At 32.2% G+C, this 57671-nt stretch carries 56 protein-coding genes, 1 other RNA gene and 2 other annotated features (1 of these 59 running past the window's edge); of the genes, 53 read left to right on the top strand and 4 right to left on the bottom strand.

The window, feature by feature from the left end; genetic code table 11:
- Window positions 1-107: 107 nt before the first annotated feature.
- The 8 genes from yihA to NR218_RS04880 all read left to right on the top strand — a co-directional run bounded on the left by yihA (window position 108) and on the right by NR218_RS04880 (window position 8143).
- The gene (gene yihA, locus NR218_RS04845; RefSeq protein WP_011275552.1) at window positions 108-695 is read left to right on the top strand and encodes a ribosome biogenesis GTP-binding protein YihA/YsxC; all 588 of its coding nucleotides are present in this window, start codon (window positions 108-110) and stop codon (window positions 693-695) included.
- 170 nt (window positions 696-865) lie between these two features.
- The gene (hemA, locus tag NR218_RS04850; protein WP_037569944.1) at window positions 866-2212 is read left to right on the top strand and encodes a glutamyl-tRNA reductase; all 1347 of its coding nucleotides are present in this window, start codon (window positions 866-868) and stop codon (window positions 2210-2212) included.
- 21 nt (window positions 2213-2233) lie between these two features.
- Window positions 2234-3046, top strand: a complete 813-nt coding sequence (locus NR218_RS04855) for a cytochrome C assembly family protein (RefSeq protein WP_037569941.1) — start codon at window positions 2234-2236, stop codon at window positions 3044-3046.
- Between the two features lie 30 nt (window positions 3047-3076).
- Window positions 3077-4009 carry a hydroxymethylbilane synthase gene (gene hemC / locus NR218_RS04860; protein ID WP_011275555.1) on the top strand — a complete coding sequence of 311 codons (933 nt, stop codon included), beginning with the start codon at window positions 3077-3079 and terminating at the stop codon, window positions 4007-4009.
- Between the two features lie 26 nt (window positions 4010-4035).
- Complete coding sequence (locus NR218_RS04865; protein ID WP_011275556.1) at window positions 4036-4716, top strand: uroporphyrinogen-III synthase; 681 nt, start codon at window positions 4036-4038, stop codon at window positions 4714-4716.
- Window positions 4706-5680 carry a porphobilinogen synthase gene (hemB, locus tag NR218_RS04870; RefSeq protein ID WP_011275557.1) on the top strand — a complete coding sequence of 325 codons (975 nt, stop codon included), beginning with the start codon at window positions 4706-4708 and terminating at the stop codon, window positions 5678-5680. Before NR218_RS04865 ends, hemB begins: the two co-directional genes overlap by 11 nt.
- Window positions 5681-5702: 22 nt before the next feature.
- Complete coding sequence (gene hemL, locus NR218_RS04875; RefSeq protein ID WP_011275558.1) at window positions 5703-6986, top strand: glutamate-1-semialdehyde 2,1-aminomutase; 1284 nt, start codon at window positions 5703-5705, stop codon at window positions 6984-6986.
- A gap of 80 nt (window positions 6987-7066) precedes the next feature.
- Entirely contained in the window at window positions 7067-8143 is a 1077-nt protein-coding gene (locus tag NR218_RS04880) for an AbrB family transcriptional regulator (protein ID WP_196583365.1), read from the top strand.
- A 126-nt stretch (window positions 8144-8269) separates the two neighbouring features.
- Here the strand turns inward: NR218_RS04880 and NR218_RS04885 are convergent, their stop codons facing one another.
- On the bottom strand, window positions 8270-8824 hold the full coding sequence (locus tag NR218_RS04885; protein ID WP_011275560.1) for a DNA-3-methyladenine glycosylase I: 555 nt from the start codon (window positions 8822-8824) through the stop codon (window positions 8270-8272).
- 56 nt (window positions 8825-8880) lie between these two features.
- Window positions 8881-9099: a binding site (T-box leader), on the top strand.
- A 43-nt stretch (window positions 9100-9142) separates the two neighbouring features.
- Between NR218_RS04885 and NR218_RS04890 the strand changes: the two genes are divergently transcribed.
- The 5 genes from NR218_RS04890 (at window position 9143) to NR218_RS04905 (ending at window position 14988) form a co-directional block, all read left to right on the top strand.
- Complete coding sequence (locus NR218_RS04890) at window positions 9143-11773, top strand: valine--tRNA ligase (protein ID WP_037569934.1); 2631 nt, start codon at window positions 9143-9145, stop codon at window positions 11771-11773.
- A gap of 11 nt (window positions 11774-11784) precedes the next feature.
- Window positions 11785-13047 (top strand): bifunctional folylpolyglutamate synthase/dihydrofolate synthase, encoded by a 1263-nt coding sequence (locus tag NR218_RS04895; protein WP_037569931.1) that lies wholly within the window; start codon window positions 11785-11787, stop codon window positions 13045-13047.
- 192 nt (window positions 13048-13239) lie between these two features.
- Entirely contained in the window at window positions 13240-13935 is a 696-nt protein-coding gene (locus NR218_RS12720; protein WP_076689962.1) for a prepilin peptidase, read from the top strand.
- Window positions 13936-13950: 15 nt separating this feature from the next.
- Window positions 13951-14637, top strand: a complete 687-nt coding sequence (gene radC / locus NR218_RS04900) for a RadC family protein (RefSeq protein ID WP_011275564.1) — start codon at window positions 13951-13953, stop codon at window positions 14635-14637.
- A gap of 69 nt (window positions 14638-14706) precedes the next feature.
- Entirely contained in the window at window positions 14707-14988 is a 282-nt protein-coding gene (locus tag NR218_RS04905; RefSeq protein ID WP_011275565.1) for a hypothetical protein, read from the top strand.
- 55 nt (window positions 14989-15043) lie between these two features.
- Here the strand turns inward: NR218_RS04905 and NR218_RS04910 are convergent, their stop codons facing one another.
- Window positions 15044-15223, bottom strand: coding sequence for a hypothetical protein (locus NR218_RS04910; protein WP_011275566.1), 180 nt, complete (start codon window positions 15221-15223; stop codon window positions 15044-15046).
- Between the two features lie 168 nt (window positions 15224-15391).
- Between NR218_RS04910 and NR218_RS04915 the strand changes: the two genes are divergently transcribed.
- From NR218_RS04915 to NR218_RS05030, 24 genes are all read left to right on the top strand, one after another.
- Complete coding sequence (locus tag NR218_RS04915; RefSeq protein WP_011275567.1) at window positions 15392-15868, top strand: DUF4930 family protein; 477 nt, start codon at window positions 15392-15394, stop codon at window positions 15866-15868.
- An 80-nt stretch (window positions 15869-15948) separates the two neighbouring features.
- Window positions 15949-16071 carry a hypothetical protein gene (locus NR218_RS04920; protein WP_011275568.1) on the top strand — a complete coding sequence of 41 codons (123 nt, stop codon included), beginning with the start codon at window positions 15949-15951 and terminating at the stop codon, window positions 16069-16071.
- 196 nt (window positions 16072-16267) lie between these two features.
- Window positions 16268-17104, top strand: coding sequence for a rod shape-determining protein MreC (gene mreC / locus NR218_RS04925; protein WP_037569928.1), 837 nt, complete (start codon window positions 16268-16270; stop codon window positions 17102-17104).
- Window positions 17104-17613: a rod shape-determining protein MreD gene (gene mreD / locus NR218_RS04930; RefSeq protein WP_011275570.1), complete on the top strand. Its 510-nt coding sequence runs from the start codon at window positions 17104-17106 to the stop codon at window positions 17611-17613. The genes mreC and mreD overlap by 1 nt, the downstream gene beginning before the upstream one ends.
- A 46-nt stretch (window positions 17614-17659) precedes the next feature.
- Window positions 17660-17737 (top strand) — a sequence feature (ribosomal protein L21 leader region).
- 13 nt (window positions 17738-17750) lie between these two features.
- Window positions 17751-18059 carry a 50S ribosomal protein L21 gene (rplU, locus tag NR218_RS04935; protein WP_011275571.1) on the top strand — a complete coding sequence of 103 codons (309 nt, stop codon included), beginning with the start codon at window positions 17751-17753 and terminating at the stop codon, window positions 18057-18059.
- Window positions 18060-18062: 3 nt separating this feature from the next.
- The gene (locus NR218_RS04940; RefSeq protein WP_011275572.1) at window positions 18063-18383 is read left to right on the top strand and encodes a ribosomal-processing cysteine protease Prp; all 321 of its coding nucleotides are present in this window, start codon (window positions 18063-18065) and stop codon (window positions 18381-18383) included.
- A gap of 11 nt (window positions 18384-18394) precedes the next feature.
- Complete coding sequence (gene rpmA, locus NR218_RS04945) at window positions 18395-18679, top strand: 50S ribosomal protein L27 (RefSeq protein WP_011275573.1); 285 nt, start codon at window positions 18395-18397, stop codon at window positions 18677-18679.
- 152 nt (window positions 18680-18831) lie between these two features.
- Window positions 18832-20124 (top strand): GTPase ObgE, encoded by a 1293-nt coding sequence (gene obgE / locus NR218_RS04950; RefSeq protein WP_011275575.1) that lies wholly within the window; start codon window positions 18832-18834, stop codon window positions 20122-20124.
- Window positions 20125-20135: 11 nt separating this feature from the next.
- Complete coding sequence (locus NR218_RS04955) at window positions 20136-20591, top strand: ACT domain-containing protein (RefSeq protein WP_011275576.1); 456 nt, start codon at window positions 20136-20138, stop codon at window positions 20589-20591.
- 12 nt (window positions 20592-20603) lie between these two features.
- Window positions 20604-21209, top strand: a complete 606-nt coding sequence (ruvA, locus tag NR218_RS04960) for a Holliday junction branch migration protein RuvA (RefSeq protein WP_011275577.1) — start codon at window positions 20604-20606, stop codon at window positions 21207-21209.
- Window positions 21210-21263: 54 nt separating this feature from the next.
- Window positions 21264-22259, top strand: a complete 996-nt coding sequence (ruvB, locus tag NR218_RS04965) for a Holliday junction branch migration DNA helicase RuvB (RefSeq protein ID WP_011275578.1) — start codon at window positions 21264-21266, stop codon at window positions 22257-22259.
- A gap of 10 nt (window positions 22260-22269) precedes the next feature.
- Window positions 22270-23295 carry a tRNA preQ1(34) S-adenosylmethionine ribosyltransferase-isomerase QueA gene (gene queA, locus NR218_RS04970; RefSeq protein ID WP_011275579.1) on the top strand — a complete coding sequence of 342 codons (1026 nt, stop codon included), beginning with the start codon at window positions 22270-22272 and terminating at the stop codon, window positions 23293-23295.
- Window positions 23296-23314: 19 nt separating this feature from the next.
- On the top strand, window positions 23315-24454 hold the full coding sequence (gene tgt / locus NR218_RS04975; protein ID WP_046464893.1) for a tRNA guanosine(34) transglycosylase Tgt: 1140 nt from the start codon (window positions 23315-23317) through the stop codon (window positions 24452-24454).
- Window positions 24455-24469: 15 nt separating this feature from the next.
- The gene (gene yajC, locus NR218_RS04980; RefSeq protein WP_011275581.1) at window positions 24470-24730 is read left to right on the top strand and encodes a preprotein translocase subunit YajC; all 261 of its coding nucleotides are present in this window, start codon (window positions 24470-24472) and stop codon (window positions 24728-24730) included.
- A 224-nt stretch (window positions 24731-24954) separates the two neighbouring features.
- Complete coding sequence (gene secDF, locus NR218_RS04985; protein ID WP_016930845.1) at window positions 24955-27240, top strand: protein translocase subunit SecDF; 2286 nt, start codon at window positions 24955-24957, stop codon at window positions 27238-27240.
- 141 nt (window positions 27241-27381) lie between these two features.
- Entirely contained in the window at window positions 27382-29655 is a 2274-nt protein-coding gene (gene recJ / locus NR218_RS04990) for a single-stranded-DNA-specific exonuclease RecJ (RefSeq protein WP_033080139.1), read from the top strand.
- 21 nt (window positions 29656-29676) lie between these two features.
- Entirely contained in the window at window positions 29677-30195 is a 519-nt protein-coding gene (locus tag NR218_RS04995) for an adenine phosphoribosyltransferase (RefSeq protein WP_011275584.1), read from the top strand.
- Between the two features lie 368 nt (window positions 30196-30563).
- The gene (locus tag NR218_RS05000; protein ID WP_265848418.1) at window positions 30564-32753 is read left to right on the top strand and encodes a RelA/SpoT family protein; all 2190 of its coding nucleotides are present in this window, start codon (window positions 30564-30566) and stop codon (window positions 32751-32753) included.
- 15 nt (window positions 32754-32768) lie between these two features.
- The gene (gene dtd, locus NR218_RS05005; RefSeq protein WP_265848419.1) at window positions 32769-33221 is read left to right on the top strand and encodes a D-aminoacyl-tRNA deacylase; all 453 of its coding nucleotides are present in this window, start codon (window positions 32769-32771) and stop codon (window positions 33219-33221) included.
- The gene (locus NR218_RS05010) at window positions 33218-34093 is read left to right on the top strand and encodes an N-acetylmuramoyl-L-alanine amidase (protein ID WP_037558159.1); all 876 of its coding nucleotides are present in this window, start codon (window positions 33218-33220) and stop codon (window positions 34091-34093) included. Before dtd ends, NR218_RS05010 begins: the two co-directional genes overlap by 4 nt.
- 360 nt (window positions 34094-34453) lie before the next feature.
- A complete protein-coding gene (hisS, locus tag NR218_RS05015; protein ID WP_011275588.1) occupies window positions 34454-35725 on the top strand; it encodes a histidine--tRNA ligase in 1272 nt (423 codons plus the stop codon).
- 17 nt (window positions 35726-35742) lie between these two features.
- Window positions 35743-37509 carry an aspartate--tRNA ligase gene (gene aspS, locus NR218_RS05020; protein WP_011275589.1) on the top strand — a complete coding sequence of 589 codons (1767 nt, stop codon included), beginning with the start codon at window positions 35743-35745 and terminating at the stop codon, window positions 37507-37509.
- A 228-nt stretch (window positions 37510-37737) separates the two neighbouring features.
- A non-coding RNA gene (gene ssrS / locus NR218_RS05025) (6S RNA) lies at window positions 37738-37928 on the top strand.
- Window positions 37929-38019: 91 nt separating this feature from the next.
- Window positions 38020-38796: a ThiF family adenylyltransferase gene (locus tag NR218_RS05030; protein WP_011275590.1), complete on the top strand. Its 777-nt coding sequence runs from the start codon at window positions 38020-38022 to the stop codon at window positions 38794-38796.
- 62 nt (window positions 38797-38858) lie between these two features.
- Here the strand turns inward: NR218_RS05030 and NR218_RS05035 are convergent, their stop codons facing one another.
- Entirely contained in the window at window positions 38859-40127 is a 1269-nt protein-coding gene (locus NR218_RS05035) for a replication-associated recombination protein A (protein ID WP_011275591.1), read from the bottom strand.
- 85 nt (window positions 40128-40212) lie between these two features.
- Between NR218_RS05035 and cymR the strand changes: the two genes are divergently transcribed.
- Window positions 40213-40635 carry a cysteine metabolism transcriptional regulator CymR gene (gene cymR, locus NR218_RS05040; protein ID WP_033080142.1) on the top strand — a complete coding sequence of 141 codons (423 nt, stop codon included), beginning with the start codon at window positions 40213-40215 and terminating at the stop codon, window positions 40633-40635.
- 141 nt (window positions 40636-40776) lie between these two features.
- Window positions 40777-40911: an SAS049 family protein gene (locus NR218_RS05045; protein WP_011275593.1), complete on the top strand. Its 135-nt coding sequence runs from the start codon at window positions 40777-40779 to the stop codon at window positions 40909-40911.
- A 221-nt stretch (window positions 40912-41132) separates the two neighbouring features.
- Here the strand turns inward: NR218_RS05045 and NR218_RS05050 are convergent, their stop codons facing one another.
- Window positions 41133-42146, bottom strand: coding sequence for an LLM class flavin-dependent oxidoreductase (locus NR218_RS05050; protein ID WP_011275594.1), 1014 nt, complete (start codon window positions 42144-42146; stop codon window positions 41133-41135).
- Between the two features lie 280 nt (window positions 42147-42426).
- On the opposite strand from NR218_RS05050, the gene NR218_RS05055 reads away from it, so the two are divergent.
- The 14 genes from NR218_RS05055 to pxpB form a co-directional block, all read left to right on the top strand.
- Window positions 42427-43566, top strand: coding sequence for a cysteine desulfurase family protein (locus NR218_RS05055; protein WP_016930850.1), 1140 nt, complete (start codon window positions 42427-42429; stop codon window positions 43564-43566).
- 2 nt (window positions 43567-43568) lie between these two features.
- The gene (gene mnmA, locus NR218_RS05060; RefSeq protein WP_011275596.1) at window positions 43569-44681 is read left to right on the top strand and encodes a tRNA 2-thiouridine(34) synthase MnmA; all 1113 of its coding nucleotides are present in this window, start codon (window positions 43569-43571) and stop codon (window positions 44679-44681) included.
- A gap of 201 nt (window positions 44682-44882) precedes the next feature.
- On the top strand, window positions 44883-45554 hold the full coding sequence (locus tag NR218_RS05065; protein ID WP_172458791.1) for a tetratricopeptide repeat protein: 672 nt from the start codon (window positions 44883-44885) through the stop codon (window positions 45552-45554).
- A 1-nt stretch (window position 45555) separates the two neighbouring features.
- Window positions 45556-47994: an ATP-dependent RecD-like DNA helicase gene (locus tag NR218_RS05070; protein WP_011275598.1), complete on the top strand. Its 2439-nt coding sequence runs from the start codon at window positions 45556-45558 to the stop codon at window positions 47992-47994.
- A gap of 298 nt (window positions 47995-48292) precedes the next feature.
- Window positions 48293-50923 carry an alanine--tRNA ligase gene (gene alaS / locus NR218_RS05075; RefSeq protein WP_011275599.1) on the top strand — a complete coding sequence of 877 codons (2631 nt, stop codon included), beginning with the start codon at window positions 48293-48295 and terminating at the stop codon, window positions 50921-50923.
- Between the two features lie 66 nt (window positions 50924-50989).
- The gene (locus NR218_RS05080; protein ID WP_011275600.1) at window positions 50990-51250 is read left to right on the top strand and encodes an IreB family regulatory phosphoprotein; all 261 of its coding nucleotides are present in this window, start codon (window positions 50990-50992) and stop codon (window positions 51248-51250) included.
- Window positions 51251-51253: 3 nt separating this feature from the next.
- Window positions 51254-51682 carry a Holliday junction resolvase RuvX gene (gene ruvX, locus NR218_RS05085; RefSeq protein ID WP_011275601.1) on the top strand — a complete coding sequence of 143 codons (429 nt, stop codon included), beginning with the start codon at window positions 51254-51256 and terminating at the stop codon, window positions 51680-51682.
- A gap of 14 nt (window positions 51683-51696) precedes the next feature.
- The gene (locus tag NR218_RS05090) at window positions 51697-52011 is read left to right on the top strand and encodes a DUF1292 domain-containing protein (RefSeq protein WP_011275602.1); all 315 of its coding nucleotides are present in this window, start codon (window positions 51697-51699) and stop codon (window positions 52009-52011) included.
- A gap of 399 nt (window positions 52012-52410) precedes the next feature.
- Window positions 52411-53046, top strand: coding sequence for an O-methyltransferase (locus tag NR218_RS05095; RefSeq protein ID WP_037558167.1), 636 nt, complete (start codon window positions 52411-52413; stop codon window positions 53044-53046).
- Between the two features lie 2 nt (window positions 53047-53048).
- Window positions 53049-53972: a peptidase U32 family protein gene (locus NR218_RS05100; protein ID WP_016930855.1), complete on the top strand. Its 924-nt coding sequence runs from the start codon at window positions 53049-53051 to the stop codon at window positions 53970-53972.
- Between the two features lie 17 nt (window positions 53973-53989).
- Complete coding sequence (locus tag NR218_RS05105; protein ID WP_265848420.1) at window positions 53990-55258, top strand: peptidase U32 family protein; 1269 nt, start codon at window positions 53990-53992, stop codon at window positions 55256-55258.
- A complete protein-coding gene (gene udk, locus NR218_RS05110) occupies window positions 55258-55881 on the top strand; it encodes a uridine kinase (protein ID WP_011275606.1) in 624 nt (207 codons plus the stop codon). The genes NR218_RS05105 and udk overlap by 1 nt, the downstream gene beginning before the upstream one ends.
- Before the next feature lie 75 nt (window positions 55882-55956).
- The gene (gene greA, locus NR218_RS05115; protein WP_011275607.1) at window positions 55957-56433 is read left to right on the top strand and encodes a transcription elongation factor GreA; all 477 of its coding nucleotides are present in this window, start codon (window positions 55957-55959) and stop codon (window positions 56431-56433) included.
- 535 nt (window positions 56434-56968) lie between these two features.
- A protein-coding gene (gene pxpB / locus NR218_RS05120) for a 5-oxoprolinase subunit PxpB (RefSeq protein ID WP_011275608.1) crosses the window boundary here: on the top strand, window positions 56969-57671 show its 5' portion. The gene runs 26 nt beyond the window's last position; 703 of the gene's 729 nt are visible here — the first part of the coding sequence; its start codon is at window positions 56969-56971; its stop codon lies off the right edge, out of view.

Here is a 57671-nt window from a genome sequence, read left to right on the forward strand (position 1 = left end):
GAATTCTGTTCTGCTCCTTTTTTAATTAAAAAATTGCTTATTTAGATATAGTGAAATATATATTATAATGAAACAGTTAAATTTAATTACTAAAGAGAGGATAATTTATGAATATTAATCCTAATAACATTGATTTGATTATAAGTGCTGTACAAGAAGCTCAATATCCTGATACAGGTTTATCTGAAGTAGCATTAAGTGGACGTTCAAACGTTGGTAAATCTTCTTTCATTAATAGTATGATTGGCAGAAAAAATATGGCTCGCACGTCGCAACAACCAGGCAAAACACAAACATTAAATTTCTTTAATATTGATGATCAATTAATATTTGTCGACGTCCCTGGGTATGGCTATGCAAAAGTGAGTAAATCACAACGTGAGAAATTTGGTAAAATGATTGAAGAATATTTGACTAAGAGAGAGAGTTTAAAGCTAGTCATTCAATTAGTTGACTTACGACACAATCCTACTGAAGATGATGTTTTAATGTATAATTACTTAAAACATTTTGATATACCTACACTAGTTATTTGTACTAAAGAGGACAAGATTGCAAAGGGTAAGATTCAAAAGCATATTAAAAATATTAAAGAGAAATTAGATTTAGATCCAGATGATACGATTATTAGTTACTCATCAATTCAAAATACAAAGCAGCAACAAATATGGGATTTAATTGCTAATTATTTATAATTATTTTAATCTAAGCAGAGGTCAAACTTCTGTTTAGATTTTTTAATGGGATAAGTGTCAAAATTTTGACTTTAAATTAGAATCTTTCTAATTTGTTTGAGCAATCAACTTAAAATCATTAAATTATGTGTTATACTAACTGTATTGTTAGTATTTGGAGGGCGTTATAAATGCATTTTATTGCTATAAGTATAAATCATCGCACTGCCGATGTAGCACTTAGAGAGCAAGTAGCTTTTAGAGATGATGCCTTACGATTAGCCCATGAAGATTTGTTCGAAACTAAATCTATTTTAGAGAACGTCATTTTATCTACATGTAATCGTACTGAAGTATATGCTATTGTTGATCAAATTCACACAGGTCGTTACTATATTCAAAGATTTTTAGCGCGTTCATTTGGATTTGATGTAGATGCTATAAAAAATATGTCAGAAGTTAAAGTGGGGGACGAAGCAGTTGAACATTTACTGCGTGTCACTTCTGGCTTGGATTCAATTGTATTAGGTGAAACTCAGATTCTTGGACAAATGAGAGATGCATTCTTTTTAGCTCAAGACATTCAAACAACTGGTACAATTTTTAATCATTTATTTAAACAGGCTATTACTTTCGCTAAAAAGGCGCATAATGAGACTGACATAGCAGATAATGCTGTGAGTGTTTCATATGCAGCAGTTGAATTAGCTAAAAAGGTATTTGGTAAACTAAAAGGTAAACAAGCTATTATTATAGGTGCAGGGGAAATGAGTGAATTATCACTCTTAAATTTATTAGGTTCTGGTATTGATGATATTACTGTCGTTAATAGAACTGAAACTAATGCGTATAAATTAGCAACGAAGCACGGCGTAAATTATAATACACTTGAGTCATTACCAACTCTTTTGACTAATGCTGATATTGTTATCAGTTCAACAAGTTCGCCAGATTTTATTGTTACAAAATCTATGATTGAGTCGGTCAATCTTAAGAGAAAAGCTTCTTCATTATTGTTAATAGACATTGCGGTTCCTAGAGATATTGAACCAAATGTTAATATCAGCGAAAATATTTTCAGCTATGACGTGGATGATCTTAAAGGTTTAGTTGATGCTAACTTGCGAGAACGTCAGATGGCTGCTGACTTTATAGCAAGTCAGATTCCTGATGAAGTCCAGGCTCATAATGATTGGGTAAATATGTTAGGTGTTGTACCTGTAATTAGAGCATTGCGTGAAAAAGCAATGACAATCCAGTCAGAAACAATGGATAGTATTGATAGAAAGCTACCTGATCTTAGTGATAGAGAACGTACAATCATTTCGAAACATACTAAAAGTATTATTAATCAAATGTTGAAAGATCCAATAAAACAGGCCAAAGAATTGAGTAATGATAAGAGAAGTAATGAAAAATTAGAGCTATTTCAAAACATATTTGATATTGATGCTGCAGACCCTTACGAGGATATTAAAGCTCATAAAGCACAAAAAGAAAAAGAAGTTTCTATCCGTCACATCTTTAGTTTTGAATAAGCATATTAATATGGTGATAATATGCAAGAGACCCTGTTTATTAGATTTCATGAAATAATATTAATTATATATTTAATTAGTATTCTCTGTTATTTTATAGATTTCGTTAAAAAGAGTCATAAAATTAGAGAATTAGGAATTTATACATTAGGGATTGTTTGGATATTGCAAACAATCTCTTTATCTGTTTATATCACTTCGCATAATGAAATTCCGTTGAGTTCATTATTTGATGTATTTTTCTTTTTATCATGGATAATTATATGTATAGCACTGGTTTTAAATGTAGTTAAAGTATTAAGTTTTTCAGTATTCTTTCTCAATGTTATTGGATTTATATTATTGATGATGAATACTTTTCAACCTGAGCATTACGCAACAAATGTGCAACGCATTGCAGTTATAAATGAATTGTTATTAGTGCATATAGGCTTAGCGGTATTAAGTTATGCTCTTTTTGCACTAGCTTTTGTAAATTCATTACTTTATATTATTCAATACCGCAATTTAAGGGAAAAGAATTTTGATCAAAAATACTTTAGAATTGGTAGCGTAGCCACACTTGAAACGGTTGTTTTTTATTCATCTTTAAGTGGTTTCATTATATTAATTTTGAGTGTTATTTTAGGCGCACAGTGGGGTGTCTATGCAATTGGACATAGTATTTTTGCTGACCCTAAAGTAGTACTATCTTCTATTATTACAATTTTTTACGCTATTTATTTACTAAGTCGTATTAATCGATGGTTTAAAACAATTTATTTAATTTACTTTAATATTATGTTATTTTGCTTATGCATGATTAATCTATTTTTTACAACACATTTCACTTGAATTTTCAAATGTCATTAGGAGGCAACAATTATGCGCAAATTGGTTGTAGGCTCACGTAGAAGTAAGCTTGCCTTAACTCAGAGTCAACAATTTATAGATAAGTTAAAAGCGGTGGATCCAACACTTGAAATAGAAATTAAGGAGATTGTCACTAAAGGTGACCGCATCGTAAATAAACAATTATCTAAAGTGGGCGGTAAAGGACTATTTGTTAAAGAAATCCAACAAGAACTTTTTGACAAAGAAATTGACATGGCAATACACTCACTTAAAGATGTACCAAGTATCATTCCTGAAGGTTTAACACTAGGTTGCATACCTGATAGAGAAGTTCCATTTGATGCTTATATTTCTAAAAATCATATACCTTTAAATGAATTACCGGATGGTAGTATTATTGGTACGAGTTCATTAAGACGTGGTGCTCAAATTTTATCTAAATATCCAAACTTAGAAATTAAATGGATAAGAGGAAATATTGACACTCGACTTAAAAAATTAGAAATAGAAGATTATGATGCAATTATTTTAGCTGCTGCAGGACTTAGACGTATGGGTTGGTCAGATGATATTGTAACGACTTATCTGGACAAAGATATTTTATTACCAGCTATTGGACAAGGTGCATTAGGTATAGAGTGTCGTAGTGATGATGTCGAACTATTGGAATTATTAAGTAAAGTTCATAATCAAGCAGTAGCGAATTGTGTTACAGCTGAAAGAACATTCCTTTCAGCTATGGATGGTAGTTGTCAAGTACCTATTGGAGGGTATGCAACTAATAAGGAAAATGGTGAAATTGAATTTACTGGGTTAATTATGACTCCAGACGGTACAAAGAGATATGAGCACACAGAAGTTGGTAAAAATCCTGTTGATTTAGGTGAAGCAGTCAGCCGTGTTTTAAAAGAACAGGGTGCTTATGAAATAATCAAAAAACTAAATGAAGAGCAAGCGCATTAAACCAGATTATTGAGGTGTAATGAAATATGAAACCAGTTGTAGTTATGACGCAATCGAGTGAATTTAATAGTGATTTAGTGGAAATAATGCATAAGCCATTTATAGAAATTCAATCACTTGAATTTGATACTCAAGTTTTGCATCATAAATATGACTGGATTATTTTTTCTTCTAAAAATGCGGTTCGCATATTTTATAAATATTTAAATCAATTAGATGTTAAATATGTGGCTGTCATTGGACAGAAAACTGCCGAACTTTGTGAAGCGCTTAAAATTAATGTTGATTTTATACCTAATGACTACTCTCAAGAAGGATTTTTGAATCAGTTTAAAAAGGATCAACAAAGCATTCTCATACCGAGTAGTGCTGAAGCGCGTCCCAAACTCCAACATACATTAGCACAAAACAATATAGTGACTAAAATCGATTTATATAAACCTATTCCTAATGATAGGAATATTAGAGAAGTCATTCAATTGATAGAACATCACAAAGTTCATGCGTTAACATTTTCAAGTTCTTCTGCAGTAAATGCATATATAAAGCATGACGTTCCTTGTGGTTTTGATAAGTATGTTGCTATTGGGGCCCAAACTGCTAACACATTACGAAAGAACGGTCTCAAGCCATTAATAGCTGATAAACAAACTTCGGAATCACTTATAAATAAAATTATTGAAAGTTGGTATAATAATGAAATTTGATAGACATAGACGATTACGCTCATCAGAGTCAATGCGTAATTTAGTTAGAGAAAACCATGTTAGAAAAGAAGATTTAATTTATCCAATATTCGTAGTTGAAAAAGATAACGTAAAAAGTGAGATTAAATCACTTCCAGGCGTTTACCAAATAAGCTTGAATTTATTAGATGATGAAATAAATGAGGCATATGAACTAGGTATTAGAGCAATCATGTTCTTTGGTGTACCAAATGCTAAAGATGACGTAGGTTCTGGTGCATATGATCATAATGGTATTATCCAAGAAGCAACACGAAAGGCTAAAGAATTGCATAAAGATTTATTAATTGTAGCAGATACATGTTTATGTGAATATACAGATCATGGACATTGTGGTGTTATTGATGATCACACTCATGATGTAGATAATGATAAATCATTACCTTTACTTGTTAAAACAGCTATCTCACAAGTTGAAGCGGGAGCAGACATTATCGCACCAAGTAATATGATGGACGGTTTTGTTGCAGAAATTCGTAAAGGTCTAGATAATGCCGGCTATTACAATATTCCAATTATGAGTTATGGTATCAAATATGCATCAAGTTTCTTTGGTCCATTTAGAGATGCGGCTGATTCTGCACCTTCTTTTGGTGACAGAAAGACTTACCAAATGGACCCAGCGAATCGCTTAGAAGCATTTCGTGAACTTGAAAGTGACTTAAAAGAGGGCGCTGATATGATGATAGTAAAACCTGCGCTAAGTTATTTAGATATTGTAAGAGACGTTAAAAACAATACAAATATTCCTGTTATTGCTTATAACGTAAGTGGTGAGTATGCAATGACAAAAGCAGCAGCACAAAATGGTTGGATAGATGAAGAACGTGTTGTTATGGAACAAATGGTTTCAATGAAACGTGCAGGTGCAGATATGATTATTACTTACTTTGCGAAAGATATTTGCCATTACTTAGATAAATAATTAATTTTAGGAGGATTTTGATATGGGTTACGAGAAATCGATTGAAGCGATGAAAATTGCTGAAAATTTAATGCCAGGTGGCGTTAATAGTCCTGTAAGAGCATTTAAATCAGTAGATACACCAGCGATTTTTATGGATCATGCAAAAGGATCAAGAATTTATGATATCGATGGTAACGAGTATATTGACTATGTATTAAGCTGGGGACCTTTAATTCTAGGTCATAAAAACGAACAAGTTATAAAAAAACTACATGAGGCTGTTAATAGAGGAACAAGCTTCGGAGCATCTACCTTAGAAGAAAACAAACTTGCAGAATTAGTAATCGAACGCGTACCATCAATTGAAAAAGTGCGTATGGTTTCATCAGGAACTGAGGCAACGTTAGCAGCGTTAAGATTGGCTCGTGGTTATACTGGAAGAAATAAGATTATTAAATTTGAAGGATGCTATCACGGTCATAGTGATTCTTTATTAATTAAAGCGGGTTCTGGTGTTGCAACACTAGGATTACCAGACTCACCTGGTGTCCCAGAAGGTACTGCTAAGAATACGATTACAGTTCCGTATAATGATTTAGAAGCAATTAAAATTGCTTTCGAAAATTATGGAGATGATATCGCTGGAATTATCGTAGAACCAGTTGCTGGTAATATGGGCGTTGTACCTCCTAAAGATGGATTCCTACAAGGGTTACGTGAGATTACAAATGACTATGGGGCGCTATTAATATTTGATGAAGTAATGACAGGTTTCCGAGTAGGGTACAATTGTGCGCAAGGTTACTTTGGTGTAACACCAGATCTTACATGTTTAGGTAAAGTTATTGGTGGTGGATTACCAGTAGGTGCGTTTGGCGGTAGAAAAGAGATTATGGACAAAGTTGCTCCAGTTGGAAATATTTATCAAGCTGGAACATTATCCGGGAACCCATTAGCAATGACGAGTGGTTACGAAACTCTAAGTCAATTAACACCTGAATCTTATGAGTATTTCCAAGAATTAGGTGATATCTTAGAAGAAGGACTAAAAAAAGTATTTAGCAAACATAATGTCCCAATTACTATTAATCGAGCTGGTTCTATGATTGGATATTTCTTAAATGAAGGACCAGTAACTAACTTTGAAGAAGCAAATAAAAGTAATTTAGAATTGTTCAGTCAAATGTATCGTGAAATGGCTAAAGAAGGTGTATTCCTACCACCTTCTCAATTTGAGGGAACATTCTTATCTACAGCACATAGTAAAGAAGACATTGAAAAAACAATCCAAGCATTTGATACTGCTTTAAGTCGTATTGTATAATGTTATGAAATAAAATGAGGTTAGGACTTTCAACTAGATGACGTCTTAACCTCATTTTTAATGAAAGAAGTGGCTACATAATGAAAAATGTATGGACCAATAACTTTATTCTATTAGTGACTGCTATTGTTATAAGTTTGTTATTACATGTTGCGCACGTTCTTTTACCATTTATGTTCGGTCCGATTATTGCATCGATAATCGTCATTAAAGTATTTAAATTAGAGGTTAAATGGCCATTCTGGCTTAGTCAAATTGGATTGATTCTATTAGGGGTGCAAATTGGATTAACATTTACGTCTGAAGTGTTGCATGATATTAAAAATGATTGGTTGATAATTGTTGTTATTACACTATTACTATTAGTTTTATCTCTATTGATCGCCTTCTTTTTCAAAAAAATAGCAAGAGTAAACACTGAGACAGCTATATTAAGTGTCATTCCAGGTGCTTTAAGTCAAATGCTAATTATGGCAGAGGAAAATAAAAAGGCAAATATTCTCGTAGTGAGTTTAACTCAAACGTCTCGCGTTATATTCGTCGTGATATTAGTAACCTTAATTTCTTATTTCTTTAGTAGTGATGGTGGAAATGAAACAACTTCTATTAAATCACCTCCATTAACGGAAGTACTAAACTTATCACAAATAATAATATTAATGTGTTGTATTGCAATCATTTATAGCCTTATGGCTAAAATTAATTTTCCTACTAAGCAATTATTGGCCCCTATTGTCGTGTTAGTAATATGGAATTTAACTACACATCACACATTTACATTAGATAATTATATTCTTGCTACTGCACAAGTGATTTATATGATTAGAATTGGATTGCAGATTGCCAATTTACTTTCCGATTTAAAAGGTCGAATTGCCGTTGCAATCATTTATCAAAATGTCTTTCTAATTATTGGATCATTTATCATGGTATATATTGTGCACATATTTACAAATAATAATATTAATGAGTTGTTTTTAGGCGGAGCGCCAGGAGGTATGAGTCAAATTGTTTTAGTTGCTATGGCAACTGGGGCAGATGTGGCTATGATTTCTAGTTTCCACATATTTAGAATCTTTTTTATTTTATTTGTAGTAGCGCCTGTCATTGGCTTTTTCTTACGTGGTGGTATATCAAAATTTCATCAAAAAAGATAGGTTGTGTCATGTAAAGTTTAAGCGTTAGTATACTTGAAATAAGAGAGGATTGATAAAACCTTCTACTTACAATAACTATTCGACTCATTTCTTAAATTGCACTCTATGACACAATCTATATTAATTTTAAGAAGGTTTAGATGGGCATCCTTTCAAATGGGCATCATATAGACCTGCCGCTTCTAAAAATGAAAAAACAGTTACTGGTCCTAAAAATTTAAAACCATATTTTTTTAAGTCTTTAGATAATTGTTTAGCACGATCGTCAACTGTAATTCTTTCTGAGGCAGTTGTATAGTTCAAATCTATAGGTTGATGATTAACATATGACCAAAGGAAATTACTAAAACTACCAAAGTCCTTTTCTATTTCAAAATAACCTTGTGCTTGTGATACAATCGCTTCTAACTTTTTACGATTATGAACAATGTTAGGAAATTCCATTAAATCATCTATATCTTTCGTAGACATCTGAGCAATTTTGCTTGGCTCAAAGTTGTAAAATGCCTGTTCGTAAGATTGTTTCTTTTTTAAAATGGTTAGCCAAGATAATCCAGCATGTTGAGATTCTAAAGCCATTAGTTTAAATAGGGCTTTGCTATCATATATAGGTTGACCCCAAACATTGTCATGATAATCTAAGTAAGTCGGGTCTTTTGTGCTAAATGCACATTCATTCATAAATATACCTCCAAGAGATTGACTTATCACGATTTCCATTATACTATAATTAAGTAATGAAATATATTATTGGGAAGAGTAAGTTTGAATGATAGCACAGAGAGCATATGGTTGGTGTAAATATGTATAACATTCAATCTGAAGGTAGCCCACTTGAACTTTTATTGAACCATTAATTAGTAGATAAAAGCGTGTTTGAGCGTTAATCAAATTAAGTGCAAGTATATTAATTTATACTTGAATTTAGGTGGTACCACGGAACATCCGTCCTATATTATTTAGGAGGATGTTTTTTTAATTATTAGGAGGTTTTAATCGATGAATATGGAGCCTAAGTATAATCCACGCGAAGTTGAGGCTGGGCGTTATGAAGAATGGGTAAAGAATGATTATTTCAAACCCTCAGAAGACAAGTCAAAAGAGACATATACAATTGTAATTCCACCACCCAATGTGACAGGAAAATTACACCTTGGACATGCATGGGATACAACTTTACAAGATATTATTACGCGTATGAAACGTATGCAAGGGTATGACACACTATATCTACCTGGTATGGACCATGCAGGTATTGCTACTCAAGCAAAGGTAGATGCTAAATTAAAAGAACAAGGTATTTCTCGTCATGATATCGGACGCGAGAAGTTCCTAGAACACGCTTGGTCATGGAAAGAAGAATATGCGTCATTTATACGCCAACAATGGGCTAAATTAGGTTTGGGGCTAGATTATAGCAGAGAGCGTTTTACTCTAGATGATGGGTTAAGTAAGGCAGTAAGAAAAGTCTTCGTTGACTTATACAATAAAGGCATAATTTATCGTGGTGAACGTATTATTAACTGGGATCCTGAAGCTAGAACGGCTTTATCAGATATTGAAGTAATTCATGAGGATGTGCAAGGTCATTTCTATCATTTTAAATATCCTTACGCTGATGGTGATGGCTATATTGAAATTGCGACAACAAGACCTGAGACAATGTTAGGAGATACTGCCATAGTTGTTAATCCTAATGATGATCGCTACAAAGATGTAATTGGTAAGAAAGTTATATTACCAATTGTTGGTCGAGAGTTACCGATATTAGCTGATGAGTATGTTGATATTGATTTTGGTAGTGGTGCTATGAAGGTAACGCCTGCACATGATCCAAATGATTTTGAGATTGGTCAACGACATAGTTTAGAGAACATTATTGTCATGGATGAAAATGGTAAAATGAACGATAAAGCTGATAAATATGCTGGATTAGATCGATTTGAATGTCGTAAACAATTAGTTGAAGATTTAAAAGCGCAAGATCTAGTCATTAAGATTGAAGAACATGTTCATTCAGTTGGTCATTCTGAACGCTCAGGTGCTGTTGTTGAACCATACTTATCAACGCAATGGTTTGTAAAAATGAAACCGTTAGCGCAACGTTCACTTGATAATCAAAAAACAGATGATCGCATCGATTTTTATCCACCACGTTTTGAGAACACTTTCAATCGTTGGATGGAAGAAATTAGAGACTGGACAATTTCTAGACAATTATGGTGGGGTCATCAAATACCTGCTTGGTACCATAAAGAAACTGGTGAAATTTATGTTGGTGAAGAAGCGCCTAAAGATATTGATAATTGGGTGCAAGATGAAGATGTTCTAGATACTTGGTTCTCTAGTGCATTGTGGCCATTTTCAACTTTAGGTTGGCCGAATATTGATGCAGATGATTTTAAACGTTACTATCCAACTAATGCACTTGTTACTGGATATGACATTATTTTCTTCTGGGTTGCAAGAATGATATTCCAAGGTCTTGAATTCACTGACAGAAGACCATTCAATGATGTTTTACTTCATGGTTTAGTTCGAGCTGAAGACGGTCGGAAAATGAGTAAATCTTTAGGTAATGGTGTAGATCCTATGGATGTAATTGAAGAATATGGAGCAGATAGCTTAAGATATTTCTTGGCAACAGGATCATCACCTGGTCATGACTTACGTTATTCTACTGAGAAAGTAGAGTCTGTTTGGAATTTCATTAATAAAATATGGAACGGTGCGCGTTTTAGCTTAATGAATATAGGTGATGAATTTAAATTTGAGGATATCGATTTAACTGGAAACCTTTCTTTAGCGGATAAATGGATTTTAACTCGTTTGAATGAGACGATTGAAACAGTTACTAATTTAAGTGAAAAGTATGAGTTTGGTGAAGTTGGTCGTGCGCTATATAATTTCATTTGGGACGAGTTCTGTGATTGGTATATTGAAATGAGTAAAATACCAATGAACGGTGAAGATGAAGCACAAAAACAAACGACACGTTCTGTTTTAAGTTATACACTAGATCAAATTATGAGAATGTTACATCCATTTATGCCTTTTGTTACTGAGAAGATATGGCAAAGTCTTCCACATGAAGGAGAAACAATTGTAAAAGCATCATGGCCAACGGTTAGGGAAGAGCTTGTATTTGAAGAAAGTAAGCAAACGATGCAACAATTAGTTGAAATTATCAAATCTGTAAGACAATCTCGTGTTGAAGTAAATACGCCACTTTCTAAAGCTATACCTATTTACATTCAAGCCAAAGATGAAAATATTAAAGCAACACTAATTGAAAATGAAGATTATATTCATAAATTCTGTAATCCTAGTGAATTAACGATTGATACACATATTGATATTCCTGAAAAAGCAATGACTGCAGTGGTAATCGCTGGTAAAGTTGTATTACCTTTAGAAGGTTTAATTGATATGGATAAAGAAATTGCACGCTTAGAAAAAGAATTAGATAAATTACAAAAAGAACTTGATCGTGTTGATAAAAAATTATCTAATGAAAATTTTGTTAATAAAGCGCCTGAAAAAGTTATCAACGAAGAAAAAGAAAAACAACAACGTTATCAAGAAAAATATGATGGTGTGAAAAACAGAATTGAACAATTAAAAGCATAGGAGAATCGCCAATGAATTACCTAGAGAGTTTGTATTGGATACATGAGAGAACTAAATTTGGTATCAAACCTGGTGTAAAACGTATGGAGTGGATGCTAGATCGTTTGAATAACCCTCAATTAAATATTAGAGGCATACATGTTGGTGGTACAAATGGTAAAGGCTCAACTGTAGCTTATATTAGAGCCGCTTTAGTGGAAAATGGTTATGAGGTAGGAACGTTTACTTCTCCATTTATTGAAACTTTTAATGAAAGAATTAGTCTAAATGGACTTCCAATTACAAATGACGAGATTGTTGAATTAGTCGAAATAGTTAAACCAATTAGTGAAGTCTTAGAGCAGGAAACTGAACTAGGTGGTGCTACTGAGTTTGAAATCATTACAACAATGATGTTTGTATACTTTGGACAAATTCACCCAGTTGATTTTGTTGTAGTTGAAGCGGGGTTAGGTATAAAAAATGACTCCACTAATGTGTTTAACCCAATTCTCTCAGTACTTACAAGTATTGGATTAGATCATACTGATATTTTAGGTAACACTTATTTAGATATTGCAAAAGACAAAGGTGCCATTATTAAACCTAATATACCTGTGATTTATGCTGTTAAAAACGAGGAAGCATTAAAATATATTAGAGACCTAGCTGAAAGTAGTGAGGCTAAACCAATTGAATTAGACCGTGAGATTGTGGTTGTTTCACAAGGCGATGAATTTACTTATCGTTATAAGGACTATGAGCTAGAAACAATTATTTTAAACATGCTTGGTGAACATCAAAAAGAAAATGCAGCGCTTGCAATTACTGCATTGATTGAGCTATATGAACAAGAAATTATTACGTTAGATTTTAATAAGATGATTGATGCTATTGAGAGTGTTAGTTGGACTGGTCGTATTGAACAAGTAAAAGAGAATCCATTAATCATTATAGATGGAGCCCACAATAACGAAAGTATTGAAGCTTTAATTGATACGATTAAGAATTATTACGATAACGAAAAAATGGACGTTCTTTTCTCGGCGATAAAAGGTAAACCAGTGCATGGCATGCTTAATAAACTAGAAGAAATCTCAAATCACCTATATTTCACTGAATTCGACTTCCCTAAAGCATTGACTAAAGATGAGTTGTCAGAACAAGTAAATTTAGAGCATATTGAATTTATTGATGATTATGTTTCTTTTATAAACAATTATGATGGCAATGGGTTATTAATTACAGGTAGTTTATATTTTATAAGTGAAGTAAAAAGTAAAACTGAATTTTAAATTTGAAATAGTATATCCTCAAGTCATTTAGGCTAACTTTATACCTATGTGACTCGGGGATATTTGTTTATCACTAAATTTTAGTTATTGATAATGAGATTAACATTTTTATTAAATACTATTATTTATTTATAAAATAAATGATACAACTCATTTACTTTCAAGATTAAATAGTTATAATTAATTTAGGTGATGCTAGTGTTTTTAATATCTTATGTTTGTAGTGTTTTGTTTAGTTTTTTATACCATCTTACCAATACTAACAGTTTGAATTTGAATTATCTGGTTAGGCGTTCCAAGTGTGATCATTGCGGTCGTAAATTAGGTTGGTTCGAATTAGTACCTATATTTAGCTTTTTTATTTTAAAAGGAAAATCTCATTGTTGTAATCAAAAGTTAAAACGTCATTATATTTTTGGAGAATGCTTTGCCTTCTTAATTATCCCTTTAATAATTAATTTTGATACTAATGTACACTTCTCTCTGTTTATTACTACTTATTTATTCCTTCTTACAATGGCATTATATGACCTTCAAACATTAACAATTAATATAGTCATGATAATTCTATATACTATTGTATGTGCAAAAATCACGATGATTTATTTTTCAACCTTTATATTCTTCACTTTAATATTTCATCTATACTATTTTCTTTTTCCAAGACAAATAGGATATGGTGATATATTACTTTTAAGTATCTTATCTTGTTTTTTTCCATATCACTTTTATTTGATATTTCTCCTTTATACGCTTTTAATCGCTATTATAGTTTCTTCAATTTTATTAATAATGAAACAGCAAACTTATATTCCATTTGTACCATTCATGTTTATTGGTTTTATAATGACAAATTATTTATACCAGAACACGCTATTATACATTTAGAAAGGTTGATCTAGTTTGAGAATTAAAAGTATGGCAAAGTCTGAATTACCTAGAGAGCGTCTTATTCACAATGGAGCAAAAAGTTTATCCAATAGTGAGTTATTAGCAATTCTTATAAATACAGGAAGACACGGATTTTCAAGTTTAGATATTGCTAATGAATTACTGATTAGCTTTAATGGTTTGAAAGAACTAAAACATTTATCAATTAATGATTTAACAACAATTAAAGGAATTGGACTCTATAAAGCAGTCATCCTTAAAGCTGCTTTTGAATTAGGTGAAAGAATGTATGCTAGAGATTTTAATGAAAAAATTAAAATAACATCACCAAGTGATGTATCTAATATTATGATGTCAAAAATGAAAGATTTGACTCAAGAACATTTTGTAGTACTTCTATTAAACTCTAAAAATATTGTGATAAAAGAAGAAACGATTTACAAAGGGACATTGAATTCTTCAGTAATACATCCACGCGAAGTTTTCAAAGCAGCTATTAGAGCATCTAGTAATGCGATTATAGTTTTGCATAATCATCCTTCTGGCGATGTCACACCTTCTAAAGAAGATATAGAAACAACAATTAGGTTAAAGGAATGTGGTGAATTACTAGGAATTCAAGTCCTTGATCATATAATTATTGGTGATCAAAAATATGCTAGTTTAGTAGAAGAAGGTTACTTTGACTTGAGAAATTAATGGTATCATTTGTTTAAAATATTAGTAATCCTGTATAATTATGGTTGAAAAACTTTATAGAGGTGCATTATGACATTATTTTTAATAATAGGGATTTTGATACCAGTAGTTTATGTTCTTAGACTGACAATCAAAGAACATACGATTGGACTCAAGGAAATGTTCACGACAATTGTTTTATCTATGATAGGAATTGTCATATTTACTGTGATAGGTGTACTAATTAGCGGTCAAAATATTAATATAGCATCATTAATTTTTGCCTCGTTAATTACAGGGGTAATATGGGGACTATTATTATCAGGTGTATATAAATTATTTAACTATCTGACACATACATTTAAAAAATAAAACTAGCCATTGCAATATCAATCCTACAAAATTGAGACATGGCTAGTTTAATAATTTATTGAATATAGGCTGATAGTACTTGGAAATTTTCCATAATCCAAAGTATGCCTTGATATCCTAAATATAATCCTAATAATATTAAGGCTGCAGATATTATAAATCTAAGAATTGCAAACCCAACTCTAAATAACAATATCACAAGTAATGCAATTAAAATGATACTCACAATACTCATTATCAACACTCCTCATGAATATCCATAAACGATAATATAATCTTATTATAAAGCATCCATGATTAATTTGGAATCATACTTTAGTACATACCATTATCATGCTAAAGACTGATGTTGATATTATATTGTTCTATTATAATAATAAAGATTACTATTGGAGGGTATTTAATGCGGTTTTTTCTTAGTATTATAAAAAATACCATTGCAGTTATAGCTATTATTTGTATTATATATTTTGCATTAAAATATGCACCATTTCTAAGAGATCAAGATTGGAATCCGATAAATCATTCTATAAACAATGAGCAGTTGAATAACTTACCAAACAATTTAGATCGTCCTCATAACATATCAACAAATGGTAAGCGTTATGTGCTTGAGGATAATGATATTTTACAAAATATCCCGGCAAGTCAAACAAGAAATGTATTTAAATACATAGATAAGAAAGAGTTTATGGCGGTATCAGGCTTAGGAAGAATGGGATATAATGAAAATTACATTGCTGGACAACGTAATGACGAATTCATTATTTATAAATTTGGTAGTGATCAGATAAAAGTATATCGAACTGAAATAGAAATGGAACAAGATTTGAATGCACTTGGTCAATATATTGAATTAAAGCCTTTTGATGCATATTAATTAAGTTTTCATAATTGAACTAGTTTATTTTCTACGTTATGGTTAAGTTATAAACTATATTTCAAAGGTTGGTGTGATACATGTCTGAACAATCTAAAGAAAAACAAGCAAATGAACAAGCTAAAGCACAAAATCTTTTCGCTAAATGGAGAAAAGATGAAAAACTTTATAGTGACGATGATAAAAAGGATAAAGATAAATAACTAAATTGAGTTCATACTGAGTTTATTAAGATTAGGTACCACTAACTATTTTACGCATTGCGAAATAGTCGTGCTATCTAATCTCTTTTTTATTCAAAGATGTTGATATAGAATGAACTTAGTGCTTTATTTCAAACAACGAGTAATATAAAATAATAAAGGATGATTTAAATTAGAATTTGTAGAGGTGTTATGAGTGCAAAAGTTTTTTAAAAATAACAAATTAATTGTTGTTTTTTGTGCTGTTATAATTTTTATTGCACTGATTGGTTTGTCCTTAAGGTCACATACACAATCACCTCCTGAACAATATGTGGGGGATTCTGTTTCTCTTGGGCAAAGAGTCGTGAGCTATCCTGTCAATTTTGTTACTGGAGCGATAAATAATCTTTTTAGCTCAAATAAAACAACTGACAACAAGAAAATAAAACAACTAGAGTCTAAAAATGAAAAGTTAGAAGCGGAAAATAAAGATTTAAAAAAAGAATTAGATATGACTGATATTTCTAAATATGATCCAATTTCTGGTGCTGTAATCGCTAGAAATGCTGATCAATGGATGAATACAGTAATCATTGATAAAGGAAATAAAGACGGTGTTAAATCAAATATGGCTGTAATGACAGCTGAAGGTTTAGTTGGAAGAGTTACGAAAGTTAACCAATTTTCAGCACAAGTAGACTTATTATCTACTAACACTAGAACAGGTAAATTGTCTGTTAACATTCAACACGATTCTAAAAATGTATTTGGTTTAATCGATCACTATGATAAAAAGAATCAAGAACTAATCATTGGCAATATCAATAATAAAAATAAGATTTCAAAAGGCGATAAGGTCGTAACTAGTGGGTTAGCCGATCAATTACCAAGTGATTTATACATAGGTGAAGTGACCAAAGTTGAAAATGATGAGTACGGATTAGCAAAAGAAGTTAGAGTTAAAACAGGCGCTAATTTATCCGATATTAGCCATATATATATCGCCAAAAAAGATCCTGACAATGCTTCCGATGAAAGCAGGGACAATTGATGAGAGTATTTTTGTACTTAATCGTTGGTGTAGTACTGTTTTACATTGACAGTATCATTGGACTTCTAATCCCAATGCATTTTGGTCATTTCGAGTTTAATTTTATTCCTCATTTAATTTTGTTGTATATATTGTTGATAACGATTTATCGTGGCTTTGGAATCGGATTAATATTCGCAATTCTGTTTGGAATCGTAACTGATATATATGTCGGCAGTGTCTATGGATTATATATGTTTGGTTACTTAGCACTTGTCGTTATATTTGATAAATTTCTCAAAGTTTTTTATCGAGACTATACAATGATTTGTATTTTGAGTATTATTAGTATTATTGTTTTCGAAATTTACGTAGCAATTATTTATGGTGTGATTGGATTCGCTAATATTGATATAATCAATTTCACTTTATTAAGAATGATTCCAACTATTATATTAAATGTCATTTTACTTATTATACTTTTCCCAGCTTTTATAAAATTTATGAAAAAAACTCATATACAAGATTGACACCGGTATTTAGTAATGGTAAGATGCAATAGTTGAGTAGTTTTATAGCTACATACAACCGCTCAAATATAGGTTTAAGAACATTTTTTTATGTCACCTATATATGGCGTGACTTATTAATATAGGAGGTGCAAAGTATGTTTGCTATTATCGAAACAGGCGGTAAACAAATTAAAGTAGAAGAAGGTCAAGAAATCTTCGTTGAAAAATTAGATGTTAATGAAGGTGACTCATTCACATTTGATAAAGTATTATTTGTAGGTGGCGATTCAGTTAAAGTTGGTGCCCCAACTGTTGAAGGTGCTACTGTTACTGCTACAGTTAACAAACAGGGTCGCGGTAAAAAAATCACTGTATTTACGTATAAACGTCGTAAAGACTCTAAACGTAAAAAAGGCCATCGTCAACCATATACTAAATTAACTATTGATAAAATCAAGGCTTAATTTATGATTACAATTGACATCACTATTAATGATAGTGGAAAAGTAACAGACGTTATTATGGATGGTCATGCTAATCATGGTGAATATGGACATGACATTGTTTGTGCAGGTGCTTCAGCGGTTTTATTTGGAAGCGTTAATGCAATTCTAGGTTTAACTTCTGAGAAACCAGACATTGACTATGAGGATGATGGAGGTCATTTTCATATTAGAAGTGTAGATACAAACAATGAACAAGCGCAATTAATTCTTCAAGCAATGTTAGTTTCTTTACAAACGATTGAAGATGAATATAATGAAAATATCAGATTAAATTACAAGTGAGGTGTATCCCGATGTTAAAATTAAACTTACAGTTCTTCGCATCTAAAAAAGGGGTAAGTTCTACTAAAAACGGTCGTGACTCAGAATCAAAACGTTTAGGTGCTAAACGTGCTGATGGTCAATACGTTACAGGCGGTTCTATTTTATACCGTCAACGTGGTACAAAAATTTATCCTGGTGAAAATGTAGGTCGTGGTGGCGATGATACATTATTCGCTAAAATCGACGGCGTTGTTCGTTTCGAACGTAAAGGTCGCGACAAAAAACAAGTTTCTGTATACGCAGTAGCTGAATAATTTTTGTCTAGTTAACACCAGAAGTGAATGCTTCTGGTGTTTTATTTTGTTTTAATACAAAAGTGTAACTTTATAGTGTTAATTTTTCATGCTTTAATGGATAATGATATAATGTTGTCATTAAAGAACAAATCGTAAAAGAGGTGAGATATATGTTTGTCGATCAAGTTACAATATCTCTTAAAGCTGGTGATGGTGGTAATGGTATCACTGCCTATAGAAGAGAGAAATATGTACCATTTGGAGGACCAGCTGGTGGCGACGGTGGTAAGGGCGCATCAGTTGTTTTTGAAGTAGATGAGGGATTAAGAACATTATTAGACTTTAGATACCAACGTCATTTTAAAGCTAAAAAGGGCGAAAATGGGCAAAGTAGTAATATGCATGGTAGAGGTGCAGACGATTTAGTGTTAAAAGTACCTCCTGGTACAATAATCAAAAGTGTGGAAACTGATGAAGTATTAGCTGACCTTGTTGAAGATGGCCAACGTGCTGTCGTAGCTCGTGGTGGACGAGGTGGACGAGGTAATTCTCGCTTTGCTACACCTAGAAACCCAGCACCAGACTTTAGTGAAAATGGTGAGCCAGGTGAAGAATTAGATGTAACATTAGAGCTTAAATTATTAGCAGATGTTGGATTAGTTGGATTCCCTAGTGTTGGTAAATCAACATTATTGTCAATAGTTTCAAAAGCTAAACCTAAGATTGGTGCGTATCATTTTACTACAATTAAGCCAAATTTAGGTGTCGTTTCAACACCCGACAATAGAAGTTTTGTTATGGCCGATTTACCAGGTTTAATTGAAGGCGCTTCAGATGGTGTTGGATTAGGACATCAGTTTTTAAGACATGTTGAACGTACAAAAGTGATTGTTCATATGATAGATATGAGTGGGTCAGAAGGTAGAGATCCATTTGATGATTACCAAATTATAAATAAAGAATTAGTAAATTATAAACAACGATTAGAGGATAGACCTCAAATTGTAGTAGCTAATAAAATGGATATGCCCGATGCACAAGATAATTTAACTTTATTTAAGGAACAAGTAGATGATAGCGTTACGATTATTCCTGTTTCTACAATTACAAGAGATAATATTGAACAGTTATTATACGCTATAGCAGATAAATTAGATGAAGTTAAAGATATTGACTTTAGCGTTGATAACGATGAAGAAATAGGTGTTAACCGTGTACTTTATAAACACACGCCTTCTCAAGATAAATTCACTATCACTAGAGACGACGATGGTGCGTATGTAGTAAGTGGTAATGCAATTGAGAGAATGTTTAAAATGACAGACTTTAATAGTGACCCAGCAGTAAGAAGGTTTGCTAGACAAATGCGTTCAATGGGTATTGATGATGCATTGAGAGAACGTGGCTGTAGTAATGGAGACATCGTTAGAATTTTAGGTGGAGAATTTGAATTTGTAGAATAGGAGTGCTAACAGTGGACAACAATGATTATAAAAAGTTTTACTTGATACGTGAAGATGTCTTGCCTGAATCAGTGGTAAAAACATTAAAAATTAAAGATGCTTTAAAAAATAATCCGGAATTGTCCATTTATGAAGCTGTTAAATTATTTGATCTTTCACGTAGTGCATTTTATAAATATAGAGAAACAATCTTCCCTGTAGATGAAAAAATGTTAGATCATCGTGAATTTACGCTTATTCTTTATGTTAATGATATTGTAGGGATGTTAGCACAAGTACTTAATACGGTTTCTAAATTGCAATTATCTGTTCTTACTATACATCAAAGTGTACCAATGGAAGAGAAAGCTACGATAACATTATCACTTAGCGCAAAAGATACCACCATTTCAATTGATGAAATTATAAAGGCACTAAGAAATATTGAACATGTTTCTAAAGTTGAATTAATAAGTATGAGTATGTAAGGAAGGTAACGAATGTACGCTTATATTAGAGGTAAATTGACGCAATTATTTCCAACGCATGTAGTTGTTGAATCAATTAATGGGGTTGGATATGAAATTCAGACTCCAAATTCCTATCGATTTCAAAAATATTTGGAGAAAGAATTAGTAATTTATACATCTTTAATTGTTAGAGAAGATGCTCAGTTACTTTATGGATTTATTAATGAAGAAGAAAAAGATATGTTCTTAAGTTTAATCAAAGTTACAGGTATAGGTCCAAAGTCTGCATTAGCAATTTTAGCTACTAGTACACCAAATGAAGTTAAAATGGCAATTGAAAATGAGAATGATGCTTATTTGACTAAGTTTCCAGGTATCGGTAAAAAAACTGCACGTCAAATTGTGCTAGATTTAAAAGGCAAAGTTCAAATTACAAGAGAAACAACTGAGACACTTTTAAGTATGAATGAAGAAAATTCAAATAGCGAAAACCTAGTTAAAGAAGCATTACTCGCCCTAGAGGCTTTAGGTTACTCAAAACGAGAAATTTCTAAAGTTGAAAAAGTACTCAACAAATCAACATTTGATTCTGTTGATGAAGCAGTAAAACTAGGACTAAAAACACTTGTGTCTTAAATTATAAAAAAATCATATTATTTACAACTACTAATGTAACTGGGGGGAGAAACTATGGATGACAGAATGGTTGATCAAGCTTTGCATAGTGAAGAAACTTCTTTTGAATTATCACTTAGACCAACAATGTTAAAACAATATATTGGGCAATCATCAATAAAAAACAACTTAGAAGTATTCATTAAAGCAGCTAAACTACGTGAAGAGCCATTAGATCATGTACTTCTATTTGGACCACCAGGATTAGGTAAAACAACACTATCCAATATTATCGCTAATGAAATGAACGTTAATATAAGAACTGTCTCAGGTCCATCATTAGATAGACCAGGTGACTTAGCAGCAATACTATCTGGTTTGCAACCTGGGGATGTACTATTCATTGACGAAATTCATCGTTTAAGCAGCACAGTTGAAGAAGTTTTATATTCAGCGATGGAAGATTTCTTCATTGATATTATCATTGGAAAAGGTGATGAGGCTCGTAGTATTAGAATAGATTTGCCTCCATTTACGCTAGTAGGTGCGACTACACGGGCTGGAAGCTTAACTGGTCCACTAAGAGATAGATTTGGCGTTCATTTGAGATTAGAATATTATAATGAGAATGATTTAAAAGAAATTATAATTCGAACAGCAGAAGTGTTAAACACAAAAATTGATGATGAAAGTGCAACTGAGTTAGCTAAACGTTCACGAGGAACGCCTCGAGTCGCAAATCGTTTATTGAAACGCGTTAGAGATTTTCAACAAGTCAATGAAGATGAACAGATTTATATTGAGACTACTAAACAAGCTTTACAATTGCTTCAAGTAGATGCAGAAGGTTTAGACTACATTGATCATAAAATGATGAGATGCATCATTAATCAATATGATGGTGGTCCGGTGGGTCTTGATACCATAGCTGTTTCTATCGGTGAGGAGCGTATAACAATTGAGGATGTCTACGAGCCTTTTTTAATTCAAAAAGGATTTATAGAACGTACACCTAGAGGTAGAAAAGCTACTGCATTTGCATACGAACATTTCAAAAATTTTAATAAATGAGGGATAAAAAATGAATGTTGAGGAATTTGATTATGACTTGCCTGAATCATTAATTGCTCAGACCCCTTTAAAAGATAGAGACCAAAGTAGATTGTTAGTGTTAGGTAGAAACAGTGGTAATATTGAACATAAACATTTTAAAGATGTCATTAATTACTTGGAAACTGGTGATACACTTGTCTTAAATGATACACGTGTTATGCCTGCACGATTATTTGGTTTAAAAGAAGAGACTGGTGCAAAAGTTGAAATGCTAATGCTTACTCGAATTGAGAATAATGATTGGGAAGTTTTACTTAAACCAGCAAAGCGAATTAAAGTGGGGAATAAGTTGTCTTTCGGAGAGGGTAAGATTATAGCTGAATGTATAGAGGAATTGGATCAAGGTGGACGTATCATGCGTTTGCATTATGAGGGAATTCTTGAGGAAAGATTAAATGAACTCGGTGAAATGCCTTTACCACCATATATAAAAGAACGATTAGATGATCCTGACCGCTATCAAACTGTCTACGCTAAAGAAAGTGGTTCTGCAGCAGCACCAACAGCAGGGTTGCATTTTACAGATGAACTTTTAGATGAAATTAGAGCAAAAGGTATAAATATTGCATTTATAACATTGCATGTTGGATTAGGAACATTTAGACCTGTAAGTGTTGAAGATATTAATGACCATGAAATGCATAGTGAATATTATCAAATGACCCAAGAAACAGCTAACTTATTAAATCAAACAAAAAAAGAAGGTCATAGAATCATTTCTGTAGGTACAACCTCAACAAGGACTCTAGAGACTATTCGTCGTGATTACAATGAATTTGTAGCTGTTAGTGGATGGACTGATATTTTTATATATCCAGGATTTACATATAAAGCTATAGATGGTTTAATTACTAATTTCCATTTACCTAAATCAACTTTAGTTATGCTTGTATCAGCATTTAGTAGTCGAGAAAACATTTTAAACGCATATAAAGAAGCTGTTAAACTAGAATATAGATTTTTCAGTTTTGGAGATGCGATGTTAATTATTTAATGAATGAGAGGTATTAAATATGCCAGCAGTAACTTATGAACATATAAAGACTTGTAAACAATCAGGTGCACGTTTAGGTATCGTTCATACACCGCACGGTTCTTTTGAAACGCCTATGTTTATGCCAGTAGGAACAAAAGCAACTGTTAAAACAATGAGTCCTGAAGAATTAAGACAAATAGAAGCGAAAATAATATTAGGAAATACATATCATTTGTGGTTACAACCTGGAAATGATATTATCAAACAAGTTGGGGGTCTACATAATTTTATGAATTGGGATGGCCCTATTCTTACTGATTCAGGTGGTTTCCAAGTATTTAGTTTGAGTAATCTTCGTAAGATAACTGAAGAGGGTGTTGAGTTTAGACACCATACAAATGGATCGAAGTTATTTTTAAGTCCAGAGAAATCAATGGAAATACAAAATGACTTAGGTTCAGATATAATGATGGCTTTCGATGAATGTCCACCTATGCCTTCTGAGTATAAGTATGTTAAGGATTCAATTGAACGCACTACGAGATGGGCTGAGCGTTGTTTAAACGCACATAAGCGCCCAGAGGACCAAGCACTCTTTGGTATTATTCAAGGTGGCGAATATAAAGATTTAAGAGAACAATGTGCTAAGGAATTAGTCGCTTTAGATTTTCCTGGATATGCTATTGGTGGGTTGTCGGTAGGCGAACCTAAACCAGTTATGTATGAAATGGTTGAACATACAGTGCAATATATGCCAGATGATAAACCTCGTTATTTAATGGGCGTAGGTTCCCCTGATGCATTAATTGAATGTAGCATACGTGGCATGGATATGTTTGATTGTGTATTACCAACGCGTATTGCTAGAAATGGTACATGTATGACTTCAAACGGAAGATTAGTAATTAAGAATGCTAAATATGCAAACGATTTTAAACCACTAGATGAAAATTGTGATTGCTACACATGTAAGAATTATTCACGTGCTTATATCAGACATCTGATTAAAGCTGAAGAAACTTTCGGTATCCGTCTTACTACTATTCATAATTTACATTTTCTGCTAAAATTGATGGAAGATATTAGACAAGCTATTCGAGAAGATCGTCTTTTAGATTTTAAAGATGAATTCTTTGAACAATATGGGCTTAATGTAGAAAACCCTAAAAATTTCTAATAAGGAGACAACATAATGAACGTTTCAGCACTTATTTTACCTATAATTTTAATTATAGTATTTTATTTCTTTTTAATTCGACCTCAACAAAAACGTGCAAAAGAACATCGTGAAATGATTAGCCGAATCGAATCTGGTCAACGTATTACTACTATTGGTGGCTTGAAAGGAACTGTTAAAGCTGTTGATGAAACTACAGTTGTTATCACAGTTAATGGTCATGGAACAGAAATGACTTTCGAAAAACCAGCAATTAAACAAGTAGACCCTTCTTAAAGTTAAGGGGAAATGAAATTTATTTATTTAAAACTGTCGACAAAGTTCATACTATGTTGACAGTTTTTATATTATATGTATATGTGTAATAATCTTAATTTCACTAAAAGATGTAGTATGTTAATATAGATAGGTCATGTAATAACTATGTAATTTTTAATTAACTTGCACATGGTTTGTTAAAAGATTATTCTTAGTACATAAGTAAACAATGAGGTGTTCATGTGAAGAAATTTAGTAGGATAATTGCATTCATACTAATTGTAGCCGTTTTGTTTGTCGGAATGGGGCTTACATATAAGAATGTAGTTAAAAATGTAAATCTCGGACTAGATTTACAAGGTGGATTTGAAGTTCTTTATCAAGTTAAACCACTTGATGGGGATAAAAAAATCGATGAAAAAGCCTTGCAATCTACTGCTAGAACTTTGGAAAACCGTGTTAACGTGCTAGGTGTTTCTGAGCCTCACATTCAAGTTGAGGATCCAGATCGTATCAGAGTTCAATTAGCAGGTGTAAAAGATCCTGATGAGGCACGTAAAATATTATCTTCTCAGGCTAATTTAACTATTCGTGATGCCAATGATAAAGTTAAATTAACTGGTAAAGATATTGTACAAGGTTCAGCTAAACAAGAATTTAAGCAAGGTACTAATGAACCAGCTGTTACATTTAAATTAAAAGATCGTGCTAAATTTAAAAAAGTAACAGAAGAAATTTCGAAAAAACAAGAAAATATGATGGTAGTATGGCTTGATTATAAAAAAGGTGATAGCTACCATAAAGAGTTAGAAAAACCTGAAGATAAACGTAAATACGTTTCAGCTGCATCAGTAGATCAACCTATTAATTCTGATAGTGTTGAAATTTCAGGTGGATTTCATGGTCAACAAGGTGTGGAAAGAGCTAAACAAATTGCAGAATTACTGAATGCTGGTTCACTACCTGTTGATTTAAAAGAAATTTATTCTAATTCAGTAGGTGCACAGTTTGGTCAAGATGCACTTGATAAAACAATATTTGCATCAGCGATAGGCGTAGCAATTATATATCTATTTATGGTCGGTTTCTATAGACTACCTGGTTTAGTTGCTATCATCGCATTAACTGTTTATATTTATCTTACATTAGTAGCATTTAATTTCATTTCTGGTGTTCTTACATTACCAGGATTAGCAGCTCTCGTACTCGGTGTAGGTATGGCTGTCGATGCTAACATAATTATGTATGAACGGATAAAAGATGAATTACGAATTGGTAGGACGTTAAAACAAGCCTACTCTAAAGCAAACAAGAGTTCTTTCTTAACGATATTTGACTCGAACTTAACTACAGTTATTGCTGCAGGTGTATTATTCTTCTTCGGTGAAAGTTCAGTAAAAGGTTTTGCGACAATGTTACTTTTAGGTATTCTTATGATATTTGTAACAGCAGTATTTTTATCAAGAGGTTTATTATCATTACTTGTATCATCTAATTACTTTAAGAAGAAATTCTGGCTATTTGGAGTTAGTAAGAAAAATAGACATGATATTAATGAAGGTGTAGATGTTCATGATCTTAAAACTTCATATGAAAAGTGGAATTTTGTTAAATTAGCCAAACCATTAATCGGATTCAGTATTCTGATTTTGATTGTTGGTATTGTGATTTTAAGTATATTCAAATTAAACTTAGGTATTGATTTCTCTGCAGGTACGCGTGTTGATATCGACTCTGATACAAAATTGTCTCAACCTAAAGTTGAACGTACGATGAAAGACATGGGATTAACTCCAGATCAAGTTCAAATTAATGGTAGTGACAATAAACAAGCAACTGTGCAATTTAAGAAAGATTTATCTAAAAATGAAGTTGTAGAACTTAACAAAAAAGTGAACAATGAATACGGTCATAAACCAACTGTAAATACAGTATCACCAATGATTGGACAAGAATTAGCTAAAAACGCTATGAAGGCTCTTATCTATGCGGCAATAGGTATTATTATCTATGTTTCACTAAGATTCGAATGGAGAATGGGTCTATCATCAGTATTAGCATTACTGCATGACGTCTTTATGATTGTTGCATTATTCAGCTTACTTCGTTTGGAAGTTGATATTACATTTATTGCAGCAGTACTAACTATCGTAGGTTATTCAATTAATGATACGATTGTAACATTTGACCGTGTAAGGGAAAATCTGCATAAAATTAAAGTCATTACTAAACCAGAGCAAATCGATTACATCGTTAATCGCTCTATTCGTCAAACAATGACTCGTTCCGTTAATACTGTTTTAACGGTAATTGTTGTCGTAGTTGCGATTTTAATATTTGGGGCATCAAGCTTATTCAATTTCTCATTAGCATTATTAATTGGATTAGTATCTGGTGTATTCTCTTCAGTATTTATCGCTGTTCCTTTATGGGGTATAATGAAGAAACGACAACTTAAAAAAGCAGATAACGGTAAATTAACGGTATACAAAGAGAAAAAATCAAATGATGAAAAGATTTTAGTATAAATTATTAGGGAGTAGGACATTGCATTCAATGTTCTACTCTTTTTCTAGTATCATTAATAGTTTTATCAACTAAACGTTGTTTACTTTTTATTTAGTTGAATTTTCGGTATAATGGCTTTTGGAAAAAGGGAGGATAATTACATGATTAAATCTAAATATAACTGGCTCTATGAACCTCCAACAGAATACATAAATGAAACTTTAATAAAAAAATATCAATTAACACCGATTATAAAAAAACTGCTTGAAAGTAAATCGATAACTGATGATGAGTCAATTAAAGCCTTATTAGATGAAACTATCATTAACCACGATCCATGGCTATTAAGTGATATGGAAAAAGCGGTGACTCGAATCAATGAAGCAATTGATAAAAATGAGCGTATATTGGTATATGGTGATTATGATGCCGATGGTGTCACTTCTACAACTATATTAGTTAAAACATTGCAGACATTAGGGGCTGAAGTGGGTTGGTATATTCCTAATCGATTTTCAGAAGGTTATGGTCCTAATGAACTTGCATTTAGAAATGCATATGATGAAGGCGTGTCTCTCATCATAACTGTCGATAATGGCATACAAGGTCATAAAGAGATTGAAATGGTACAAAAGCTAGGAGTTGATGTCATAGTAACTGATCATCATGAAATTGGACATACTTTGCCTGAAGCGTATGCCATCGTACATCCAATGCATCCAGAGTATGAATACCCATTTCACTTTTTATGTGGTGCTGGTGTAGCTTACAAACTGTCTCAAGTTTTATTAGACAATCCTCCTAATTATTTTGTAAGTTTAGCTGCGATTGGTACTATAGCAGATTTAGTGTCAATGACAGATGAAAACCGCTCTATAGTAAAACAAGGTTTATCATTTTTAAATCAAAGCTGCCCGATTCAAATTAAAGCATTACTTAACCAAGCTGGTTATAATGACACGATTAACGAAGAAACTGTAGGTTTTATTATAGGGCCGCGACTTAATGCCGTTGGTAGATTAGAGGATGCATCATTAGCTGCTGAGTTATTAATGACCGAAGATGAAGAAGAAGCTGAATTTCTTGCTGAACAAGTAGAACATTTTAATGTTGAACGTAAAGAAATAGTAGCTCAGATAACTGATGAGGCACTAGCCATTGCTGAAGAAAAAGTAAATAATGGCAATCAATTTTTACTATTAGCTAAAGAAAATTGGCATGAAGGTGTCTTAGGTATAGTAGCATCTAAAATTGTTGAGACATATGCATTACCTACCTTAATTTTGAATATTGATTTAGAACAAAATCATGCTAAAGGATCAGCTCGTAGTATAGAACAAGTTTCAATGTTTGAAATTTTGAGTGCACATCAAGATTTAATTTCTAAGTTTGGTGGTCATCATATGGCTGCGGGTATGACTATGGAGATAGATTATATTGAAGCATTAGAGCAAGGATTAAATGACTGGATGTTTAAATTATCAGAACATACGTCACTAGAGCCGACAAAACATGTATCAGTTAAATTAGAAGAGAATGATATTTCTATAAATAACATTCGTGATATTCAAAGACTAAGTCCATTTGGCACAGACTTTGAAAAACCATTATTGGAAATTGATGATAATGAAGTCGTTGATGTTAGAGCAATTGGAAAAGATAAAAACCATTTAAAATTAGTAACCGGTCAGTTACAATTACAAAGCATATTTTGGAAAAATGGTCAGTTAGCAACTCAAATTGAACCTGGTCAACCAATCAATCTACTAGGAAATTTACAAATCAATGAATGGAACGGAAATCAATCACCACAGTTTATTATTCAAGATATAGCAACGAATAATGAACAAATATTAGATTACCGAAGTAAACGTAAACAATTAAATATAGACCCAAACGATACTAAAGTTGCTTTTTTAATACACCCTAAAAAAGAAAAATTGAATCATAATTACTATTATTATGGTGATAAAATCGATCAAGAACATGAAGTAGTAATTTTAAGAGACTTGCCCAATGATTTAGACAGTCTTAAAGATAGTCTCAAAAACTTAAATTATTCACAACTCTATTTAGTACTGCAACATCAGCAGAGTATATATTTTGATGGTATGCCCACGTCAAATCAATTTAAAAGCTGTTTCAAAGCGCTAATGACCAAAAAAGAAACCAATCTTGAACAAGAGGGTATGTTACTGTGTCAACATTTGAATGTTAAACCTAATATTTTAAAATTTATGCTTAAAGTATTTTATGAGTTAGGTTTTGTTACAGAAGAAAATGGTATAATTAAAATTGTAGATAATGCTAACAAACAAAATATTGAAACAAGTCGCGTTTATCAATTAAGACAATCAAGAATGGAAGTTGAGAAACTTTTACTATATGATGATTTCACGCAACTAAAAACTTGGATCAAATCACAGAAGGGTTAGTAAATAGGAGGAAATAGATAAATGGATTTAAAGCAATATGTTTCGGAAGTGCAAGATTGGCCTAAACCGGGGGTAAGTTTTAAAGATATAACTACAATTATGGATAACGGGGAAGCTTATGGTTATGCTACCGATCAAATTGTAAAATATGCTAAGGACAGAGATGTAGATGTTGTTGTAGGTCCGGAAGCTAGAGGATTTATCATTGGATGTCCAGTAGCGTATTCAATGGGCATTGGTTTTGCACCTGTTAGAAAAGAAGGTAAATTACCTCGTGAAGTCATCCGATATGAATATGACTTAGAATATGGTACAAATATTTTAACGATGCACAATGATGCCATTAAACCAGGGCAGCGTGTACTTATAACTGATGACTTATTAGCTACTGGTGGTACTATTGAAGCAGCTATTAAATTAGTTGAAAAACTAGGAGGCATCGTCGTAGGTATTGCATTCATAATCGAACTTAAATATTTAAATGGTATCGAAAAAATTAAAGATTATGATGTTATGAGTTTAATTTCATATGATGAATAGATGACTAGAATAAAAAGACATATTAACATGTTTTTAATGTCTAACAATTTTTGGGAATGAGATAATGAATTCGTAATGGGATTCTATCTCATTCCCATTTTTTCGTTAAATTGTTTACTTGATTTGATTTCAGCGTAACACCATTTATTTATTTAAAAACTTGTAGTATCATAGAACTATTATTTATAAAAATGTTAAGGCTTTTGTAGTTCTTTTAACATTTGATAAAATTAAAGTAATACTCGCATTTCTATATCTAAATAGATGATATACTCGGATTAATGAAGGACAATGTATGTTTTCTTAATTTTCAAAAATTCGAATATGAGTTGAGTATTTGAAATACAAATGAGTTGGGGTGTCATATATTGAATAACGAGTATCCATATAGCGCTGATGAAGTGCTAAATAAAGCTAAATCATATTTATCAACTGACGATTATCAATATGTTCTAAAAAGTTACCATATAGCTTATGAAGCCCATCAAGGACAGTTCCGCAAAAATGGTCTTCCGTATATCATGCATCCTATTCAAGTAGCGGGCATATTAACAGAAATGCGTTTAGATGGTCCAACGATAGTGGCAGGTTTTTTGCATGACGTCATTGAAGATACGCCGTACACATTTGACGATGTTAAAGATATGTTTAATGAAGAAATAGCGCGTATTGTTGATGGTGTTACTAAACTTAAAAAGGTAAAATACCGCTCTAAAGAAGAACAACAAGCAGAAAATCATCGTAAATTATTTATTGCAATTGCAAAAGATGTTCGAGTGATACTTGTCAAATTAGCCGATAGATTACATAACATGAGAACATTAAAAGCTATGGCTAGAGAAAAACAAGTGCGTATCTCAAAAGAGACACTAGAAATTTATGCACCGTTAGCACATAGATTAGGTATTAATACGATTAAATGGGAATTAGAAGATACTGCACTAAGATATATAGACAGTGTTCAGTATTTCCGTATTGTCAATTTAATGAAGAAAAAGCGTAGTGAACGGGAAGCTTATATCGCTAATGCAATAGATAAAATTCAAACAGAAATGATTAAAATGGACATCACTGGAGAAATTAGCGGTAGACCTAAACATATTTATAGTATATACCGAAAAATGATGAAGCAAAAAAAGCAGTTTGATCAAATATTCGATTTATTAGCTATTCGTGTAATTGTTAATTCTATTAATGATTGTTATGCAATTTTAGGGTTAGTCCATACATTATGGAAACCAATGCCCGGAAGATTTAAAGATTATATTGCAATGCCTAAACAGAATATGTATCAATCTCTCCATACCACTGTAGTTGGTCCTAATGGAGACCCTTTAGAAATACAAATTAGAACGTATGAAATGCATGAAATAGCTGAACATGGTGTTGCAGCTCATTGGGCATATAAAGAAGGAAAAACAGTTAATGAAAAGAACCAAGATTTTCAAAATAAATTAAATTGGTTAAAAGAATTAGCTGAAGCTGATCATACATCATCTGACGCACAAGAATTTATGGAATCACTGAAATATGATTTACAAAGTGATAAAGTATACGCTTTTACACCTGCAAGTGATGTTATTGAATTGCCTTATGGAGCAGTTCCAATAGATTTCGCTTATGCTATTCATAGCGAAGTCGGAAATAAGATGATTGGTGCAAAAGTTAATGGTAAAATTGTTCCTATTGATTATGTTCTTCAAACCGGAGATATTATTGAAATTCGTACAAGTAAGCACTCTTATGGACCTAGTAGAGATTGGCTTAAGATAGTTAAATCATCAAGCGCTAAAAGTAAAATTAAGGGTTTCTTTAAAAAACAAGACCGTTCATCTAACATTGAAAAAGGTAAGTTTATGGTCGAAGCAGAAATTAAAGAACAGGGCTTTAGAGTAGATGATATTTTAACTGATAAAAATATAGAAGTTGTTAATGAGAAATACAATTTTGCAAATGATGATGACCTATTTGCAGCAGTTGGATTTGGTGGTGTAACAGCATTACAGGTTGTTAATAAATTGACCGAAAGACAACGTATACAAGATAAACAAAAAGCGCTAAACGAGGCACAGGAAGTTATTAAATCACTTCCGATTAAAGATGATATCATCACTGATAGTGGTGTATATGTCGAAGGTATAGAGAATGTATTGATAAAGCTTTCAAAATGTTGTAATCCAATCCCTGGAGATGATATTGTAGGATATATCACTAAAGGACATGGTATTAAAGTGCATCGTACAGATTGTCCTAATGTTAAAAATGAAACAGAACGATTAATAGCAGTTGAGTGGGTTAAATCTAAAGATTCTACTCAACAATACCAAGTAGATTTAGAAGTTAGTGCATATGATCGTAATGGTTTATTAAATGAAGTAATACAAGCCGTTAATTCTACAGTTGGAAGTATTATTAAAATCAATGGGCGGTCTGATACTGATAAAAATGCAATTATCACTATTAGTGTTATGGTGCGTAATGTTAATGATGTATTCCGTGTAGTTGAAAAACTAAAACAATTAAGTGATGTATATACAGTGTCAAGAGTTTGGAATTAATGAGGTGCTATTAATATGAAAGTAGTTGTACAAAGAGTAAAAAGAGCAGCAGTTACAAATAAAAGCATTCACAATGAAATCGACAAGGGTTTCTGTCTTTTAGTCGGAATAGGTAAGGATACAACAGAAGCAGATATAGATGCAGTTGCTAAAAAGATTATTAACGCTCGTTTGTTTGAAGATGAGAATGGCAAACTTAATTTAAGTATCCAACAAGTTGAAGGTCAAATTTTATCTATTTCACAATTTACTTTATATGCTGATGTACGTAAGGGTAATAGACCAGGATTTTCAAATTCAAAAAATCCTGAAGAAGCTAATGTGTTATACGAAAAATTTAACACTGCTTTAAAAGCTTATGACGTTGAAGTGAAAACAGGTGAATTTGGTACTGATATGGAAGTTGAAATTATCAATGATGGTCCAGTTACTATTATCTATGAAAGTCAGGATGGCAAAATAATATGAACAAAGTAGATGCATGGTTATCTAAACATGACCTTAAAAATCTAACAACATTGATAGTTGTAGGTGCTTTTATATTATTTTTAATATTATTATTTATGTTAATGAATCATAGTGATCAAGGGAGTAATAGAATTACAGTTTCAGAGAATGCTGAGTTACGAACTGGTCCAAATGCTGCTTATCCTGTGATTTACCAAGTCGAAAAAGGTGATACGTTTACTAGATTGAGTAAATCAGGTAAATGGATAGAAGTTGAAAGCAGAGATGGTTCTGAAAAAGGTTGGATAGCTGGATGGCACACAAGCTTAAATATTGAAGCGGGTGCGAATAAAAAAGTAAACCCTTTGAAAAATAAGGTCATTGTCTTAGATCCTGGCCATGGAGGCAATGACCAGGGTGCATCCAGTAATACTTCAAAAAAGAGTTTGGAGAAGAACTATACTTTAAAAACAGCTAAAGAACTGAGACGTGCTCTTGAAAAAGCGGGGGCAACAGTTAAATTAACACGTTCTGATGATACATATGTTAGCTTAGATGATAGAAAACTTAATGGTGATGCATACATTAGTATACATAATGATTCTCTTGATAGTCCTAATGCTAATGGTGCAACTGTTTATTGGTATAAAAATAATCAAGAAGCTTTAGCTGAAACGTTAAATACAAACATACAAAAGAAAGCCATGTTGTTTAATAGAGGAACTCGACAAGAGAACTTCCAAGTACTCAGACAAACCAATAAGCCAGCCGTATTATTAGAATTAGGATATATAAGTAATCCAACAGATGAGGTAATGATACGAAATCAAATCCATCGACAAGTTGTAGAGGAAGCTGTAGTGGATGGTTTAAAACAATATTTTGCATCTTAAAGCTTGCAAACTATGCATAAACTCGTTATTATAATTAGTGAACTTTATATATAATACCGTTATGATTCTTGAAAGTATAAATGAAAGAGGTAGCAATAATTGATATTGTGAAGAGATATAATCCATGGCTGGAAGATTATACTGAGTAATTTATTACTTTGAACACAAGAACAGGTGCTTTAATAGATTAAGCCGTTTGACGTACGTTACACGTTTTGAGTGGTAATTAAGTTTTACTAACGAATTTAATTACAATTAGGGTGGCAACACGGCGATTCGTCCCTTGTATAGTAGAAATGCTATATAAGGGACTTTTTTTATTAAAGAGAGTTTGTAAAAATACAAAGAAGGAGTGATTGTGTGATTAGAATTCCTAGAGGTACACAAGATATCTTACCTGAAGATTCTAGTAAATGGCGTTACATTGAAAATCAACTTGATAAATTAATGAAATTATACAATTATAAAGAAATCCGCACGCCGATATTTGAAAGTACAGATTTGTTTGCACGTGGCGTGGGTGACTCTACAGATGTCGTACAAAAAGAAATGTACACTTTTAAAGATAAAGGTGACAGAAGCATAACTTTAAGACCAGAAGGAACTGCAGCTGTTGTACGTTCATACATTGAGAATAAAATGCAAGGTATTCCAAATCAGCCTGTTAAATTATATTATAATGGGCCAATGTTCAGATATGAACGTAAACAAAAAGGACGATACCGTCAATTCACTCAATTCGGCGTTGAAGCGATTGGCGCTGAAAATCCGAGCATGGATGCTGAAGTTCTAGCTATGGTGATGCATATCTATGAATCATTTGGTCTTAAACATTTAAAATTAGTTATCAATAGTATTGGTGATGCTGATTCACGTAAAGAATATAATGAGGCACTAATACGTCATTTTGAGCCAGTGATAGATACATTTTGTGATGATTGTAAATCAAGATTACACACAAATCCAATGAGAATACTAGATTGCAAAATTGATAGAGATAAAGAAGCGGTTAAAAATGCGCCAAGAATTACTGATTACTTAAATGACGATTCAAAAGCTTACTTTAATGAAGTGAAGACTCACTTAGATGATTTAGGTATTTCATATGTTGAAGATCCTAACCTTGTACGTGGTCTTGATTATTACACACACACTGCTTTTGAGTTAATGATGGATAATCCTAATTATGATGGTGCAATAACTACCTTATGTGGTGGTGGTCGATATAATGGACTGCTTGAATTATTAGATGGACCAAATCAAACGGGTATTGGTTTCGCTTTAAGTATTGAAAGATTGTTATTGGCGCTTGAAGAAGAAGGAATTGAATTGGACGTCGAGGATACGTTTGATCTTTTTATCGTTACTATGGGTGAAGAAGCTGAACGATACAGCGTTAAGCTTTTAAATCAACTCAGAAAATCGGGTATAAAAGCCGACAAAGATTATTTACAACGTAAAGTTAAAGGCCAAATGAAACAAGCTGATCGCTTGAATGCTCAATATACTGTTGTTATCGGTGATCAAGAGCTTGAAAATGAAGTGATTGATGTCAAAGACATGTCAACAGGTGAAACAGAAACTATTAACTTAAATAACTTAGTAAATTATTTTCAAGAAAAAAATAATTAATAAAAAGGAGAATATAAATGAGTAAAAGAACAACGTATTGTGGTTTAGTTACAGAAGAACTTTTAAACCAGAAAGTTACTTTAAAAGGTTGGGTTCATAATCGTCGTGACTTAGGTGGTTTAATCTTTGTCGATTTACGTGACAGAGAAGGTATCGTGCAAATCGTCTTTAACCCTGATTTCTCTGAAGAAGCTTTAAGTGTTGCTGAAACAGTAAGATCAGAATATGTAGTTGAAGTTGAGGGAACAGTAACAAAGAGAGATCCTGATACTGTGAATTCTAAAATTAAAACTGGTCAAGTAGAAGTACAAGTTTCTAATATATCAATTATCAATAAATCAGAAACACCACCATTTTCTATTAATGAAGAAAATCAAAATGTTGATGAAAACATCCGTTTAAAATACCGTTATTTAGATTTAAGACGTCCAGAGTTGGCACAAACATTCAAAATGAGACATCAAACAACACGCGCTATTCGTGAATATTTAGATAACAATGGTTTCTTCGATATTGAAACTCCTGTTTTAACTAAATCTACACCAGAAGGTGCCAGAGATTATTTAGTACCTTCTCGAGTTCATGAAGGAGAATTTTATGCATTACCACAATCACCTCAATTATTTAAACAATTATTAATGATTAGTGGTTTTGACAAATATTATCAAATTGTTAAATGTTTCCGTGATGAAGACTTACGTGCAGATCGTCAACCTGAATTTACTCAGGTCGATATTGAAATGAGTTTCGTTGATCAAGAAGATGTGATTCAAATGGGTGAAGAAATGTTACGAAAAGTTGTTAAAGATGTTAAAGGCATTGACGTATCAGGTCCTTTCCCTAGAATGACTTATGAAGAAGCGATGAGACGCTATGGTTCAGATAAACCTGATACTCGTTTTGAAATGGAACTTAAAGATGTATCACAGTTAGGTCGTGAAATGGACTTTAAAGTATTTAAAGATACTGTAGAAAATAACGGCGAAGTAAAAGCCATTGTAGCTAAAGGTGCAGCCGACAATTATACTCGTAAAGACATGGACGCATTAACAGAATTCGTAAATATTTATGGTGCTAAAGGACTTGCATGGGTAAAAGTTGTTGATGATGGATTGAGTGGTCCAATCGCTCGTTTCTTTGAAGATTCAAATGTTGCAACTTTAAAAGATCTTACACAAGCTGAATCAGGAGACTTAGTAATGTTTGTCGCTGATAAACCAAATGTAGTAGCTCAAAGTTTAGGTGCTTTACGTATTAAAATTGCCAAAGAATTAGGTTTAATTGATGAAAATAAACTTAATTTCTTATGGGTAACAGATTGGCCGTTATTAGAATATGATGAAGATGCTAAACGTTATGTAGCTGCACATCATCCATTTACTTCACCTAAACAAGAGGATATTAGTAAATTAGATTCAGAACCTCAAAACGCACAAGCGAATGCATATGACATCGTTTTAAATGGTTATGAATTAGGTGGGGGATCAATCAGAATTGCAGACGGTGAATTACAAGAAAAAATGTTTGAAGTATTAGGATTCACTAAAGAACAAGCTAGAGAACAATTTGGATTCTTATTAGATGCATTTAAATATGGTGCACCACCACATGGCGGTATTGCACTAGGCTTAGACCGTTTAGTAATGCTACTAACTAATCGTACAAACTTACGTGATACAATTGCATTCCCTAAAACAGCTTCTGCGACTTGCTTGCTTACAGATGCACCAGGTGAAGTCTCAGATAAACAATTAGAAGAGCTTTCTTTACGTATTCGTCATTAGATTTAACATATAGAAGGATATAAATACATTAGTCATCGAAATCACAATAGATTTTGGTGACTTTTATTTAGTGTTTTTCTTTTAGAATTATATTCAGTCTTTAAAAAACTATAATAATATTATTTAAACTTAATTTTATTATAGTTTTGCTTCACAAAATATACATTTCTATCTAGTTCATAAGGATTTCTTTATTTATACCTCTGTGGTAATATATAAACATAAGGTAGTCATCTGTATTGTTCGTACGTTTGCTTTTTATTTGGGCCTAACACTTTTTGATCAGGGAGCCCAATAGGTTTTCTTGCAGCGCACACGCCTCAATTGGAGGACTTGCAAAACAAGAAACAGGGCACCCACCTGTATATAGCAGGCCGAATGATCAAGCTTTTTATAACTACGGCAATCACGGACTCTACCGGTACGCAAGGCTTTATGTCTTGCGTATTTTTATTTGTCTTTTTCTGTTAATATAAAGTTATCGTATTGTTTTTTATAAAGGAGTTTAAAATGAAACATCAATTTTCAAGAAACGAATTAGCATATGGACAAGAGGGTTTAGATCTATTAAAAGAAAAAACAGTTGCAGTTCTTGGGGTAGGTGGTGTTGGTTCATTTGCTGCCGAAGCATTAGCAAGAACCAATATTGGTCATATTATTTTAATCGATAAAGATGACGTAGATATCACAAATGTCAATCGTCAAATACATGCACTCACTACAACTATCGGACAAAGTAAGGTCACTTTGATGGAAGAACGTATTAAACTTATTAACCCTGATTGTAAAGTAACACCACTTCACATGTTTTATACTGAGGAGACATATGAGGATTTATTTAATAATTATGATATTGATTACTTTATCGATGCAAGTGATACTATAATATATAAAGTTCATCTGATGAAAGAGTGTTTAGAACGAGGAATTAAGATGATTTCAAGTATGGGGGCAGCTAATAAAACTGATCCTACACGATTTAAAATAGCAGATATTTCTAAAACTTATATGGACCCTATGGCTAAAATTATTCGTAATAAACTAAAGCGTCAAGGTATAAAAAAGGGTGTACCTGTCGTGTTTTCTGATGAAAGTCCTATTGTAATTCGTGAAGATGTAAAAGCAACCGTTGGAGATGCAAACGCTATTAATCGTAAAGGGCAAATGCCTCCATCATCAAATGCATTTGTACCAAGTACAGTAGGATTAATCTGTGCGAGTTACGTAGTAAATGACATTTTAAAAAATATACCTGTACGCCGTATTAAAGATAAAGGGAATATATAAATAATAGACTATGAATCAAATTTAAAAGTCATTTATAATGGCTAATTGATTCATAGTCTTTTTTATTTTTTGTTTCTTAAATTATCATAAATAGTTTTAAATTGTTGTTCACTTTTTGATGTTGATTTAGGCTCATAATAAATTTTATTTTTGAGTTTATCTGGCAAGTATTGTTGAATGACGTGTCCATTTTCATAGTTATGAGGGTACTTATAACCTATGGCACGACCTAAATCTTTAGCTCCAGCATAATGTCCATCTCGTAAATGGTCAGGAATTTGGCCTATATTACCTTTACGTATGTCACTAAGTGCACTGTCAATCGCAGTGATTGCTGAGTTGGATTTAGGTGATAATGAAAGCTCAATTACAGCTTGACTAAGAGGTATTCTCGCTTCCGGGAACCCCAGTCGCTCTGCCGATTGAATGGCTGCAAGCGTACGTTGTCCCGCATTAGGTGAAGCCAATCCTACATCTTCATAACTAATGACTAATAAGCGTCTTACAATAGTCGGTAAATCGCCAGCTTCAATTAATCTTGCTAAATAGTGTAATGCAGCATTTACATCACTACCTCTTATTGATTTTTGAAAAGCACTCATAACATCATAGTGCATATCTCCATCTTTATCGCTTACGAAAGCACCTTTTTGCAAACAATCTTTAGCATCTTGGAGAGTAATATGTCTAATTTCATTTTCAACTGAAGCACTTAAAACAGCCAATTCAAGAGCATTTAAAGCACTTCTAACATCTCCTTGGCTTTGCGTAGCAAAATATTCTAATGCATCTTCATCTACTTTGGGATGATAATTAGCTAAGCCACGTTGAGAATCATTTAATGCTCTATTGATTGCGAGTCGCACATCATCATGATCTAATGAATACAGTTCGAATATTTGAGCTCTAGAGCGAATAGCTGGGTTGATTGCATGATATGGATTTGAAGTTGTTGCACCAATCAAGACGATCTTACCATTTTCTAAATGTGGTAATAAGAAATCTTGTTTAGCTTTATCTAACCGGTGAATTTCATCTAATAAAAGAATGACTTGACCAGACATTTTGGCTTCTTCGACTACCATTTGCATATCTTTTTTTGAATTTGTAACTGCATTTAATTGTCTAAATTTATAGTCAGTGCTACCAGAAATTGCTTTCGCAATACTCGTTTTACCAATGCCTGGTGGCCCATAAAATATCATTGATGATAATCTTTTGGTTTCAACCATTCGTCTAATAATGCCTCTAGGTCCTACTAAATGTTGCTGCGAAATGATTTCGTCAATGTTAGTAGGTCTCATTCTTGAAGCTAAAGGTTCTGTAATCACTATTTTCACACCTTTCTAATACTATCTTAACTGAAAAAATGCTAGAATGGTATTATATATTATTCGAATTAAGTGAGGTAATGTTATGAAAATATCAACGAAAGGGAGATACGGCTTAACTTTAATGATTTCCCTTGCTAAAAGAGAAGGGCAAGGATGCGTATCTTTAAAGTCAATTGCTGAAGAAAACAGTTTGAGTGATTTATATCTCGAACAATTAGTTGGTCCTTTAAGAAATGCTGGTTTAATTCGAAGTGTTCGTGGTGCCAAAGGTGGTTATCAACTTAGAGTACCAGCTGACGAAATTAAAGCAGGCGATATTATTCGTTTACTAGAAGGTCCTATAACGATAGTCGAAAGTATTGAATCAGAACCACCTGCACAAAAACAGTTATGGTTAAGAATGAGAGATGCTGTTAGAGAAGTATTAGATAATACTACTTTAAAATATCTAGCAGACTATGTCGAAACTGATGATAAACTTGATGGTTACATGTTTTATATTTAATTTTAAAAAATATGTTTATATACAAATGTGTGTGGTAAATAATAATTACAACAGTACGGTACATTCTTTATTTTGTATCTCAGAATTAACTTGATACTTGATCGATAAAAATATTCTTAAATTTGAAAGGAGAATTTCATTATGGGATTCATGGATAAAGCGAAAGATGCAGCAGATAAATTTAAAAATAGCGATAACGAACAAGTTGATAAAGCTAAAGACAAAATCAATGAATATACTGAAAAAAACAACGATGACAAAAAAGATGATAAATAATTAAATTTTTGAGCGATAACATTTGATGTTATCGCTTTTTTATGTGTAAATAAATATTTATAAATTAGGTAATTCAAAACATTTTTATTAAATTTAATGTTGTTTTAGCACTAATACCTAAATGTTTATAAGCAAATAAAAGGAGTGAGATTAAATAATATCCCACTCCAAATTATACCTTAATTCTCTCACTATCCATCAATTTTAAATTTTAATATTGATTATTGATTCAATTTTTCAATAATATTCTGTAAACGAGTGAAGGATTCAAATTGCTTTTCTTGATCATAAATATAGCTGATTCCCATGAGTTCATCAATTTCACCATATTCTTCAATAAATGCTTCTAACTTCTCTTTAACTGTTTCCTCTGAACCTATTAGCGAATCATTAAATCTTTGTTTAGCCATTTCAAATTCTCTAGGTGTTAGAAGAGCTTGTAAGTCATTTGTAGGTGGTTGTACTGGTTGCATTCTACCACGAGCAATACCAATAAATACTTGAGCTAAAGTGCTTGCTAGGTATTCAGCTTCTTCATCACTTTCAGCTACTATCACATTCAAGCATACAATCATATAAGGCTTATCTAATACGTCAGAAGGTTCAAATAGTTCTTTATATATTTGAATAGCCTCTTTCATTTGCTGAGGTGCAAAATGACCTGCAAAGACATAAGGTAATCCCTTACGTGCAGCTAAATGAGCTGAATCAGTAGATGATCCAAGAATGTATAATGGTACATTTTTACCTACAGCAGGATAAGCTCTTACATAAGCTTGTTTATTTCCAGGTCCAAAATAAGTTTGTAATTGTTCAACTTCTTCAGGAAACTCATATACGCCATTATGCTGATCACGTCTCAATGCGCTAGCTGTCATCATATCAGTCCCTGGAGCTCTACCTAAGCCTAGATTAACTCTGTTTGGGAAAAGTGTTTCCATTGTTCCAAATTGCTCCGCAACTATTAGAGGAGCATGGTTTGGTAACATAATCCCTCCAGATCCAACTTTAATACGTTTCGTATGTTCAAGTGTATGTTGAATCAATAGAGAAGTTGCAGAACTTACTAAATTTGGTGCGTTATGGTGTTCTGCAATCCAGTATCTTTCATAATTAAGTGAATCTAACTTTTGAGCTAAACTAATCATATCCTCAATTGCTTCTTTATCACTCTGACCTTCTCTTATTGGAACTAAATTTAATGCAGATACCTTTAGATTACCCACAGTTTTCATCTCCTCATATAAAATTAATATGGTTCAGTTTAACAAAATATGTAGTTTAATTTATATTGAAATGCTCATAATCGATAATGTTAGTGAAAAAATATTAATAATTTAATTAAAGTACATTTAAAAATATTTATAAGTTAATGTGGGGTTAATTTTGAAAGTGGTTGAGTGTTAAAATATTAAATAATGGAAAAATTTATGTTTATGAACAACTATATAGAAAAATTTCTATTCAGGTGCTATTATAGGAACATTGATAATATTGTGAGGAGTGTACTTAAAAATGGAAGTATATGCAGATTATGCTGCAACTACACCTGTCAAACCAGAAGTAATTGAAGAGATGATGACAATTTATAAATCACATTTTGGTAATCCATCGTCTATTCATTCTATAGGAAGAGATGCACGTCGTTATCTAGATGAATCAAGAAGAACAGTTGCTAAATTATTGAATGCTAAGCCTAGCGAAGTCATTTTTACAAGTGGCGCAACTGAATCAAATAATACAGCCATTAAAGGATTAGTATACGCAAATGAACATCTTGGAAATCACATTATTACAACTAAAATTGAGCATCATTCTGTCTTACACGTGTTTGAACAATTGGAAAAAGAAGGATATGATGTCACTTATTTAGATGTAGATGATACAGGTGCAATAGATTTGCATCAACTTAAAGAAGCATTAACGAATGACACTATTTTAGTTTCAATAATGTTTGTTAATAATGAAGTTGGAACTGTTGAACCTATGTATGATATTGAAGATATTGTTAGTGAGTCAAACGCATTATTTCATGTAGATGCAGTTCAAGCAATCGGACACTTAGATGTTAATTTTGAAGATTTTAAAATGGATACTTTAAGTTTGACAGCACATAAATTCGGCGGTCCTAAAGGTGTAGGTGTCTTATTAGTTAGAGATAAAACCCCAATAGAGTACTCTCAACTAGGAGGAGAACAAGAAACTAAACGACGTGCAGGAACAGAAAATTTAGCACAAATTGTTGGTTTAACAAAAGCACTAGAATTAGCACATAAGAATAGAGATGATAATAATTTACATTTAATGCAATTAAAAGAATTATTCTTAGTTAGTCTACAAGAACGTGCGATTCCTTTTGAGGTAAATGGTTCTATGATCGATACAACAGGACATATTCTAAATTTATATTTCCCATTCATAGACGTGGAAACTTTGCTAACACTTTTAGATCTAGCTAACATTTATGTATCTTCAGGCTCTGCATGTACAGCTGGTTCAACAACACCTTCTCATGTTTTAGCAGCAATGTATGAAGATGAAGAACGTGCTAAACACTCAGTAAGATTTAGCTTTAATGAATTAACAACAGATCAAGAAATAAAATATATCGTAGCTGAAATTCACAAAATATATCATAAATTTAAGGAGGAATAAATGTGTCTAATAAAGATATACGTGTAGTTGTAGGTATGTCTGGCGGTGTTGACAGTTCAGTCACAGCTCATGTGCTAAAAGACCAAGGGTATGATGTTATTGGAATATTCATGAAAAACTGGGATGACACTGATGAGAATGGTGTTTGTACTGCAACAGAAGACTATAATGACGTTATCGCAGTATGTAATCAAATTGGTATTCCATACTACGCCGTTAATTTCGAACAAGAATATTGGGATAAAGTCTTTACTTATTTCTTAGATGAGTATAAAAAAGGTCGTACGCCTAATCCAGATGTAATGTGTAATAAAGAAATTAAGTTTAAAGCTTTTCTAGAGCATGCACTTAAATTGGGCGCAGATTACGTAGCAACAGGACATTACGCAAGAATACGTCGTCATGATGATGGCCATGTAGAAATGTTACGAGGTGTAGATAATAATAAAGATCAAACTTATTTCTTAAATCAACTATCTCAACAACAATTGTCTAAAGTTATGTTTCCAATTGGAGATATTGATAAAAAAGAAGTTCGTAAAATAGCAGAAGAGCAAGATTTAGCAACAGCTAAAAAGAAAGACTCTACAGGCATCTGTTTTATTGGAGAGCGTAATTTCAAAACATTCTTATCACAATATTTACCAGCTCAATCTGGAGAAATGCGTACGTTGAATGGCGATAAAATGGGAATGCATAGCGGATTAATGTATTACACTATTGGTCAAAGACATGGACTTGGTATCGGCGGAGATGGTGATCCATGGTTCGTTGTAGGTAAAAACTTAGAAGACAATATTTTATACGTTGAACAGGGTTTCCATCATGATGCTCTCTATAGTGACTATTTAATAGCTTCCGATTTTTCTTTCGTAAATCCAGTTGATTTGGACAACGGATTTGAATGTACTGCTAAATTTAGATATCGTCAAAAAGATACTAAGGTTTTTGTTCAACGTGAAAGTCAAAATGCTTTACGCGTTACATTTGATGAACCAGTACGTGCTATCACACCTGGACAAGCCGTTGTATTTTATGATGAGGAAGTTTGTCTAGGTGGAGCAACTATCGATGATGTATTTAAAACAACAGGTCAGTTAAGTTATGTTGTTTAATTAAACCAACAAAAGATGGAGTTGTTAAGAGCCTGGGACATAATTCAATGCCTCAGGCTACAAATATATATTGGCAGTAATTGACTTAAAATAAATTTTGCAAAAATATTGTTTATGTCTTGCTCCAAAATACTACTACATCTTTATTTTATTAAATACTGCGTTTCTCGTAAGATAATTTTAAGATTGGGTGGAATCATGATAACGAAACAAGATACGATTTATGAGTGGATTCAAAATGGTCAACTTGAAGATGCTTTAAAAGCTTTATTTCAAAACATAGAAGAAGAACCAAATACCATTGAAAATTATATCAATGCAGGAATAGTATTAGCTGATATTAATGAAATTGAAAAGGCTGAGCGTTTCTTTCAACGAGCAATTACGATTGATGATAAAAATGGTGCAGTGTATTACAACTTAGCCAATCTTTATTACGATCAAGGTAAATACCGTGATGCTATTAAACTATATCAATTGGCATCTAAATACAATATGGATAAAATAGATACTAATTACATGATTGGTATGTCATTTAACCAATTAGATGCACCAACAGAATCTTTACCTTACTTTATGACTGCAGCAGAATTAGATAAGAATCAAGATGCAGAAGTTCAATTTCAATATGGTCTGGCACTATGTCATTTAGAAATGTTTAACCAAGCTATAAATCAACTAAAAATTGTTTTAGATATAGATTCAAAGCATGTCGATGCTTTATATAATCTTGGTTTAGCCACTTACATGGATACTGAAGATCTTGATTTAGCTATGTCTTATTTTGACAAGGCTATATCTATAGATCCAAATCACTTGCTAAGTCAACATGCTAAGAAAACGTTTGAAGCTATAAAGAATGAGGAGGAGTAATATGTCTGACCCTACACTATTTGATTATTCAATGATTAAAGGTACTGTAGATGCTATTTTATTTCAAAATAATGATAATTTCTATACAGTCATTAAAGTGGAAACAATTGAAACTAATGAATCATTTGGTAATTTACCAACAGTTGTAGGGTTCTTTCCAAATATTGTGGAAGGAGATGTATACACTTTTAAAGGACAAGTGGTAGAGCACCCACGTTATGGCAAGCAATTGAAAGCCGACACTTTTGAAAAAGAGGTCCCTCAAACTAAGGATGCTATTATTACATATTTATCAAGTGACTTATTCAAAGGTATAGGTAAAAAAACTGCTCAAAATATTGTAAATACACTTGGTGAAAATGCGATAAATGATATTATGACAGACGCATCAGTTTTAGAGAAGGTTTCAAATTTACCGAAAAAGAAACAAAAGCAAATTGCTGATCAAATTAATGCCAATCAAGAGTCCGAAAAAATTATGATTCGATTACATGATTTAGGCTTCGGACCTAAATTATCAATGGCGATTTATCAATTTTACCAATCCGAGACTTTAAATGTGCTCGAAAATAACCCTTATCAACTCGTTTATGATATTAAAGGAATTGGTTTTAATAAAGCTGATACTTTAGCTAGAAATAATGGCATTAGTTTTAATGATCCAGAACGATTGAAAGCAGGATTATTATATACGCTAGAAGAAGAATGTATAAAACAAGGTCACACCTATTTATCACTAGATTATGCCATTGAAGTGACATTAGACATGCTAATGGATGCTCATTCCAGTGATAGTATCGATTCAAAACAGCTTGAAAATATTCTCGAATTATTAAATGAGGAACAAAAAATTATTGTAAACAATGAGCGAGTCGCCATTCCTAGTCTTTATTACTCCGAACTCAAAAGTGTTCAAAATTTATATCGAATTAAAACATACAAACATAAGCTAAAAGAAATAGAACAATCTGATTTACAGATACATATAGGGGATATAGAGACTAGTAATAATGTACATTATGCACCATCTCAAAAAGAGGCCTTACAAACTGCAATTAATTCTAAAATTATGCTTTTAACCGGTGGTCCTGGTACAGGTAAAACAACAGTAATCAAAGGAATCGTTGAGCTTTATGCAGAGGTACATGGTCTTTCTCTTAGTTACTCAGACTATCAAGAAGATGACTATCCTATTGTCCTTGCAGCACCAACAGGTAGAGCATCTAAACGATTACAAGAATCTACAGGGTTGGAAGCAATGACAATTCATCGTCTAATTGGATGGAATCAAGAAACACAACCAGAAGACATTCTAGATAATGAAATTAAAGCAAAGCTCATAATTATTGACGAAATGTCGATGGTAGATACATGGTTGTTTCACCAATTTTTAAGTGCAGTTCCCCTAGATGCACAAATTATTTTAGTCGGTGATGAAGATCAATTACCTTCAGTTGGACCAGGTCAAATATTTAAGGATCTTATTGATTCGAAGGCAATACCTCGAGTTAATCTAACTGAAGTTTATCGTCAACAAGATGGTTCAAGTATCATCGATTTAGCGCATCGTATGAAACACGGTGAGCCAATAGATATTACAAAGCGTTTTCATGATAGGAGTTTTATAAGTTGTAATGTCGATCAAATTCCTAAAGTAGTTGAAAAAGTAGTTTCAAGTGCAGTTAATAAGGGTTATGATATGAGTGATATTCAAGTCTTGGCGCCTATGTATAAGGGTAACGCAGGTATTAAAAGATTAAATCAAGTATTACAAGATATTTTAAACCCTAAGGCACAAGATACACGAGAAATTGAATTTGGTGATATAAAGTTTCGTAAAGGTGATAAGGTTCTTCAGTTAGTTAATCGTCCTAATGATAATATCTTCAATGGTGACATAGGAATAATTGTTGGTATATTTTGGGCTAAAGAAAATGCTTTAAATAAAGATGTTATGGTTGTTGATTTCGAAGGTAACGAGATTACTTTCACTCGTCAAGATTTATTAGAATTAACACATGCTTATTGCACATCTATTCATAAATCACAAGGATCTGAATTTCCTATTGTAATTATGCCTATCGTCAAGCAGTATTTTAGAATGTTACAGCGACCAATACTTTATACAGGACTTACACGTGCTAAACAATCATTAGTATTACTTGGAGATTCAACCGCATTTGAAATTGGATTAAATACGCAAGGACAATTACGACATACACAATTGCAAGAGCTAATCTTGTCATATTTTGATATAGACCATAAACAAAGTGATGTAACAATTTCAAATACTGTGAGTAAAGATGAAGAGGCAATGAATACAATTCACGACGTTGATACTAAAGATGATCAAGTCATTTTAAGTGAATCTACGTTATATCAAATCAATCCAATGATTAATATGGGGGATGTTTCTCCTTATGATTTTGTTGAGCGTTGACATTTAGTTTGAAAATACTTAAAATAATCTTAAGTTCGCATGAAGATGAGTAGGCAATTATTACTTATATAGAGATGTACTGGTTGGTGAAAAGTGCAATGTATATTGTTGAACGCTACTTCATGTCATTTTTATATTTTAATTGAGTGATAAATGTTTTCTATCAAGCGATAATTTTTGCAGCTTAAAGATAGATTGTTTATAACTAGGGTGGTACCGCGAAAACGTTCGTCCCTTTTTTTGAGGATGAACGTTTTTTTGTTTTTAGTTAAAATATGTTGATATAGGAGTGTCGGAAATGAAAAATTTAAAAGCTAGTGAAATTCGTCAAAAATATATTGATTTCTTCGTCGAAAAAGGTCATATGGTTGAACCTTCAGCCCCTTTAGTGCCAATTGATGACGATTCATTATTATGGATAAATTCTGGTGTAGCAACTTTAAAGAAATATTTCGATGGTAGAGAAACACCAAGAAAGCCTAGAATAGTCAATTCTCAAAAAGCAATTAGAACAAATGATATTGAAAATGTAGGATTTACTGCACGACATCATACATTTTTCGAAATGCTTGGTAACTTTTCAATTGGTGATTATTTCAAAAAAGAAGCAATCCACTTTGCGTGGGAATTTTTAACTAGTGAAAACTGGATGGGCATGGAACCTGAAAAATTATATGTAACTATTCATCCCGAAGATTCTGAAGCTTATCGTATTTGGAATGATGAAATTGGATTAGAAGAAAGTCGAATTATTAGAATAGAAGGTAATTTCTGGGATATCGGTGAGGGTCCATCTGGTCCTAACACTGAAATTTTCTATGATCGTGGAGATGAATATGGTCAAGATGATCCATCAGAAGAGATGTATCCAGGTGGGGAAAATGAAAGATATTTAGAAGTTTGGAACTTAGTTTTTAGTGAATTTAACCATAATAAAGACAACACTTATACACCATTACCAAATAAAAATATTGATACAGGTATGGGGCTTGAACGAATGGCCTCTGTTTCTCAAAACGTAAGAACAAATTATGAAACAGACTTATTTATGCCAATCATTAATGAAGTTGAAAAAGTAGCTGACAAAAAATATTTAGTAAACAACGAACATGATATTGCCTTTAAGGTAATAGCGGACCATATTCGTACAATTGCATTTGCTATTGCTGATGGCGCTTTACCTGCAAATGAGGGAAGAGGTTACGTTTTACGTCGACTTCTACGTAGAGCAGTCAGATTTAGTCAAACTCTCGACATTAATGAACCATTTATGTATAAGTTAGTTGACATCGTTGCAGAGATAATGGAACCATATTATCCAAATGTTAAAGAAAAAGCTGATTTTATTAAGCGTGTTATTAAATCAGAAGAAGAACGTTTCCATGAGACACTTCAAGAAGGTTTAGCAATTTTGAATAATTTATTAGCAAAAGCTAAATCATCTAATAATGAAATTAACGGTTCAGATGCGTTCAAATTATACGACACTTATGGATTCCCAATTGAATTGACAGAAGAATTAGCTAGTCAAGAAAACATCTCTGTGGATATGGCAACGTTTGAAAAAGAAATGGATCAACAACGTACACGAGCTAGAGAAGCTCGACAAAGTTCACAATCAATGCAAATCCAAAGTGAAGTTCTTAAAAATATTACCACTGAAAGCAAATTTGTCGGATATGAAACTACAGATTATCAGACTACGTTAACTGATTTAATTTATAATGGAGAGAAAGTTGAATCTGCTGAACCAGGAGAAACTGTATATTTCATTTTAAAAGAAACTCCATTTTATGCAGTTAGTGGTGGGCAAGTAGCTGATAAAGGAACAGTAGGTAATGAGAACTTTGAGATTGAAGTAACTGAAGTAACTAAAGCACCTAATGGTCAAAACTTACATCAAGGTGTCATCCAATTTGGTCAAGTTACAATTAATAGTGATGTAGATGCAAGTGTTAATAGGGATGAAAGAAAAGACATCCAAAAAAATCATAGTGCCACTCATTTACTTCACGCTGCATTAAAAGAAGTATTAGGTGAACATGTAAATCAAGCAGGTTCGTTAGTTGAAAGTGAGCGTTTGCGTTTCGACTTCTCACATTTTGGTCCGATGACTCAAGACGAAATTGATCAAGTTGAAAGACGTGTAAATGAAGAAATTTGGAGAGGTATTTCAGTTAATATACAAGAGATGCCTATTAATGAAGCAAAACAAATGGGTGCTATGGCGTTATTCGGAGAAAAATACGGAGATATTGTGCGCGTTGTTAATATGGCACCGTTCTCAATTGAGCTATGTGGTGGTATACATGTTGATAATACTGCAGAAATTGGACTTTTCAAGATTATAAGTGAATCAGGTACAGGTGCAGGCGTTAGACGTATTGAAGCATTTACTGGTAAGTCAGCATTCTTACATTTAGAAGATATTCAAAATAAATTTAATTCTATTAAAGATCAAGTTAAAGTTAAATCTGATAATCAAGTATTTGATAAAATTGTCCAGCTACAAGAAGAAGAAAAGAACCTTCATAAACAATTAGAACAGCGAAATAAGGAAATCACTTCACTTAAAATGGGCAATATTGAGGATCAAATTGAAGAAATTAATGGCTTTAAAGTATTAGCTACAGAAGTTGAAGTTTCTAATGCTAAAGAAATAAGACAAACTATGGATGATTTCAAATCTAAACAACAAGATGCTATTATAATCTTAGCAAGTGATTTAGGTGAAAAGGTATCACTAATAGCAACTGTACCAAAAGAACAGACAGATAAAATTAAAGCTGGAGATATCATTAAGAATATGGCGCCATTAGTTGGTGGTAAAGGTGGCGGTCGTCCAGATATGGCTCAAGGTGGCGGTACGCAACCAGAGAATATCTCAGAAGCATTACGCTTTATTAAAGATTACATTAAAAAACTATAACTTTGTAATCAACTAGTGTAAAATTGGTGTATGTAAGATAATTCGTTTTAGAGGAGTGTCGCATCTATGGATAATATTGATAAAACAATGAAGTTTGACTATGAAGAAATTCCGAAAGATAATGTTGAAACAGTGTTAAACAACGTACACCGAACTTTAGAAGAGCGTGGTTACAATGCTGTAAATCAAATTGTAGGATATTTACTCTCAGGTGATCCTGCATATATACCTCGTCAAAATGATGCTCGAAATCAAATTCGCCACATTGATCGTGACGTTATCATGGAAGAACTCGTTTCAAATTATTTAAAAGAGAATAAGAAATAGTATATGTTAACTCACAAAATTTTGGGTTTGGATGTAGGTAGTAAAACAGTTGGCGTAGCTATAAGCGATTTAATGGGTTGGACTGCCCAAGGATTGGACACTCTAAGAATTAACGAGGAACTAGAAGATTATGGTATAGAGCAATTAGTGACCATCATTAAAGAAAATAACGTTGGTTCTGTAGTGATTGGTTTACCTAAGAATATGAATAATTCTATTGGCTTTCGTGGAGAAGCTTCGTTAAGATATAAGGAGTTACTCAAAGAAAGCTTACCTGATATAGAGATAATTATGTGGGATGAACGATTAAGTACTATGGCAGCAGAGCGTTCATTACTTGAAGCAGATGTATCTAGACAAAAAAGAAAAAAAGTAATTGATAAAATGGCAGCAGTGTTTATATTGCAAGGCTATTTAGATTCAATCCAATAAAGGAGTAATAAACAATGACTGAACATAATCATAACCACGATGTAGAATTAGATATTAGTAATGAAGAAGAGTTATTAACTTTATTCGATGAAAATGGTAACGAAGTTTTATATCGTAAAATGTTGGAATTTTACCATCCAGAATTTAAAAAAGAATATGTTATTTTAGCTGAGGAAGGTGCTCAATCTGACGATGATGACATGATTGAATTGATTCCAATGATTAATGAACCTGATGAATCAGGCGATGGTGGTAAATTAGTACCTATCGAGACTGACGAAGAATGGGACATGATTGAAGAAGTAGTTAACACAAACATGGAAGAATAGTTTTCTAGATTTAATACTTAATACTAAAACTAATTTAAATTAGCTGACTGAACTATCAATATGTGATTTAATTTATAATTCAGAACAGTAATTTTGTATAGGGAGTGGGATAATGAATTCAATTCGAGTTCTATTCTGCTCCTTTTTTGATTGATTAAATCATGTTTTTTTTACATATTACATCTTAAATTACAAACAAATATATGATAAAATATTTAAAGTTAAATTCTTATAGGTAGACAATGAGTTTTAATAAATATTTAAATCAGTCATACATTTATAAGTATAAGTTATCCTAGCACGGTTAAGTTTATTTAAATTTTTAAAGTTTAGCGGATAACTCTATATCGACTGGTTTATTTTTTAATGTCATTTTGTCTTTAAAAAGGAAGTAAATAAATGGAAGCTAACCAGCAGTATTTATTGGATAAACATCGTAAAACAGATAATAAAATTGAAACGTTAAGAGAATATGCGGAGCAAAATGCTGTACCAATTGTTGATAGATTATCCCTAGAGATGATTAAACAATTAATTCGGATACATCGTGCAAAAAACATTCTAGAAATTGGCACTGCAATAGGGTATAGTTCAATGCAATTTGCATCCGTATCAAATGATATACATATTACGACTATAGAGCGTGATGAGGAAATGATTACACAAGCTAAATCAAATTTCGAAACTTATGGCTACTCATCACAAATAAGACTTATAGAGGGAAATGCTTTAGAGCAATATAATGAAGTCAATGATAAACAATATGATATTATTTTTATTGATGCAGCAAAAGCTCAATCAAAGAAATTTTTTGAATATTACACACCACTATTAAGAAATGGTGGACTAGTCATTACAGATAATGTTCTATACCACGGTTTTGTATCGAATATAGATATCGTACGCTCCAGAAATGTTAAGCAAATGGTTCAAAAAGTTCAAAAATTTAATGATTGGCTAATTAGTCTAGAAAATTACAGTACTAACTTTATAAATATGGATGATGGGTTAGCTATATCAATTAAAGGAGAATAATTATGACGGAATTACTCGTTACTCCTAAATCATTAAGTCATTTAGAAACACTAATAGATATTGGTGCAGATGCATTTGTCATTGGTGAACAAAAATTTGGGTTAAGATTACCAGGAGAGTTTAATCGTGAGGATATTAAACAAGCAGTCAATTTAGCGCATGAGCATGATAGAAAAATATATGTTGCTGTAAATGGCATTTTCCACAATTATCATTTAAATGCATTGGAAGACTATATTAATTTCTTACATGAAGTTAGAGTAGACCGAATTATATTTGGTGACCCTGCTGTCGTCATGAATGTCAAAAATCAACATAATCCGATACCACTAAATTGGGATGCTGAAACTATAGTAACTAACTATTTCCAATGTAACTATTGGGGAAAAAGAGGTGCCAAACGAGCGCTTCTAGCGAGAGAATTAAACTTAGATGAAATAATAAATATAAAAGAGAATGCAAATGTTGAAATTGAAGTTCAAGTACATGGGATGACTTGTATGTTCCAATCTAAACGCATGTTGCTTGGGAACTATTATACTTTCCAAGATAAACAAATGAAGATTAAACGTGAAAATGATGATAAAGAGTTACTACTATATGACGAAGAACGTGATAATAAATATCCTGTATTTGAAGATTTTAATGGTACACATATAATGTCTCCAAATGATATCTGCTTAATTGAAGAACTCGAGCCACTATTTGAAGCTGGAATTGATTCATTTAAGATAGATGGAATTCTGCAAAGCGAAGAATATATAAACACTGTTACAGCTCAATACAGAGAAGCAATAGATTTATATAATGAAGATCCTGAAGCATATGAAGATGAAAAATTCATGTTAGTAGATCCAATTGAAGCAATTCAACCAGAACATCGTCCATTTGATGAAGGATTCTTATACAAACAAACAGTTTATTAAAAAGGAGGCGCTAAAAAATGAAAACATTGACTGAAATTCAAACGAAAGTTAAAAGTAAAATTAAAAAGCCCGAATTATTAGCGCCTGCTGGTAATTTAGAAAAATTAAAGATTGCAGTACATTATGGTGCAGATGCAGTATTTTTAGGTGGTCAAGAATATGGTTTGCGTTCTAATGCTGATAATTTTACTATGGCTGAAATTAAAGAAGGCGTTGAATTTGCAAATCAATATAATGCAAAAATATACGTAACTACTAATATTATCGCTCATGACGAGAATATTAAAGGTCTGGAAAATTATTTAATTGAATTAGAAAAAACGGGTGCTACCGGAATCATTGTTGCAGATCCTTTAATTATTGAAACTTGTAAGCAAGTTGCTCCTAAATTAGAAATACACTTATCGACACAACAGTCATTGTCTAATACTAAAGCGGTTCAATACTGGAAAGAAGAAGGTTTAGATCGAGTGGTATTAGCACGTGAAACTGGTGCGATGGAAATGAAAGAAATGAAAGAAAATGTAGACATTGAAATTGAAGCATTTATACATGGTGCAATGTGTATTGCATATTCAGGTCGCTGTACACTAAGTAATCATATGACAGCTAGAGATTCTAACAGAGGTGGTTGTTGTCAAAGTTGTCGTTGGGATTACGATTTATTAGAAGTAGATAATGACGGTGAACTTGATCTTTATTATCAAGATGGAGACACCGTACCATTTGCTATGAGTCCTAAGGATTTAAAATTAATTGAATCAATACCTCAAATGATGGAAATCGGTATCGACTCTTTAAAAATAGAAGGGCGCATGAAATCTATTCATTATATAGCTACAGTTGTATCAGTTTATAGAAAAGTTATTGATGCTTATGCTGAAGATCCTGAGAATTTTAAAATTAATCCTGAATGGTTAAAAGAATTAGATAAATGTGCTAATAGAGATACTGCACCAGCATTTTTTGAAGGTACACCAGGATATGAAGAGCAAATGTTTGGTGTTCAACAAAATAAAAAATCACCTTACGATTTTTGTGGATTAGTAATAGATTATGATGAAACTACTCAAATTGCTACAATACAACAAAGAAATCACTTTAAACCAGGTCAAGAAATTGAATTCTTTGGACCTGAAATACAAAGTTTTAGACAAGTTATTGATGCCATATATGATGAGGAGGGCAATAGTCTAGATGCTGCTCGTCACCCACTTCAAATTGTACAAATTAAAGTAAATCATCCAATTTATCCTAGGAACATGATGAGAAAGGAAATTAGATAATGGCAAACACAACAATTATTGGTATTGCCGGTGGTTCAGGATCTGGTAAAACAACAGTAACAAATGAAATCATGAAGAATTTAGAAGGCCATAGTGTCGCATTACTTGCTCAAGACTATTATTATAAAGATCAATCACATTTAACTTTTGAAGAGCGTCTTGAAACAAATTATGACCATCCCTTTGCATTTGACAATGATTTGCTAATAGAAAATTTAAAAGATTTACGAAATGGTCATGCAGTTGAAGTTCCAACGTACGATTACACAAATCATACACGAAGTAATGAAACCATTGCATTTGAACCTAAAGATGTTATTATCGTAGAAGGTATATTTGCTTTAGAAAATAAAACACTTCGTGATATGATGGATGTCAAAATATACGTTGATACTGATGCAGACTTAAGAATTCTAAGACGACTCGTACGTGATACTAAAGAACGCGGTCGATCTATGGAATCAGTAATTAACCAATATTTAAATGTTGTCAAACCAATGCACAATCAATTTATTGAGCCTACTAAGAAGTATGCAGATATTATCATTCCAGAAGGTGGAAGTAACAAGGTTGCAATTGATATAATGACCACTAAAATTCAAACATTGGTTAGTAAACAATAAGTAAGTTACAATATGTATCAAAAAACAATATATTTAATGACTAAACCATATTAAATGAAAAAGGAAGATGACATAATGGAAAATCAAAAACAATATCCAATGACTCAAGAGGGTTATGAACAATTAGAAAAAGAATTAGAAGAATTAAAAACGGTTAAGCGTCCTGAAGTTGTAGAAAAAATTAAAGTGGCACGTTCATTTGGTGACCTTTCTGAGAACTCTGAGTATGATGCTGCTAAAGATGAACAAGGATTCATTGAACAAGACATTCAACGTATCGAACATATGCTTAGATATGCATTAATCATTGAAGATACAGGTGATAATAATGTTGTTCAAATTGGTAAAACCGTGACTTTTATTGAGTTACCTGGAGATGAAGAAGAAAGTTACCAAATCGTTGGTTCTGCTGAAGCAGATGCATTTAACGGCAAAATCTCAAACGAATCACCTATGGCTAAAGCATTAATTGGTAAAAGTTTAAAAGATGAAGTGCGTGTGCCTCTACCAAATGGTGGAGAAATTAATGTTAAAATTGTAAATATTAAATAGATAAATTTTTTCTGAATAAAGTTTTACAAACTCTTTAAATATCTTGGTATTTACATTAATAAAATGCATATTTATATCGGCTATGAAGAAATCAAGTAACAATGATTTCTTCATAGCTTTTTTTAATAACCTAATAATGCTATTGTATTAGTTTTAATTAAGTGATATTAAAAAACTTAATAGCTAGAATATGATATTTTTAGATAAAATTATACCTTATGTTACAAAAATTCATATATATTTTATCAAATTAATTTGAAAATCTGAACTTTTTCATGACAAAATTAGTTTTATATGCTTAAATAACAATGTAAATACAATTGAATCATTTGCTAATTACACTATAAAGTAAGCGATTACATTTCGTCTCGCTTTTTTTATTATTCATAATTTGAAATACTTATTAAACAACTAAGATATTATAATGTTATAATTTTTTTATACATATCAGTAAAATATGATTATTTAAAATATTGAATCATTATTTTTTAAGGCGCAAATATACAATTATTAAGATTAAAGGGGAGGCAATGGATTGGAAGTTAAAGTTATAAATGAGCAATCGCTATTGCTTTATTTCAAAGAAGAAATAAGTGAAGTTAATTATCAAGAGGTTGATTTAACTACACAACATATTCTGTCCAAAAATATTCCAGATATTAGAGATGTTATCCCATCATATCGAGCTATTATGATTAATTTCAATAATGATTCAATCGATTACAAACAATTGATTGAAAAATTAGAATTAGATAAGCTCAAAGTTTCAAAAGATGATACATACTCTAAAAAAAATGTTATACATATTCCTGTACTATATAACTTAGAAATGGGACCCGATTTAGAAGAGGTAGCTAGTTATAACAACTTAACTATAGAAGAAGTTGTTCAAATCCATACAACTAATGAATACCTTGTATATATGCTAGGTTTTATGCCCGGTTTCCCATTCTTAGGTGGTTTAGACGAACGTATTCATACACCTAGAAGATCTGAACCAAGAGTTAAAATTAATGCTGGTTCAGTTGGAATAGCTAACAATCAAACAGGTTTATATCCTTCTGATTCACCTGGAGGATGGCAAATTATTGGAAGAACACCTTTAAAAGTCTTTGATCAATATTCTGAACCGATGACATTGTATGAAGCTGGTGATTATATTAAATTCTACTCGATAGATGAGACGACGTATAATCAAATTGAAAGTGAAATCAATGACGGAAGATTTAATAAAGAAA

The organism is Staphylococcus sp. SUC_1.2 (assembly GCF_026222585.1).

Bases quoted from the DNA above. Each gene is read 5' to 3' on its own strand.
- yihA (WP_011275552.1), top strand. From the start codon at position 108: ATGAATATTAATCCTAATAACATTGATTTGATTATAAGTGCTGTACAA.
- hemA (WP_037569944.1), top strand. From the start codon at position 866: ATGCATTTTATTGCTATAAGTATAAATCATCGCACTGCCGATGTAGCA.
- NR218_RS04855 (WP_037569941.1), top strand. From the start codon at position 2,234: ATGCAAGAGACCCTGTTTATTAGATTTCATGAAATAATATTAATTATA.
- hemC (WP_011275555.1), top strand. From the start codon at position 3,077: ATGCGCAAATTGGTTGTAGGCTCACGTAGAAGTAAGCTTGCCTTAACT.
- NR218_RS04865 (WP_011275556.1), top strand. From the start codon at position 4,036: ATGAAACCAGTTGTAGTTATGACGCAATCGAGTGAATTTAATAGTGAT.
- hemB (WP_011275557.1), top strand. From the start codon at position 4,706: ATGAAATTTGATAGACATAGACGATTACGCTCATCAGAGTCAATGCGT.
- hemL (WP_011275558.1), top strand. From the start codon at position 5,703: ATGGGTTACGAGAAATCGATTGAAGCGATGAAAATTGCTGAAAATTTA.
- NR218_RS04880 (WP_196583365.1), top strand. From the start codon at position 7,067: ATGAAAAATGTATGGACCAATAACTTTATTCTATTAGTGACTGCTATT.
- NR218_RS04885 (WP_011275560.1), bottom strand. From the start codon at position 8,824: ATGAATGAATGTGCATTTAGCACAAAAGACCCGACTTACTTAGATTAT.
- NR218_RS04890 (WP_037569934.1), top strand. From the start codon at position 9,143: ATGAATATGGAGCCTAAGTATAATCCACGCGAAGTTGAGGCTGGGCGT.
- NR218_RS04895 (WP_037569931.1), top strand. From the start codon at position 11,785: ATGAATTACCTAGAGAGTTTGTATTGGATACATGAGAGAACTAAATTT.
- NR218_RS12720 (WP_076689962.1), top strand. From the start codon at position 13,240: ATGCTAGTGTTTTTAATATCTTATGTTTGTAGTGTTTTGTTTAGTTTT.
- NR218_RS04905 (WP_011275565.1), top strand. From the start codon at position 14,707: ATGACATTATTTTTAATAATAGGGATTTTGATACCAGTAGTTTATGTT.
- NR218_RS04910 (WP_011275566.1), bottom strand. From the start codon at position 15,223: ATGAGTATTGTGAGTATCATTTTAATTGCATTACTTGTGATATTGTTA.
- NR218_RS04915 (WP_011275567.1), top strand. From the start codon at position 15,392: ATGCGGTTTTTTCTTAGTATTATAAAAAATACCATTGCAGTTATAGCT.
- NR218_RS04920 (WP_011275568.1), top strand. From the start codon at position 15,949: ATGTCTGAACAATCTAAAGAAAAACAAGCAAATGAACAAGCTAAAGCA.
- mreD (WP_011275570.1), top strand. From the start codon at position 17,104: ATGAGAGTATTTTTGTACTTAATCGTTGGTGTAGTACTGTTTTACATT.
- rplU (WP_011275571.1), top strand. From the start codon at position 17,751: ATGTTTGCTATTATCGAAACAGGCGGTAAACAAATTAAAGTAGAAGAA.
- NR218_RS04940 (WP_011275572.1), top strand. From the start codon at position 18,063: ATGATTACAATTGACATCACTATTAATGATAGTGGAAAAGTAACAGAC.
- rpmA (WP_011275573.1), top strand. From the start codon at position 18,395: ATGTTAAAATTAAACTTACAGTTCTTCGCATCTAAAAAAGGGGTAAGT.
- obgE (WP_011275575.1), top strand. From the start codon at position 18,832: ATGTTTGTCGATCAAGTTACAATATCTCTTAAAGCTGGTGATGGTGGT.
- ruvA (WP_011275577.1), top strand. From the start codon at position 20,604: ATGTACGCTTATATTAGAGGTAAATTGACGCAATTATTTCCAACGCAT.
- ruvB (WP_011275578.1), top strand. From the start codon at position 21,264: ATGGATGACAGAATGGTTGATCAAGCTTTGCATAGTGAAGAAACTTCT.
- queA (WP_011275579.1), top strand. From the start codon at position 22,270: ATGAATGTTGAGGAATTTGATTATGACTTGCCTGAATCATTAATTGCT.
- tgt (WP_046464893.1), top strand. From the start codon at position 23,315: ATGCCAGCAGTAACTTATGAACATATAAAGACTTGTAAACAATCAGGT.
- yajC (WP_011275581.1), top strand. From the start codon at position 24,470: ATGAACGTTTCAGCACTTATTTTACCTATAATTTTAATTATAGTATTT.
- recJ (WP_033080139.1), top strand. From the start codon at position 27,382: ATGATTAAATCTAAATATAACTGGCTCTATGAACCTCCAACAGAATAC.
- NR218_RS04995 (WP_011275584.1), top strand. From the start codon at position 29,677: ATGGATTTAAAGCAATATGTTTCGGAAGTGCAAGATTGGCCTAAACCG.
- dtd (WP_265848419.1), top strand. From the start codon at position 32,769: ATGAAAGTAGTTGTACAAAGAGTAAAAAGAGCAGCAGTTACAAATAAA.
- NR218_RS05010 (WP_037558159.1), top strand. From the start codon at position 33,218: ATGAACAAAGTAGATGCATGGTTATCTAAACATGACCTTAAAAATCTA.
- aspS (WP_011275589.1), top strand. From the start codon at position 35,743: ATGAGTAAAAGAACAACGTATTGTGGTTTAGTTACAGAAGAACTTTTA.
- NR218_RS05030 (WP_011275590.1), top strand. From the start codon at position 38,020: ATGAAACATCAATTTTCAAGAAACGAATTAGCATATGGACAAGAGGGT.
- cymR (WP_033080142.1), top strand. From the start codon at position 40,213: ATGAAAATATCAACGAAAGGGAGATACGGCTTAACTTTAATGATTTCC.
- NR218_RS05045 (WP_011275593.1), top strand. From the start codon at position 40,777: ATGGGATTCATGGATAAAGCGAAAGATGCAGCAGATAAATTTAAAAAT.
- NR218_RS05050 (WP_011275594.1), bottom strand. From the start codon at position 42,146: ATGAAAACTGTGGGTAATCTAAAGGTATCTGCATTAAATTTAGTTCCA.
- NR218_RS05055 (WP_016930850.1), top strand. From the start codon at position 42,427: ATGGAAGTATATGCAGATTATGCTGCAACTACACCTGTCAAACCAGAA.
- NR218_RS05070 (WP_011275598.1), top strand. From the start codon at position 45,556: ATGTCTGACCCTACACTATTTGATTATTCAATGATTAAAGGTACTGTA.
- alaS (WP_011275599.1), top strand. From the start codon at position 48,293: ATGAAAAATTTAAAAGCTAGTGAAATTCGTCAAAAATATATTGATTTC.
- NR218_RS05080 (WP_011275600.1), top strand. From the start codon at position 50,990: ATGGATAATATTGATAAAACAATGAAGTTTGACTATGAAGAAATTCCG.
- ruvX (WP_011275601.1), top strand. From the start codon at position 51,254: ATGTTAACTCACAAAATTTTGGGTTTGGATGTAGGTAGTAAAACAGTT.
- NR218_RS05090 (WP_011275602.1), top strand. From the start codon at position 51,697: ATGACTGAACATAATCATAACCACGATGTAGAATTAGATATTAGTAAT.
- NR218_RS05095 (WP_037558167.1), top strand. From the start codon at position 52,411: ATGGAAGCTAACCAGCAGTATTTATTGGATAAACATCGTAAAACAGAT.
- NR218_RS05100 (WP_016930855.1), top strand. From the start codon at position 53,049: ATGACGGAATTACTCGTTACTCCTAAATCATTAAGTCATTTAGAAACA.
- NR218_RS05105 (WP_265848420.1), top strand. From the start codon at position 53,990: ATGAAAACATTGACTGAAATTCAAACGAAAGTTAAAAGTAAAATTAAA.
- udk (WP_011275606.1), top strand. From the start codon at position 55,258: ATGGCAAACACAACAATTATTGGTATTGCCGGTGGTTCAGGATCTGGT.
- greA (WP_011275607.1), top strand. From the start codon at position 55,957: ATGGAAAATCAAAAACAATATCCAATGACTCAAGAGGGTTATGAACAA.